Source organism: Pseudomonas sp. PAGU 2196, from assembly GCF_022179005.1.
Taxonomy (GTDB): domain Bacteria; phylum Pseudomonadota; class Gammaproteobacteria; order Pseudomonadales; family Pseudomonadaceae; genus Aquipseudomonas; species Aquipseudomonas kermanshahensis.
Window position 1 is genome coordinate 292460 of sequence record NZ_BNTL01000009.1, and the last position, 51168, is coordinate 343627.

Genomic DNA, 51168 nt, shown 5'->3' on the forward strand with positions numbered 1-51168 from the left:
CTGGCCCCCACCCGCCAGGGTTTGCTGGTGCTGGAGCATTCACGGCGGCTGGTGCACGGGGCGCACAACCTGGTCAATGAAATCCACCAGTTCAACGGCGCCACCACCGGCGTGGTGCGCTTCGGCTCCGGCCCTGCGCCAGCGGGGGGCTTGGTGCCACGGGCAGTGGCGCGCTTCGTCGCCGAATACCCAGCGGCGCGCACGTGTTTTCAGGTGGATAACTGGCAGGCGTTGAACCGCAAGCTGATCGCCGAAGAGATCGAGTTTTTCGTCGCCGACACGCGCCAGTTCGAGTCAGACCCGGATTACCGCGTGCACAAGCTGGCCCCGCAGCGCTGGCACTTCTGCTGCCGCGCAGGGCACCCGCTGACCACGCGGCAGGCGGTGCAGGCGCGGGACCTGTTCGAGTACCCACTGGCCACCACCTTTCGCCCACCGAACATCCGCAAGGTCCTCAGCGACCTCAGCGGGCGGCAGGATTTTCTGCCCACGGTGGAATGCGAACATGGCTATGCGTTGCTGAATGTGGTGATGCATTCGGACACCATCGGCATTGCCTGCAATGCCAACCTGCGGCCGTATCAACGTGACGGGGGGCTGGTGGCGCTGAAGCTTTCGGACTTGGCGCCGGAGCACGAAGAAGCGTTTTATACCCGCTATGGGGTGGTGAGCCGGGTGGGGTATGGGTTGTCACCGTTGGCGCAGGGGTTGGTCAGGCAGCTGATTGCCTGTGATACCGACCTATGAACAACCCTATCGCCCGCTGTGTAGGAGCAGCCTTGTGCTGCGAAGAGGCCGGCGCATGCCAAACGTAATGAGCCTGGCAGCTCCGGCCTCTTCGCAGTACAAGGCTGCTCCCACAGACTGGGCAGTACTTAGCCTTTACGGGTTGTGCGGCTCAGTTGCCCATCCACCCCCACCGGCACCTCACCCGCCAACGTCACCCGCCGAACCACACGCGGCTGGATGCCATAGTCATCCACCGCATAATGCTGCGTCGCGCGGTTATCCCAGATCGCCACATCCCCCGCTTGCCAGCGCCAGCGCACGGTATTTTCCAAGCGCGTGACATGCCCCTGCAGCACGGCGAACAGGTGCTGCGAATCGGCCAGCGAATAACCCTTGATGCGCTTCACGAAGTGCCCCAACTGCAGCGCCCGCTCACCGCTGACCGGGTGCACGCGCACGACCGGATGCTCGGTCTCGTACACCGTCGAGGTGAACACCTGGCGATAACGCTCCAGCTTGGCCGGGTCGACGTCAGGCTTGAGGGACGCATAGTCGTATTCGTTGCTGTGCACCGCCCACAACTTGTCGGCCAGCTCGCGCAGTGGCTCGGGCAGCTCCTGGTACGCCGCTGCGGTATTGGCCCACACGGTATCCCCACCAGACGCTGGCGCCACCACGCTGCGCAGGATGGAGGCCTTGGGGTAGGCATCGACGAAGGTCACGTCGGTGTGCCAGGAGTTGGCCCGCTGGCCTTCGGCACCATCGAGCTGGAGCAGGTAGCTGGTGCCATCGACCACCGGCACGGTGGGGTGGGCGACCGGTTCGCCCAGCAACTTGGCGAAGCCTTCCTGGCTCTGGTCATCCAGGTGGGTCTGGCCACGGAAGAAGATCACTTTGTGCTCGACCAAGGCCGCCTGTATGGCATTGATCGTGGCGGCATCCAGGTCGGCAGAAAGCTTCAATCCGCGAATCTCGGCGCCGATACGGCCGGCAACCGGATGGATGTCGAGTTCAAGGGCGAGTGGCGCGGTGGCCAGGGCGGCATTGCTCATGGTCGTGGTCCTTGCGGTTATTGTCGGTTCAAAGGGTTAGCGGGCGGCCTGGACGGCCTGCTGCTGTTGCAGTGCGGTGTCGAGAAAGCGTGGTTCAACCCAGTCGGCAACCTGGAAGCCACGGCGGATCAGGCGCTCTTTGGCGGCCAGGTCGACGCCCTGCTGCAGTTGGGCCAGAAAATCAGCGTCCAGGCGTGGGTCGAAGTAATGCGCGAGGTTTTCCTTGGCCAAGTCATCGCTGAGGATGCTGCGCGGCCAGCTGGCGTTGTTTGCCACCAGGTCGACATAGGCGTCGCGGTTGTGTTCGTCACGCAGCCACGCGGTAGCCTGCTCCTGGGCATTGACCAGGCGCTGCACCAGGTCTGGGTGCTGGCGGATGAATTCGCCGGTGCCCAGCAAGACCGCCTGGGTGCTGCCGGCGCCTTGCAAGTCGCGGGAATTGACGGGCAGCTCGACCAGCCCGCGTTCACGCAGCGCCAGCAGGTTCGACAGGCCCCAGGTGGCATCGATCTGCTTGGCGGCGATTGCGGCGTTGGCAGCGTTGAAGTCGAGGTTGATCACCTTCAGGTCACGCTCGGACAGCCCCTGGCTGGCCAGCGCGCTGGCGAACGACAGCTGGTTGGCAGTGCCGCGGAACACCGCCACACGCTTGCCCTTGAGGTCGTGCAGGGTCTTGATGCCGGACCCCGGCACCACCCCCAGGTAGCTTTTCACCCCGCGCACGCCGGCCGACAGCACGCGGGTATCCAAGCCATTGGCCTTGCCGACGATCGCAGCCAGGTCCCCCAGGTAGGCAAAGTCGGCTTGGCCATTGGCCAGGGCCTCGTTCACCACCGGCCCTGCGCCCTTGAAGAAGTGCCAATCGATGCGGATGCCGTCCTTGGCGAATTCCTTCTCCAGCAATTGCTGGTCGCGCAGCACATCGACCACGCCCCCGGCGCTGTGTTTGCTGCCGGCGCTCAGGTCGGGCACGGCGATGCGGATGCTCGCTGGCTTGGCTGACTCGGCAGCGTGGGCGTTGAGGGTGAACACCAGCCCAAGGGCGGTGATCAGATGGCGTAGTGGGGTTTTCATGGCAAGGCTCCTTGGCAGGCTGCCACCGACGAAGGCCGGCGCTTTGGCCAGAAGCTAGGCAGGTCTGGTTAGAACCGCCAAAGATCAAAACTTCATTTTTTAGTAACCAGAAGGCATAAATCAGGCGCGCTGCGGGCCTGCGGGGGGCTTGCGGAGAACGCATGGAAAATATGAGGAAAACGCAACGGTAAGGGGTTTGCGCATGCAAGGGTTGCATGCTCTTATCTCTTGAAATGCGCACTTATGATTTTTTAATTCCATTAGTGCATAAGATAACAACGCTTCGTTCGAGAGATGCCGATGAATGGAATTCTGAACAGGAGTTGGGGGTGGCTTCGGGGGCCGCTTCGCGGCCCTTTCGCGACGCAAGGCAGCTCCTACACGAGGGCTGCGTACCTTTCTTGGGTATTGCCGGTGTTGATCGCGGTGTTGTGGGTGGTCGCCAGCCAGCAACACTGGATGAGCGAGCAGATTTTGCCGGCGCCTTCGCGGGTGTGGGAGAGCGCGCTGGAGTTTGGCTCCGGGGAGCTTTGGGGGCACCTGTGGATAAGTGTGCAGCGGCTGTTCTGGGGCTTGGCGGTCGGGATTGTCAGCGGGTTGCTGCTGGGTACCTGGCTGGGGTCGTCGCGGCGGGCACAGACGCTGGTGCTGCCCACCTTCGTCGCGCTGGCGCAAATTCCCACCCTGGCCTGGATTCCGCTGTTCATGCTGTTTTTCGGCATCGGCGAGTTGCTGAAGCTGGTGGTGCTGATCAAAGCCGTGGTGGTGCCGGTCACCCTGCACACACTGGTCGGCGTGCGCGATGCCCAACCCAAACTGCGTGAAGCTGCAGCGGCGTTGCGCTTGCCCCGTCACCTGTTGTTCCTGCGGCTGCTGTTGCCCGCCGCCCTGCCCGCCTTCCTCACGGGCGTACGCCTGGCCCTGGCCACCGGCTGGACGTCGTTGCTGGCCGTGGAGCTGCTGGCCTCCAGCGAGGGCATCGGCTACTTGATGGTGTGGGGCCGGCAGTTGTTCATGCTCGACCTGGTGCTGCTCTGCATCCTGGTGATCGGCCTGGTTGGGGCGCTCATGGAGCAAGGCTTCTCGCGCCTGGAGAAACGCCTGCTGTTCTGGCCGCAACCCGCAACCGGCGAGCAGCAGCGCGGCCCGATCCCAAAAGGTTGGCAAAGCCTGCTGCTGCCGATTGCACTGCTGGCACTGTGGCAGGTCACCAGCAACGTTGGCTGGGTCGACCAGAACATCCTCACGTCACCGCTGGGCGTGCTGCACACCCTGTTCAGCGGGCTGGCGGACGGCACGCTGCCACAGGCGCTGCTGCTGAGCCTGCAACGCACCTTGACCGGCCTGGTGCTGGGCGGTGGCGCGGGTTTGCTGGTTGGCCTGCTGCTGGGGCTTTCGCACCGCGCCGAGCGCGTGTTCGGCCCGAGCCTGACGGCCGTGCGCCAAGTGGCGCTGTTTGCCTGGGTGCCACTGCTCACGGCCTGGTTCGGCCTGGGCGAAGGCGCCAAGACTGTGTTCGTGGCCCTGGCGGCGTTCTTCCCGTTGCTGATCGCCACCCAGCGCGGTATCGCCGGGCTGTCGCCTCAGCTGGGCGAGGCCGCCCGCACCTTGCGCCTGAGCCTGTGGCAACGCTTGCGCCGGTTGGTGCTGCCCGGCGCTGCCCCGGCGATTTTCGCCGGCCTGCGCCTGTCGCTGATCTATGCCTGGCTGGGCACCATCGGCGCGGAATACTTCATGCCTTCTGACGGCGGCATCGCCAGCCTGATGATCGGCGCCCAACAGCTGTTCCGCATGGACCAGGTGATGGCCGCCATGGTCCTGATCGGCCTGGTCGGCGCCCTGCTTGGCACCCTCGGACAACGCCTCGAATCGCGCGCCACGCGCTGGAGAACCGCATGAACGCCTTCAACACCTCGCACCTGCCTGCGGCCAATCAACCCGACGTCACCCCGCCATTGGTCAGCTTCGAGGGGGTCGGTAAGGTTTTCCGCGTCGATGGCCAACCGTTGGAGGCCATTCACGATTTCAACCTGTCGATCAACGAAGGCGAATTCATCGCCATCGTCGGTGCGTCCGGCTGTGGCAAATCCACCTTGCTGCGCCTGCTGGTAGGGCTCGACACCGACTACAGCGGCAGCATCCGTGTCGACGGGCGCCCGGTCAGTGGCATCGGTGGCGAACGCGGCATCGTGTTTCAGGAACACCGCCTGTTCCCCTGGCTGACGGTGGAGCAGAACATCGCCCTGGGGCTGGTCAACGAACAGCTCACCCAAGGTGAGCGCGCCCGGCGCGTGCATGAGTTTGTGCTGCTGGTCGGCCTTAGCGGGTTCGAGTCGGCTTACCCGCACCAGCTTTCCGGCGGCATGGCCCAGCGCGTGGCAATCGCCCGCGGGCTGGTGGCGAGCCCTAGGATACTGCTACTTGACGAGCCCTTCGGCGCGCTCGATGCGCTGACCCGCCAGCAACTGCAGGATGAGCTGCTGGCCATTCGGGAACGAGCCGGCATCACCACCCTGCTGGTGACCCACGACGCCGAAGAGGCCACCTACCTGGCCGACCGGGTGGTCGTGCTGGAACCGCGCCCGGGGCGGATCAAGTCGGTGGTCGAAATCGACCTGCCACACCCGCGCCTGCGCACAGGCGTGGCGCTGCATGGGCTGCGCGAGAAGGTGCTGCACCAGATCACCGGTGCCGGCGGTTACCTGCCACCCGTGGTTCGCCGGGTAGAAGGGCTGCGGCCCGAGCTGATCGCACTCTGATGGCCGGTAGGGGCAGCCTTGTGCTGCGAAGAGGCCGGTGACAGGAATGCAGACGTGTGCCGTTGTCACCGGCTTCTTCGCAGCACAAGGCTGCTCCTACAAGCGTTATGCCCAAAGCACGGGTAAAAACAGCTACAGATCAAGGCGATGGACGCAACCGAAACAGATGGGTATCATGCGTGCGCGTTGCACTCGTAGCTCAGCTGGATAGAGTACTGCCCTCCGAAGGCAGGGGTCGTGGGTTCGAATCCCGCCGAGTGCGCCATCTTCGAAAGCCCTGGGATTTTTCCCGGGGCTTTTTCGTTTGTGCGACATGTCGCGTTTCTGGTACTCCCGTACTGCAGAGCATTGGTGTTAGCGTGGGCACCTTCCCGTTTTTCGAACGGGTACCCCCAACAATGACTCGCGAAGGAATGCGCGCGCCCATGTACCTGAAAAAACTCACTGCAACTTCATTGCTGCTGGCCAGCATCGGCCTGTTCAGCGTACCGGCCCAGGCCAACCTCTCCCAGCAACAATCCGCGGCCATCATCAAGGCCTACGACGGCACAGAACTGGCGGACTTCAAACAGTTCATCGGCAAGCTCAACGGCAGCGACCTGGCCAAGGCCGACAACCTCGGCGAGACGCTGAGCGCGTACCTGGCCAACAAGCCGCTGGCCGACGAGCAGCAGAACGAAATCAACCGCCTGCTGGGCCTGTATACCCGTATCAAGTACGGCAAGGCCGCCACCGAGACCCTGCGCGAACTGGTGGCCATCCCCACCTTCAGCGTCGATGGTGTGCCGCAGCACGAGAACCCCGAGTTCCTGAAGATCGCGGACAAGATCAAAGCCCTGGCCGAAGGCTTTGGCCTGACGTTCCGCAATATCGACAACCGGGTCTACGAGATCACCCTGGGCGAAGGCAAAGAGGTGGTCGGCATCCATGCCCACGCCGACGTGGTGCCAGTCAACCCGGACAACTGGAAGCTGGACGATGGCACTCGCCTCGACCCCTTCAAGGTCACGCTGGTGGGTGACCGCATGTATGGCCGCGGCACCGAAGACGACAAGAACGGCATCGTCGTAGCGCTGTATGCGCTGAAAGTGGCCAAGGACGAGAAGCTGCCGCTGGCCCGGCAACTCAAACTGCTGGTGGACACCACCGAAGAAACCAGCGGTGACGCGATCCCTTACTACTTCGAGCGCAACCCGACGCCCGACTACAACCTGGCGCTGGACGGCGGCTATCCGGTGGTCATCGCCGAGAAAGGCTACGGCACGGTCATGGCCAGCTTCGCCAAGCGCGCCGGCACCGGCAAGGGCGCCGAAATCACCCACCTCACCGGCGGCCTGGCCACCAACCAGATCCCGACGACGTCGGTCGCCACCCTGGCCAGCGACAAGCCTGCCGAACTGGCAGCCAGCCTGAACAAGGCCGGTGCCGCGTATGTGAAGGGCAACGGCGGTGATTTCAGCATCGATGCCAAGGTGGTCGGCAAGAACGTGCAGCTCACCGTGAAAGGCGTCTCGGCCCACTCCTCGGAGCCAGAGTCCGGGGTTAACCCGGTAGCGCGCATGCTGGTGTTCATCGATGGCCTGGGCAAGCAGGTGCCACTCAAGCACAACCAGTTCACCGACGCCGCCCGTTATGCCAGCGACAACTGGGGCCTGGACTACCTGGGCAAAAAGCTCGGCGTGGGCTTTGAAGACGCGTTCATGGGGCCGCTGACCGCCTCGCCGACCTTTGTCGGCGTGGACGACAAGGGGCTGAAACTGGCGGTCAACCTGCGTATCCCGAAGGGCAAGGAAATTGCCGTGATCAAGGATGACCTGGCGACCAAGCTGGATAAATGGAAAAGCACCAGCCACGTCCCGGTTGCCCTCGACTACAGCCTCGACGCGCCGATGTACCGCAACCCGGAGGGCGAGTGGGTCAAGGCCCTGCTTGCCGTGGCCAGCGAGAACCTGGGCATGAAGCACGAGTTTGGCACCTCGGCGGGGGCTACTTCGGTGCATGACTTGCCCAACGGCGTGCAGTTCGGCCTGGCCATGCCTGACGTGAAATACACTGGGCACAACGACAACGAGTTCAAGACCGTGGAGCAGTTCATGCTGGATCTGCAGGTAGTGAGCGAGATGGTCGCGCGCATCGGGCAGATGCCGAAGCTGTAGCGCAATCACCTGTAGGCGCAGCCTTGTGCTGCGAAGAGGCCGGTGACAACACAGTAGATCTGCGCTGTTGTCACCAGCCTCTTCGCAGCGCAAGGCTGCTCCTACAAGGGTGCGTATTACCCGGAAGGCCGGGTTACCGAAGGTCGGTACTCAGGCTAGGCGTGCCAAAGCCTTCCAACGTTGCGTTGGACGCATTCAAGTACTGCGCCCAGAAGTCGTTCAGCGCATCCATGGTCTTGCCAGAGCGGTAGGCATGCTTCACCGCGTCGGTGACCAGCCCAGCGCCAGACACATACACCCGGGCGCCTTGCAGGTCGGCGTACAGCCCCTTGCTCTGCGCAAGCTTCAGCTCGTTGCCAACGTTCAGTTGCTTGATCTGGTTGGCCGCGTAGAAGCTGGTGTAGTCGGAATGCTCAAGCATGTCCGAAATCAGGTACACCACCCGCTCCTGGATACCCTGCTCTTTGCCCATGTCTTCACCGACACGGCGCAGGGTGTTCATGATTTCGCTCTTGGGGATGTCCTGACGCGCCTCGCGCAGGCCCTTCACGAACAGCCCGCCGAAACCGGTCTGAAACGCCTTTTTCTGGGTCGCCAGGCACTGGTCCAGGCCACGCAGCTTGCGCATGTTCACATCGTCGCGAACCTCGCCCTGCAACGGCGTGTCCAGCTCGCCGGCATACACCAGGCGCTGATACTCACCCGGCAGGAACGCCGAGAAGGTATAGAGCCTGACGCGATCGCCCGGCTGCACGAACCGGTCGATCTGGCCCCAGGCGCTGCGCTGCAGGTCTTCTGGCATCGGGATGGTCTGATCGATGATCACCACCAGCTCGCGGCCAGAACCTGCAGGCTTGATGTCTGCCAGGCCATTACGCGTGTAGCAGCTCTGCAGGTCGTTGCGTTCGGCGGCCAGCGCTGCACACGGCAGCGCCAGCGCCAGGATCAGGGCCTTGGCAAGCCTCATGACAGCATGCCCTCCTTCTTCGCCGGGAACAGGCCAAGCGCCTTGAGTGCTTGCTGTTGCTCGCGGATGTCGCGCAGTTGCGCCTCGCTGACATTCAGCGCACGGCTGGCGGCGGCCAGGCTTTCTTCCGGCAGGCCAGTCACATCGTGGAACTCGGAGGCCTTGATAGCGACGGTGCCGACCGGTTCGGCCACTGCAGCAGCAGGGGCTACAGGGGCTACGGCAGGCGCAGGCTCGACCGGCGTCGCGGCGACAGCGACGGCTACAGCTGCGGGCGCTGGCGCAACGGTTTCAACCGGCCGCGCTGGCTTCTCCGGCTGTTCCGATACCTTGTCAGCCTTGTGTTCGACGAAGCTCAAGAAATTGCGGCGGGCGGTGTTTTCCCCATCCAGTGCCGTCAGCACATTGGCATCGGTGTGATCACGGCTGGACAACAAGGTCTGCAAGCGGCGCAGCTTGTCATCGGCATGGCTGGCGATGGCCGAACGCTTCTGGTCCATCGCATCGAGCATTTCTTCGGAGGTGGCGTATTTGTGGGTACGCTGCCAGGCGGTGTGCGAGTGCGTACCGGCGAAGAAGTAGCGGCTGGCCAACCACAGGCTGATGCCCTGGATCGCCACGTAGATCAGCGACAGCATCACGTAGGTCGTCAGGCTGGCCTTGCGGATCGCCTGCATCTTGTCGTCGATGGTGGCGTTATCCGCTTCATCGTTGATGGCCTGGGATTCTGCTGGCAGGTCGAACGGCGAGCCCGCGGTGCTGCTTTGCGTGGACGCTTCGGCACGCATGCCGTTGACCATCTCGGTCTCGATGCTGTCCAGGGTGGCCGAACGGATGAGGAAGGCACCAATGGCCATGGCCACCACGAACGCACCGCAGGTGATCAACCAGAAGAACTTGCGCGTGACGTTGGCGTTCACGTCCTTCACACGGGCCAGCAACTGCTCGTAGTCAGGCTTGTCCGAGTCGCTGAAGGAGTCTTCCAGGTTGATGGCTTTGTTGGCTTTCAGCGAGCGCGAGCGCTTGGAAGGCTCTTCACCCTGCCACCAATGGCGGGCGCGGGCGACCAGGCTGTTGTGGTGCACCGCGTGCCCGGCAGCCTCGGCCAGAAACGCCGACGCAACGGCCAGCAGAATCGCCACGAATGCCGTCAGCCAATGACGGTCATTGGTCGACGCGTCCATGTTGACCCAGCCGGCGACCACATAGGCAAACCCCATGGCCTCGATCACCACCAGCAACAGGACCACCGCCAACACCCACCACGGCCGCGCAGAACGCCCGGCCTCACCGGCCTTGGACAGGTAGTCCAGGTAGGCACTGTAGGCGTTCGCGTCCTTGGCATAGAGCTTGAACTTCTTGTTGTACACGTTCGACAGGGTGACTTCGTGGTTGATCCAGCCTTCAGCGTCGACCGAAGCCGGCTTGCGCGACAGGCGCGCGACCGTACCGATCAACGGGAAGCTGTGCCAGACACGGGTCAGGAAGTAGGAAACCTCTTCCCAATAGTTACGCACGATCACCGCAGTGATCAGCAACGAAAGCAGGCCGGCAGAGAGCAACTGATTGGCGAGAATCAGTGATTTAAGTGCAGCGAGCGAAAAGTCTTCCATTCAGGACGTCCTTGACTGGGGTTATTTGGTAGCCGGGATCGGCTTGTAGGAAGCGACGAACGCGTCACTGCCGGCGGCATAGAACAAGGCACCTTGGCTGACCTCGGCGTTGCCTTTGCTGAATACGATGTCCATGCACGAAATCGATGCCTGGGCATCACTGGCGAAGACCCGGTAGAGCACTTCGCTTTCGCCTTCATAGGTGTTGGCCACGGCCTTCATGGTGCGTGGTTTGTGCTGCGTGGGCTGTTTGTAGTCTTCGACCAACTGCAGAATCGGCTGGCGGTCGACCATGGCGTTCTCACGCAAGATCGATACCGGCGACACGGTCACCAGGTGCCCGTTGACCAGGTTGGCCCAGACCCGGTTGTTGTAACCCGGCAGGTAGTCCTTGGTGGCACGGCGCTGCAAAGGTTGGTCGTTGACCATGCTCAGCACTTCACCGGCATTGCGTGGGCGGTCGGCCTCGCAGCTGGACATCGGCATCTGCGCGGCGTATGCGCTGCTGATCAGCGTGAAGCCACTCTGTTTCGGCTTGATATTCTGCGCCATGGTCCAGCTGTAGTTGGCCACGGGGGTACCGGCGAAGTCGACCTGCGGACGCACAGCAGCAACAGCCTTCGGGGTGCTAGTGCTGGTGCTGCTGGTACTGGTGGTTGCACTGGCGGTACTGCTGGCCGTGGCCGGCGTGCGCTGTGCCGTGGTCGGCTTGCTTGCGGCAGGCTTGCTGCTCGCTTGTGCGGTAGTGGTCGCCTGCCGAGGCTTGGCAGCGGTCGAGGTGCCGTAGTGCAGGTAGCGGGTGTTACCCGCTTCTGCCTGGGCGCGCATCACCAGGGCCTGTTCGTTGGCCAGCTCGACGATTTCCACACGGCGGTTCTGACCACGCAGCAACGGGTCGCTGTTATCGGCAATCGGGCGCGATGCCCCGGCGCCTTGGTAATAGATGGCACTGGCCGGGATGCCGGCCTGCAGCATGACCTTGCCCACGGTCTTGGCGCGGCGCTCGGACAGCTTCTGGTTGAAATCGGCATTGCCCACGGCATCGCTGTGGCCAACGATCAACAAGCGACGTGCCTGCGCCTCCTTGGCGGCGGCCTGCTTGTCGGTGGCGGCCGGCTTGGCATACATCTGCGCCAGCTTGGCCACGGCGCGCTGGCCGTTGGGGGTCAGTTGGTCGGAGCCAGTGGCGAACATACCGGTGTCTTCGATCTGGGTCACCAGGCCCGCCTGTTCAGGGACGGCGGTCACCACCGCAGCCGAGGCAACGGTCAACTTCTCGGTGGTGATCTTCAGGTTCTCTTCCTTGGCGATGCGGTCAAGCTCCTGCAAGCGCGACTGCCAGACATAACCGGCGATGCACCCCAACGTGCCGCCGACTGCAACGCCCGGCAAGATGCCGTCCTTGCCTTTAAGGGCATAACCGGCAGCGCCCCCGGCGACAACCCCGACACCACAGAGCACGGGCATGCCGTAGTCCCTGCCAATGTCTTTAACGCTCTTGGAAATATTGTCGATCTGTTGGCTGCTGCAACCGGCAGCGGTGATGAAGGCGCAACTGAGCGCTGTGAGGCGAAACATGCTTTGCATTGCGGCTCCTTGCCGAAACAGGTCTGGATGATGGCAACTTGACATGCATTGTCACAGATTATCGGGGATTTTGCCCCACCCAGGTAAGCATCTCCAGCGCCGGATAAACGGCTTGCCGGAGTGCTTGGTACACAATCGATTCAACCATGACGTTTTTCAATCGCCTCCATGCCGTTTCCTGCATTGCCGTGCAGAGCGCCGTATCGGATGCTTTATTTACGTTGAGACAGCGCTTATTCCATCCGCAGAGGCCCGTATGAAGACCGTCAAAGAAATCCTCAAGACCAAGTCGCAACACCAGACCGTTTACACCATAGGCCCTGATGACTCGGTGCTGGAGGCCCTGAAGCTGCTGGCGGAAAAGAATATCGGTGCGCTGCCGGTGGTGGAGAACAATCAGGTGGTGGGCATTGTCAGTGAACGCGACTACGCCCGTAAGTTGGTACTGAAGGGCCGCTCGTCAGCGGCTACGCCAGTGCGTGAGATCATGAGCGCCCCGGTGATTACGGTGGACCCGACACAGAGCTTGGCATATTGCATGAACGAGATGACCGATCGGCATTTACGTCACCTGCCGGTGGTCAGCAATGGCGAACTGCTGGGCCTGTTGTCGATTGGCGACCTGGTGAAGGAAACCATCGCCGAACAGGCCAACCTGATCCTGCAACTGGAGCAGTACATCCGCGGCGAGTAAACCGCCTCAGTGGTAGGCGCGCTCCAGTTCGTCCAGTTGGTGGTCGAAGCTGCGCAGGCGCGCCGACCAGGTGTATACCAGCACTTCAAGGTCGCGGTTGAGCACGGCAGTGGTGCCATTGCCCGTGCTCGTCGGCTCGCCCAGATCGAGCTGGTAGCGTTCGCGGGCCATGGCCGCCGCCACACTGGAGAGGTCCCGTGCATTGGCCAGCCAGTGGTGGTGGTGATCGTGGATTTCGCGGTCGAGCGCCCGGCACTGGCGCTTTAAGGCGTCCAGGCTTTGCTCCAGCGGGGTGCCCTTGAGCTCACCCATGACTTCTTCGAAGGTGCGCCCGGAGTGCCAGTAGCTGCCCCAGAAATAGCGGTCGAATACCGTTTCGACCCGGCGCAGGGCAACCTTGGTGTTCCAGATGGTCAGCAACGTTCGCCCCTGGATCACCTCACGCTTGTTCAGGCGCAACTGTTGCCAGGCGATCCAGGTCAGCGCCACCAGCGCAACCGCCACGGTGACCGCGGCGGCGGCGTAGAGAAACTGCACCGCCTGGTTCATCTGTTGCGTCTGCCTGATGCCATAGAAGTAACTGGCCGTCAGCGTGCCCAGGATCGTCACGGAGCACCAGAACCCTGGTGCGTAGGGATCTTTCATCGCGCTATCCCCTTATTGTTTTCCTGAGCATAGCAACGGCCAATCACTCGTCAGGTGCCGCTCGGCGCTTTATTTTCGGGGGCGGCGCAACGCCTCGTTGAGTTGGTCGAAAGGGACTGCCCAATCAGCATCTTCGTTGATGCTGTCCTTGAGGAAGTTGCGCTGGGCATCGGTCCAGAACGGGGCATCGACCAGCTTGATCTCGTTTTGCAGCGGCGAGTGGCTGGTGATGAATTGATCGATACTCAAAGCATCGTCAGGCAAGCCCAGCTGTTTGAACAGCTCGGCGAATGGATGGATCGGTGCTTCCATGATTCCTCCTAAAAGCCGGTCAGGCCGTCCACGACGCCCGCCCGGCGTTGGCTTGAGAACATCAGCACAGCTCACGCACTTCGGCGTGCGGTACCAGCTTCATGAACTGCTCCATGCTCATGTGGATCAGGTGATCGTGGTCACCCGCCTCCAGGTAGACATCACCTTGCCGGGTAAGGGTCGGGTCGAGCAGCATTTTTATATCGTAGGCATCGCCAAGTGCCGGCACTGCGCCGCGTTCGCAATCGCCGAACAGCGTCGGCAGGCCGCTTTCGCGGGTCAGTTGCCAGGCGCCCGACATGCGCACCTTGCTCATGTCCAGATGCCGGTTGGCCGGTAGCACGGCCAGGATGTAGTTGCCATGCCGGTCATCGAGCACCACCGACTTGGCGACCCGCTCGGCGGGTACACCGGCCGTGCGTGCCGACTCCAGGCTGGTGGCTGAATGTGGATGGGGAATGATGTCGTAGTCGCAGTTGGCCTTGTCCAGGCGAGCCTGCAGGGTCTTTGCCATACGCATGATGCACCTCCGGTATTGCGCCCCCAATCTTCAATTTTAGGCCTTGGCCCGGCAGGCATGACTAAACTTGTGTAATAGAGACGAACGAGGTGACGACAGGTGGCCGCTCGCTGGTGGCGCTGGCTGTTGCTGTTGATGCTGCTTGGGCTGGCACCGGGCAGCCAGGCAGCGCCCGGTGCCGTCTGGGTGTTGAGCATCGACGATGCCATCGGCCCGGCCAGTGCCGACTACCTGGTGCGCAGCCTGGACCAGGCCCATGCACAAGGCGCGCAACTGGTGGTCATCCGCATGGATACCCCTGGCGGCCTGGACAGCGCCATGCGCCAGATGATCAAAGCCATCCTCGCCAGCCCCGTGCCGGTTGCCAGCTTCGTCGCGCCCAGCGGTGCACGGGCCGCTAGCGCCGGCACTTACATCCTTTACGCCAGCCATGTCGCAGCCATGGCCCCCGGGACCAACCTGGGCGCGGCCACCCCGGTGCAGATTGGCGGCCCCCCGGGCATGCCCAAGGACGACAAGGCCAAGCCCAGTGGTGATGAACAAACCCTCGCCCGCAAGCAGGTCAATGACGCTGCTGCGTACATACGCGGCCTGGCGCAGCTGCGCGGGCGCAATGCCGATTGGGCGGAGCAGGCCGTGCGCGAAGCCGTCAGCTTGTCGGCCAGCGAGGCATTGCGGCTGAAAGTGGTCGACCTCGTGGCGACTGACCTGCCCGACCTGCTGCGCCAACTCGACGGCAAAACACTGGACGCTGCCGGTCAGCCGCAGCAGATGCACACCCTCAGTGCCAGCCTGGTCGAACACCTGCCGGACTGGCGCACGCGCCTGCTGGCCGTCATCACCAACCCCAGCGTGGCGCTGATCCTGATCATGGTCGGCGTGTACGGCCTGCTGTTCGAGTTCATGAGCCCCGGCTCCACCGTGGGCGGCGTGATCGGCGGTATCTGCCTGCTACTGGCGCTGTATGCCCTGCAGTTGCTGCCGGTGAGCTACGCCGGGGTGGCGCTGATCCTGCTCGGGCTGGCGTTCATGATTGCCGAGGCGTTCTTGCCCAGCTTTGGCGTGGTCGGCTTTGGCGGCATCGTGGCCTTCGTGCTCGGCGCAGTGATTTTGATGGACACCGACGTGCCTGGGTTCGGCATCCCCTTGCCCTTGATCGCCAGCCTGGCAGTGCTGTCGGCGCTGTTTATCGGTGGCGTGCTGGGCATGGCCCTGAAAGCGCGCAAGCGCGCCCTGGTCAGCGGCGATGCCGGCTTGGTCGGTAGCCTGGTCACGGTTACCCAGGTGCTGGCAGGCAACCCGTTCTGCGGTTCGGTGCAGGCGCAGGGCGAACAGTGGCAGGTTCAATGCGCGACGCCACTGCAGCCTGGCCAACACGTGCGAGTCACGGCGCGCCGTGGCGTGATGCTGGAGGTCAGCGCTGCTGCACCTGCGGCCCAAGGAGAATGACGATGTTCATGCAATTGGGTTTCGGCGCCCTGCTGATGCTGCTGGGCGTGTTGTTGCTGTCGGCGTTCCGGATCTTGCGCGAGTACGAGCGCGGCGTGGTGTTCCAGCTGGGGCGGTTCTGGCAGGTGAAAGGGCCGGGGTTGATCCTGCTGATCCCGGTCATCCAGCAGATGGTTCGGGTCGATCTGCGCACGGTCGTGCTGGATGTACCGCCGCAGGACGTGATCACCCGCGACAACGTCTCGGTCAAGGTCAATGCCGTGCTGTACTTTCGCGTGCTCGACCCACAAAAAGCGATCATTCAGGTCGAAGACTTTCTCGTCGCTACCAGCCAGCTGGCCCAGACCACCTTACGCGCCGTGCTTGGCAAGCATGAGCTGGACGAGCTGTTGGCCGAGCGCGAGCAACTGAATGCCGATATCCGCCAGGTGCTGGACGCGCAAACCGATGCCTGGGGCATCAAAGTGGCCAATGTCGAGATCAAGCACGTCGACCTCAACGAATCGATGGTGCGTGCCATCGCGCGCCAGGCCGAGGCCGAACGTGAGCGACGGGCCAAGGTGATCCATGCCGAAGGGGAGTTGCAGGCGTCCGAAAAACTGATGCAGGCGGCGCAGATGCTCAGCAAGGAGCCAGGGGCGATGCAGTTGCGCTACATGCAGACGCTGGGGGCGATTGCCGGGGACAAAAGCTCGACCATCGTCTTTCCACTGCCGCTGGATTTGCTCAAGGGCTTTGTGGAAAAGCCGAAATAACCGGGGGCGCTTGTGAGCCCCCGATGGCCTGTCAGATAGGCGCGCGACGCAGGGTCGCGAGGAAGGTTGCCGCGCCGATGAACAACCCGGCAAAGGTGCGGTTCAGCCGCTTCTGCTGTTTGGGTGTACGCAGCAGGCGCAGCACCCGCGAAGCCAGGCCGGTGTAGCCCGCCATCACCAGCATGTCGACGGTGATCATGGTGACGGTGATGGCCACGTACTGCGGCAGCAGGGCCTCATGTGGGTTGATGAACTGCGGCAGCACCGCCAGCATGAACACCAGTGCCTTAGGGTTGCTGACGTTGACCAGAAAACCACGGAACACCAGGCTCAGCGGTTTGCCGATCGGGCGCACGGCAGACTCTTCGCTCATGTCCATCGGCAGCGCGCGCCATTGCTTGTAGGCCAGGTAGACCAGGTAGGCAACGCCAAACCACTTGATCACCGTAAAGGCGGTGGCGGAAGCGGCGAGGATAGCGCCGACGCCGGCGGCGATGATGGCGATCTGTACGATCAGGCCAATCTGCAGGCCTAGCGCGTTCCAGTAACCGCGCCAGAAACCGTACTGCAGGCCGCTGGACATCGAGGCAATCGCCCCGGCCCCAGGTGAAAGGCTGATCACCCAACACGCGGCAAAGAAGCCCAACCACACTTCCATCGACATCACACACCTCGCTCGAACATATGTTGCAAAACGTTAAGCTAAGATGTTGGCGAAAAAATAACCAGCGGATTTTGCAGATTTGTTTAGGGTTTGGGGTTTTGGGTGGGTTGAGATCAAGCGCCGCGCAAGCGGCGCTCGATCTCACAAGCGCTAAAAGGCTCCCGCCCTACGCCCCAAAGACCTCAGCCTCAGGACAGCGCCTCAAGCTCGGCCTGCATGCTTTCCAACGTTTCCAGCGCTTCCATCCAGGCTTCTTCAAGCTCGCCTTCGCGCTGCTTGAACTTGCTCTGGCGGGCCAGCACATCGCGCAGTTCGTCCTTGCGCGCGGCCTCGTACAGGCCACTGTCGCCCAACGCTGTTTCGATCTCAGCCAGTTGCGCATGCACCTGGTTAAGCTCAGCTTCCAGCTTGTCGGCCGCCTTCTTGTGCGGTGCCAGTTGCTGACGCAAGGCCGCTGCAGCCTGGCGCTGAGCTTTCTTGTCGGTCTTGTCCGGGTTGGCCGGGGTGTTGCTGACCGGCGCGTTGCGCTGACGGTACTCGACCAGCCAGCGGCTGTAGTCTTCCAGGTCGCCATCGAACGTATCGACCTTGCCGTCAGCCACCAGCAGGAAATCGTCGGTGGTGCTTTTGAGCAGGTGACGGTCGTGGGAAACCACCACCACAGCACCGGCAAACTCCTGCAAGGCCATGGTCAGCGCCAGGCGCATTTCCAGGTCCAGGTGGTTGGTCGGTTCGTCGAGCAGCAACAGGTTCGGCCGTTCCCAGGCGATCAGCGCCAGGGCCAAACGGGCCTTTTCGCCACCGGAGAAATTCACCACCGGCTCGTCGACACGGTCACCGTGGAAATCGAAGCCGCCGAGGAAGTCGCGCAGCGTCTGCTCACGCTCGGTCGGGGCAATCCGCTGCAGGTGCAACAGCGGGCTGGCCTTGTCGTCGAGGGAGTCGAGCTGGTGCTGGGCGAAGTAGCCCACCGCCAGGTTCTCGCCACGTACCAGGCGCCCGGACAGCGGTTCCAGCTCGCCGGCAAGGTTCTTGATCAGGGTCGACTTGCCCGCGCCGTTAGGGCCGAGCAGGCCGATACGCGCACCCGGCACCAGCTGCAGCTTGACCTTCTCAAGGATGGCCTTGTCGCCATAACCCAGGCGGCCTTCGGACATGTCCAGCAGTGGGCTGGAGATTTTCTGCGACTCGCGGAAGACGAAGTCGAACGGCGAATCGACATGCGCCGCCGACAACTCTTCCATGCGCTCCAGGGCCTTGATCCGGCTCTGGGCCTGGCGGGCCTTGGTGGCCTGTGCCTTGAAGCGGGCGATGTACTTTTCCATGTGCGCACGCTGGGCCTGCTGCTTCTCGTAGGCTTGCTGCTGTTGCGCCAGGCGCTCGGCCCGGGTGCGCTCGAAGGCGGTGTAGCCGCCCTTGTACAGGTTCAGCTTGCGCTGCTCGACGTGCACCACGTGGTCGACCACGGCATCGAGGAAATCGCGGTCGTGGGAAATCAGCAACAGGGTGCCGGGGTAGCCCTTGAGCCAGTCTTCCAGCCAGAGGATGGCATCCAGGTCCAGGTGGTTGGTGGGCTCGTCGAGCAGCAGCAGGTCGGACGGGCACATCAGTGCCTGTGCCAGGTTCAGGCGCATCCGCCAGCCACCGGAGAAGTCACCGACGCGGCGGTCCATCTGTTCGTTGGTGAAGCCAAGGCCGGCCAGCAATTTGCGTGCTCGGGCATCGGCGGTATAGCCATCGGCACTTTCCAGCTCGCTGTGCAGGCGCGCCAGGGCCGTGCCGTCGTGCGCCGTTTCGGCGATGGCAAGCTCGGCCTGCACCTTGCGCAGGCGCACGTCGCCATCGAGCACATAGTCCACCGCGAGGCGATCGAGGGTGTCGACCTCCTGGCGCATGTGGGCGATGCGCCAGTCGCCGGGCAGCTGGCAATCGCCGGAATCGGGCGAAAGCTCACCGCGCAGCAAGGCGAACAGGCTGGATTTTCCGGCGCCGTTGGCACCGATCAAACCGGCCTTGTGGCCGGCGTGCAAGGTCATCTCGGCGCCTTCTAGCAAGCGCTGCGGACCACGCTGTAAAGTGAGGTTGGATAGTCTGATCATGATGGTCGCGGAGTCTACCAGCTTCCTCGGCCCGTAGCGTGAGTGGAATCATGTACACCGACCTGTGGAATCACGCCCTGGCCTTGTATGCCAGGGCCGGCGTGGAAGAGGCCTGCCTTGACGTGCAAGCGTTGGGCGGTGACGTTTGCCTGTTGCTCTGCGGCACGTGGCTGCAAGCACGCGGCGTGGCCGCGACAGGTCAGCGCGCACAAGCCCTGCGCGACATTGCCGAACCTTGGCAGTGTGAGGTGGTGGCGCCATTGCGTAACCTGCGCCAGCAATGGCGCACGGCAGCGCACAACGATGCGCAGTTGGCAGCGTTGCGTGAGCAAGCAAAGGGGTTGGAATTGCAGGCCGAGAAGGCCTTGCTGGAACGCCTGCAGGCGTGCTCGCAACAGTGGCCCGCGGACTCGCACGAGCCCACGGACGACTGGCTGGCCCGGCTAGCGCCGGACCAGGCCCAAGATCACCGCGCGCTGCATCAATTGCGCGTCGCGGCGGCAGCGCTTCAGGATGCCGAAGACGGCGCCTGAGCCGGGGTGCTGGCGGGTGCCGACGGTGCTGCGGCCGGGCTGGCCGAGTTGGTCGCGGCGGCAGGCGCGCTGGTGGCAGCCGTGGCGGGCTTGGTTTCGGCTGGCTTGCTCGCGGCGGGTTTGGTAGCAGCCGGTTTTGCAGCAGCTTTCACAGCCGGTTTTGCAGCCGGTTTGGCGGCAGCACGCGCGGGTGCTTTAGCGGCAGCCGCGGGCTTGGTAGCAGGCTTGGCCGCAGGTTTTGCAGCTGCAGGTTTGGCCGGGGCTTTGGCCGCTGCAGGTTTGGCTGCCGGTTTAGCAGCGGCGGCCTTGGCTGGCGCCTTGGCAGCAGCTGGCTTGGCTGCGGGTTTTGCAGCTGCAGCCTTGGCCGGTGCTTTGGCAGCGACGGCTTTAGCGGCTGGCTTGGCCGCAGGTTTGGCGGCGGCGGTTTTGGCGGGTGCCTTGGCGGCAGCGGCTTTTGCTGGCGCTTTGGCCGGCGCTTTGGTGGCAGCGGCTTTGGCGGCTGGCTTGGCGGCAGCGGCTCTGGCCGGCGCCTTGGCTGCAGGTGCTTTGGCGGCAGGTTTGGCGGCCGTGGCGCGTGCTGCTGGCTTGCTGGCAGCCTTGGCCGGTGCTTTAGCAGCAGCTGGTTTTGCAGCCTTGGCAGCGACGGCGCGCTGGTCCAGTGCCTTGCTCGCGGCTTCACGCACCTTGCCCACACCTTGGGCCAGCTTCAGGCTGTCCTGGGCATCACGCTTGAGCTGTTGGATGTAGGTACGGGTCTGGGTCTGGCGGTCCTTGAGCGAGTCGAGCAAACCTTCAAGTTCACCGATCGCTTTTTGTGCCTTGGTCTGCGCCTTGGCTTTACCTGCCTTGGCCGCGTCCTGTAGTTTCAGGCGACCGTTGTGCAGTTTCTCTTGTGCCTTGCCACGTTGCTTTTCCAACTTGGCCAGCAGTTTTTCCGCATCAGCCAGCGCTTGCGAGCAGGCATCTTCCAAATGTTCGAGCAGGCTGCCCGAAAGTTGCTGGAGCAGGTGCAACGGCGTACTTACTGGCTTCTTTTTGGCCGACATGGTTTACCTCCTGGCTGACGAGATTGCGGCTCATACTATGCTTCTGCTGCTACCGCCGCTAGGGCATGTTGACAGTAATATTTACGCCGCGTTGCATGCCTGGGCAAAGTTGTTATCTTGCAGCTCCGTGAAAGTGTAGTTGCTGAATTAAGCGTTGCTCATATTTGGCAGATACAGGCCAACCCCGATGTTGGCTGCCACGGCCCGCTCATTGCGCAGGAACTGTCCATGCCGCGTTTTCTTGTTTTAGGTTTGTGCCTGGTGGCGCCCTTTGCCCTGGCCAATGCAGACGACCACGACCTGGCCTACAGCCTAGGTGCCAGCCTGGGCGAGCGGCTGCGCGAAGAGATGCCGGGGCTGCAACTGGACGCCCTGGTCGAAGGCCTGCGCCAGTCCTATCAAGGGCAACCACTGAAGCTCGACAAGGCACGCATGCAGGCTGTGTTGCAGCAGCATGAAGCGCAAGCCGACAACGCCGCCGAGCAGGCTCAGGCAGAAAAACTCAAGGCGGTGGAAACCCGCTTCATGGCCAACGAGCGGGCACGTGCTGGTGTGCATGAACTGCCCGAAGGCGTGCTTTACAGCGAACTGCAAAGCGGCGTCGGCGCGCAGCCGAAAGCGGGTGGCAAGGTGCAGGTACGCTACGTGGGCAGGTTGCCGGATGGCTCGGTGTTCGACCAAAACCAACAGCCGCAGTGGTTCAGCCTGGATTCGGTGATCGAAGGGTGGCGGGTGGCGTTGCCTCGGATGCATGCAGGCGCGAAATGGCGCCTGGTGATTCCGTCGGCGCAAGCCTACGGTGCCGAGGGCGCGGGTGACCTGATCGCGCCCTATACCCCCTTGGTATTCGAGATCGAACTGCTGGCGGTTGGCGACTGACGCCACGCCTCAGGCTTCGACCGTGCCCTCTTCCTTGTGCGCGTTGTGCAACACCTCGATCAGGCAATCCTCCAGCTCGAAGCGCTCGTGCAGCAGGCCGCCCAGCTTGGCCAGTTTTTCGGCGAAGCGCTCGGGGTCTGTGCACTCGCCCTTCTCGCAATGGTCATTGAATGCCAGCGCGATCTGGGTGCTGTCATCGATGCGCGGGTTGATCTGCGTGGCCAGTTCAAGGCCGCGAGTGTCGCCGAAGGCCTTGGCTTCACTAACCAGCTGTTCGCTGACTTCGAAATGCCAAGCCGAGACATAGTCGACCAGCACCGCGCAAAAATCGCGGTTCTTGTCCTTGTCGGCGAAGGCTGGCTTGGCGTCGCGCAGTGCGCGGAAAGCCTGCACCAGTTCATGGCGCTCCTCCAGCCAACGGTCGATCAGCTTGTGAACCCCACCCCAGCGTTCCTGGGCGTTCTGACAACTATCGAGCATGGCGATCTCTTCCCTTCTGGGTAGATGCCGCTGCACCTCGCACCACGACCGCGCAGCACAAAGGTGACATCAGCAGGACGGCATCGAGCAGTTGTATTTTCGGTATGCGTGCTGGGAGATTATTCCCGCGCGTGCTGACCATCAAGGTACGCAGCAGACAAAGTTCATACAAGTGTTTAATACCCCGTTACAACACCATTGGTCGCGATAGCGTTCCAGGCTTGCGCCAGGTCAATCGCCTGCCAGGGTGCGGAAACGATACGCCAGCAGGCGGCTCAAGGGCAGCGCGCCCAGCAACAGGAATGCCAGCAGGCTCCATTCAGGCAGTGTCAGGTCAACAAAACTCCAGGTCAGCGCGTTGCAATCCGGGCCACCTAGCAGCAATTGCCGCGCAGCTTCACGCCAGGATTGCTCGAACACATCCCAAATCGGAGCCGGGCACACGTGAACTGCCCCACCCGCCCCTTGCAGCCAGACATGCCGTGCCGCCAGCATCGCCCCCGCCGCCGAGCAGGCCAACAGTGCTTGCGAGTAACGGCGGATACCCGACCTGCCCGGTGCCTGCAGCACTGCGCCCAGGCAAAGCAGCCCATACAGGCCCAGTAACAAACGTTGACTGAAGCACAACGGGCACGGCACCAGCCCCAGCGCACTTTCCAAGTGAAATGAACCGGCCAGCACAGCCAACGCGGCAAGGCAGGCAGGAAAGAAAAAAGTGCGTAAACGGGCCGGCAGCATGGGCGATGGAGGTCCCGGGGAATGAAGTGGCTTGAAACGGTAGAGGAAATAACCGCTGTGTTTCAAGGCGCTACAGGGACGACAAGTCGCTGAATAGCAAAGGAAGTTTCCTGCCTGACAGTAGGAAACGTCTTAAGAAATGGACTGCAGAACTAACTTATATCGCCGGACAAGTTACCCGCCCCCTTAGCCCGCACGCTGGCGCGAACTAAGGGGTAACCCAGGTAAAACGATTAGGCGTAACTCAGGCGCGCACTGCTTCTGGCAACGGCAGCGCCAGCAAGCGCTCATCCAGCAAGCCGAGGCCTTCCTGGAACAGCTGGTTGCTGCGCTCGGTCTCGCCAAGGCCGGCGAGCAAGCGGGCCAATTCGGCACAGGTTTCCGGGTTGCGCTCCATCTGCAAGCTGCTTTCCAGATAGTCCCTCGCCTTGCCCCACAGGCGGTTTTGCAAGCTCAGGCGGCCGAGGGTCAGCAGCAGGCTTGGGTCCTGTGGATGCGCCTTCAGCCAGCCTTCGGCTGTTTGCAACTGGCGCGCCGGGTCATCACCGCGTACTAGGCCATACAAGCGAGCCAGGTGGCTTTCGTACTCACGCTTGAGGGCCGTGCGCAGCACTTGCTCGGCTTCGCCCTGGGCGCCGACCTGGCGCAGCTGCTCGGCGTAGGCCAGCACCAGCTGCGGCTCCTGGCGCTGGGCGGCAGTCAGTTGCTGCCAGGCACGTTCCAGGGCCTGACGCGCACTTTGCGCATCCTCGCCGCGGGTTGTCGCCAGGCTCAGGTTCTGGCCCCAAGCACGCTTTTCAAGCTCGGCAAGCTCAGCCGCTGGCAGCACCTTGCCCTTGCGCAGGTCAGGCAGCAGGCGAATCAGCGCCGACCAATCGCCACGTTCCAGGTACAAGCGCTGCAGCAGTCGCAGCACCTGGGTGTTATGCGGGTGCCGCGCCTGCATCGCCAACAGGGTTTCCAGCGCACCATCCGTGTCGCCACGGTCCATCTGCAACTGGGCATGGGTCAGGGCAATGGCCAGTTCCGCCTGCGGCTGACGCTCCAAGGCGCGCTCCAGCAGGTTGTCGCTGTCTTCCTTGCGGCCTTGCTCGTTGGCGGCGCGGGCGGCGCCGAGGTAGTACAGCAAGGGCTGGCGCTCGGCTTCGGCGGCGCGGTGCAGATGGCGCTGGGCACTGGCCCAGCGGCCCTCGGCGAGGTCCAACTGGCCTTGCTCGATGGAAAGACGGATGCGGCGGCTGCGGTTACGACGCGACCACGGGTTGACCACGCCGCTGGAGGTCAACACCAGGCCAACCAGGTAGCGCAGCAACCCGAGCAGGGCGATCACGGCAACAAGCCCGGCCAGCGCCGCCCAAAGCCCCGACTGGTAGCGGAAGCTGCCATAGGAGATCAAGACGTAGCCACTGTGCTTGGCCACCGCAATGCCCAGCGCGGCGGCGATCACGATCGCCAGTACGGCCAGCAGGTAGACCCGCTTCATGGTTTGCCCCCTTCACCCTCGGCCGGCAGATGGCGGCGCTGAATGTAGGCTTGCACCGAGGCCAGGCTCTCGCTCAGGTCAGGGGTGACCACAGACACCGGTTGCTCGGCCAAGGCGTTGAGGCTGTCGAGCATGGCCTTGCTTTGTGGGTTGTCGGCATTGAAGTTGGCCAGCAGTACGCTGCGCGCATCATCCAGTGCCTGGGTGTAGACCTTGGCCTCGCCATTGAGCGCAGCCCACTGGGCTTGCTCGATGGTCAGGCTCAAGGCCAGGCGCAGCTGGTTCAGCGACTGCCCGGCCAGCAGCGGCCGCACGTTGTCATCGGCGTTGAAGTCGATCTGGAAATACTTCGAGATTTCCGCCCACCACTGCGACCAGCGACTGGCGCCATCGCCGTCGGAGGTCAGCGCACCGAGCGCATCGGCATTGCTCTCGAACTCAGGCGACTGGGCGCTGAGTTGTTGCACCAGCTCGCGCTGTGCAGCCAGCTTGAGGAACAGGCCCGTGCGGTCTGGCTGCTGCGTACTGTTGAGGGTTGCCAGGCTGCGCGCCAACTGCTCGCGGGCGGCGAAGGCACCGGGGTCGCTCTGCTCGCGAAGGATTTCGTCGGCGCCTTCGACCAGGGCCTTGGCGCTGGTGATGTCCTGCAGCGCCGAGAGGCGCAGGGTAGCCAGGCGCAGCAAGTGTTCGGCCTCTGCCAGGCGCCATTCCTTGCGGCTCTCGCCCAGCACGGTTTCCAGACGCTGGCTGAGGCGTTGCTGATCGCCTTGCAGCTGCGAAACCAGGCGGCGGCGGTCTTCCAGCTCGCTGGCGGCCGGCAGGCTGGCCAGCTGCGCGCTGATCTGCTGTTCACGTTGCTGCAGCGCTTCGGCGCGCTGGTTCAGGGCTTCAAGGTGCTGCCCTTGGTTGAATTCGCTGCCTTGCAGTTGCCGCACCTGCCAGACACCCCAGCCACCTATTGCGACCCCGGCAGCACCCAGCAGCAGCGCCAGCGCTGCCAAACCGGTGCCGGAGCGCTTGGCGGGTGTGGCGGTGACAGGATCCGCCGGCGTCTGGGCCGACGGCTGATCGTTATTGGACAAGACAGTTTCGCTCACGTATCCATCCTTTGCATGGGGGCGCTAGGCGTTCAGCTTAGCGCCTTAAGAGGCAGGTGCAGCGCTGCGCTGCACAGCTGCCAGCAAGGCCGTGGCACTGGCGCCACGGCAATCCACAACCTGTTGGGCCCCGGCGGCCCTGGCCTGCTCGGCAACCCGCGGGCTCGGCACGAACAGCGGCAGACACGCCACCTGCGGCCAATCGGCGCCGGCCATCTGCTGCAAATGTTCAAAACCCTGCCCACTGCTGACCACCAGGCCATTGAGGCGTTCCGCTTCGATGCGACGCATCAGCGTGCCCGCCGGGTACTCTGGCAGGCAGCGACGATACAGTTCCAGATAATCGACACTAGCACCTTGCTCTGCAAGACGCTCTGCCAGCAGTTCGCGACCTCCCACGCCACGGACGATAAGGACGCGTGGTGTAGGAAGCGCGATAGCGTCGCGCAGGACCGGCAGTGCGAGCAAGGCCTCGCTGTCGTCACCTTGCGTAGGGAAAGTCACCTGAAGACCGGCGGACTGCAGCACTGCAGCCGTTGCTTCACCGACGGTAAACCAGCCGGTTGCCGGAGGCTGCAGGCCGGCGTGCGCGAGTTGCTCAAGCAGCAACCTGGCGGCCGGTTTGCTGACCACGATCATGGCCTGGTAGTGCCCCAACCCGGCAAGCCGCTGACGCGCCACGTCGCCCAATCGCACAGGCTCGATCGCCAACAAAGGCAGGCAGTTGCTGGCCACGCCGGCGGCTGCCAGGCTCTGCGCCAGTGCCGCGCAGTCCTCTTCAGGCCGGGTCAGCAACAGGCGCCAAGGGCTCACGGGTGCCCGGCCTCGCCATAGACTTCCTTGAGGATGGCCTCGGCGCCTTGGCCGAGCAGGTCTTCGGCAACCTGCACGCCCAACACTTCAGCCGACGCGCGTGGTGCCCGGGCATCGGCCACCAGCAAGGTGCCACCGCTCGGCTGGCCGACCAGGCCGCGCAGCCACAATTGGTCGCCTTCAAGCACTGCGTAGCAGGCAATCGGCACCTGGCAGCCGCCATTAAGGCGCTTGTTCAGGGCCCGTTCGGCCACCACCCGGTCGGCGGTGTCGAGATGGTGCAGCGGCGCCAGCAGTGCATGGATTTCGCTGTCGGCACTGCGGCACTCGATACCCACCGCGCCTTGGCCGCCCGCGGGCAGGCTGTCATCGACGCTGATGCTGGCGGTGATGCGGTCTTCGAAACCGAGGCGGATCAAGCCGGCGGCGGCGAGGATGATCGCGTCATATTCGCCAGCGTCGAGCTTGGCCAGGCGGGTATTGACGTTGCCACGCAAGAAGCGGATTTCGAGGTCTGGCCGACGCGCCAGCAACTGGGCCTGGCGGCGCAGGCTGGAGGTGCCGACGATGCTGCCGGCGGGCAAGGCTTCGAGGCTTTCAAAACGGTTGGAAACGAAGGCGTCTCGCGGGTCTTCCCGCTCGCAGATGCAGTACAGGCCCAGGCCTTCAGGGAAGTCCATGGGCACGTCTTTCATCGAGTGCACGGCGATGTCGGCTTCGTTGTCCAGCAGGGCGGTTTCCAGTTCCTTGACGAACAGGCCCTTGCCGCCGATTTTCGCCAGCGGCGCATCCAGCAGCTTGTCACCGCGGCTGACCATGGGCACCAGGGTCACGATCAGCCCAGGGTGCGCCTGCTCGAGGCGGGCTTTGACGTATTCGGCCTGCCACAGGGCCAAGGCACTTTTACGGGTGGCAATGCGGATTTCGCGAGTGGACATGGAACGCCCCGATGCAGAGAAATGCTGCCGATGATAACAGCTCCGGCGGCATCACCAGCAGATGCGGGTCAATGGCTATGTACGTCCCATGCGCGGCCGTGGGCAGCGGCCGCGCAAAGACGTGGTCAGAGCGTCTGCATCATCTTGCGCACGCCAGCCACATGGCGCCGGCTGACGGTCAGGGCATCGCCGTCCAGGCCTTTGAGAAACAGCTGAAAATGCCCAAGCGGGGTGCGCTGCAGGCGTTCGATACGCTCGCGGGCCACCAGCGCGTTGCGGTGGATACGCACGAAGCGTTCGCCAAATTCGTCTTCCAGGGCCTTGAGGGGCTCATCGAGCAACACCTCACCGCCCTCGTGGCGCAAGGTCACGTATTTGTGGTCAGCGATGAAATAGATAACCTGGGGCAAGGGAATCAGCTCGATGCCCTTTCGCGTTCGCGCACTGATATGGCTGCGCGGGCCGCCGCCTTCATTGGCCGGCCGGGTGAGCGCCGCCAACTGGGCGCGGTTGGGCTTCTCGGCCTTGCGCAGCGCATCGCGCAACGCCTGAGGCTGGAAGGGTTTGGTCACATGGCTGAGGGTGCTGTCCTTGAAAGCCTCTGTGCCGTATTCATCGTCGCCGGTGCAAAACACCACCGAGGGCGGCGCTTCGCGCTCGCACAGGCGAGCAGCGACCTGAAGGCCATCCAGGCCAGGCATGCCGATGTCCAGCAGGACCACATCGGGCTTTAGGCTTTCGATCAGCGCCAGGGCCTCCTCGCCGTTGGTGGCGCTTGGCTCCAGCACGGTATAACCCTCTAGTTCGCCGAGTAGCCTACTGAGGCGTTCACGGCCTTGGGGTTCGTCATCAACGATCAGGACATTCATAATTGCGCTGGATTCCTGAATGAGTCTCGCACAGGTGTAGCGTAGACAAGTGTGGTTCGAGCGACACTGCGTGTCACGCTCTAGACCGGTGCAATGGCCAAAGATTCACTCGGCCGGCAGATTCACTGCCAGTCCTCTGTCCAACTGTAGACGGTCCGTGGAACACTGCCGTTCAATCCTGCAAATCCTTGCTTGCTCGTTTGCCTGCCCATTTGCCGTCATTTCTCTCGACCGGCGTCCTGCGGCAGCCAGCCCAACCCTGCTATTATCGGCGCCACTTTTTCGTTCACGCCTGCAATGAGTGAATCCATGAGCACCGACAAGACCAATCAGTCCTGGGGCGGCCGCTTCAGTGAGCCCGTCGACGCCTTCGTCGCCCGTTTCACCGCTTCGGTCGATTTCGACAAGCGCCTGTACCGCCACGACATCATGGGTTCGATCGCCCACGCCACCATGTTGGCGCAGGTCGGCGTGCTCAGCGATGCCGAGCGCGACACCATCATCGATGGCCTGAAGACCATCCAGGGCGAGATCGAGGCCGGCAACTTCGACTGGCGCGTCGACCTTGAAGACGTGCACATGAACATCGAGGCACGCCTGACCGATCGCATCGGCATCACCGGTAAAAAGCTGCACACCGGCCGCAGCCGCAACGACCAGGTCGCCACCGACATCCGCCTGTGGCTGCGCGACGAGATCGACCTGATCCTGGCCGAAATCACCCGCCTGCAACAGGGCCTGCTGGAGCAGGCAGAGCGTGAAGCCGAGACCATCATGCCCGGCTTCACCCACCTGCAAACCGCCCAGCCGGTCACCTTCGGCCACCACTTGCTGGCCTGGTTCGAAATGCTCAGCCGCGACTACGAGCGCCTGGTCGACTGCCGCAAGCGCACCAACCGCATGCCCCTGGGCAGCGCCGCGCTGGCCGGCACCACCTACCCGATCGACCGCGAGCTCACCTGCAAGCTGCTGGGCTTCGAGGACGTATCGGGCAACTCGCTGGACGGCGTTTCGGACCGTGACTTCGCCATCGAATTCTGCGCTGCCGCGAGCCTGGCGATGATGCACCTGTCGCGCTTCTCCGAAGAGCTGGTGCTGTGGACCAGCGCCCAGTTCCAGTTCATCGACCTGCCTGATCGCTTCTGCACCGGCAGCTCGATCATGCCGCAGAAAAAGAACCCAGACGTGCCGGAGCTGGTACGTGGCAAGAGCGGCCGCGTGTTCGGCGCCTTGATGGGCCTGCTGACCCTGATGAAAGGCCAACCGCTGGCCTACAACAAGGACAACCAGGAAGACAAGGAACCGCTGTTCGACGCCGCCGATACCCTGCGCGACTCGCTGCGTGCCTTTGCCGACATGATCCCGGCCATCAAGCCCAAGCACGCGATCATGCGTGAAGCGGCCCTGCGCGGGTTCTCCACCGCCACTGACCTGGCTGACTACCTGGTACGCCGTGGCCTGCCGTTCCGTGACTGCCACGAAATCGTCGGCCACGCGGTGAAGTATGGCGTGGACACTGGCAAGGACCTGGCCGAGATGAGCCTGGACGAACTGCGCCAGTTCAGCGACCAGATCGAGCAGGACGTGTTCGCCGTGCTGACCCTGGAAGGGTCGGTCAATGCCCGTGACCACATTGGTGGTACCGCACCGGCGCAGGTGCGTGCGGCCGTAGTGCGTGGCCAAGCCTTGCTGGCTTCGCGCTAACTGCTTGCTGTAGGAGCAGCCTTGTGCTGCGAAGGGGCCGGTGCAAACACCATGGATCTAAGGTGTTTGCACCGGCCCCTTCGCAGCACAAGGCTGCTCCTACAGGTTCAGCGCTAGCTACAGTTAGCGCTTGCCGCTACGAATCATCTCCATGAAGGCCGGCATCGCAGCCTCCTTGTCTGCCACGATCCGCGCCATGTGCGGGTTCTCGCCCATCAGCTGCAGCAATGCCTTGGCCTCGGGGAAGTCCGCGAGGAAGTCGAGGTTCAGCACCTTCTTGCCCACCGCGTAGGCCAGGTCGACCGAGAAGCAGAACATCAGGTCGGCAATGGTCAGCTGCTCACCCGCCACATAGGGTGCGAAGCGCCCATTGCGCTTGAGCGTGGCGAAGCCTGCCAGTAGGTCGGCACGGGCGCGTTCCTTGATCAACGGCTCCACCGCCATGCCAAAGAAGGACTCGGCATAGCAGGTACGCGCCGGCAGCTCGATGTACAGCTCGATTTCCTTCAGCAGCTCACGTACCTTGGCCTGCTCGAACGGGTCGGTTGGCAGTAGTGCCTTGCCGCCTTGGGTCTGCTCGATGTAGTCGAGGATCACACTGGTTTCGCTGATAAAGCCGTGCTCGGTTTCCAGTACCGGTACCTTGCCCCGCGGGCTGACTTCCAGTGCCTTGGGCGCCTGGCCGCCGTAGAAGGTGACCTCCTCGAAAGGCAGGCCTTTTTCCAGCAGCGCCAGCTTGACCATGTTGTAGTAGTTGCTGACCGAGAATCCGTGAAGCTTGAGCATGGGGTAACAGCCTCCAGGCCGTATGGGGATGGCCCGGCTTTTATAGCCCCTGCGCGAGCGCCTGACCAGCGTCATGCACCCGGTCGATGACCGGACATTGCCAGCACAGGCGTGGCAAACTGTATGCCCCATCACAGGAGTACCGCCATGAGCGAGCCCACCGACATCGACAATGACGACGAAGCCTTCGCCGAGGCAACGCTGACCCAGGCCATCGAGAACCAGATCGAAAGCGGCGAGCCGCCGGCCGCCAAAGCCACCTTCAACAAGCTCACCCTGGTCGGCTACGCGCGCGAGGACATCCTCAACCTGATGGCCCATGTGTTGGCCTTCGAGATCGACAACATGCTGGTGGAAGACCGCGCCTTCAATAGCGAGTGGTATGAAAGCGCCCTGCGCGCCCTGCCCGAGCTGCCACCTGAGATGGATCAAGGCGACGACGAATAACCCGACTACACTCGAAGGTCAGGCACCGATGACGGTGCCGCCATCCTCGTCTGGAAGTCAGGAGTCGCCATGTCCTTTACCCCCGATCTGATCGCCGAACTGGAAGTCCTCGCGCTGTTCAAGCACGACAGCAGCCAGGAAGGCATCAAGATAAACAGCCACGCCTCCCCTGCCCTGATCGCGGCCGCTCAGCGCCTGTTCGAGAAAGGGCTGACCGATCAACCCGATGGTGGCTACCTGACCAGCCTGGGTCATGACGCCGTCGACAGTGTTCAACTGCTGCAGAACATTCTCAAGGCGCCACAACCGGCCTGATCGAACAGGTATACCAGGAGGGCGGCCTTAGCTGGCCGCCGCCCTGCGCTTCTCGGCCAACCGCGAGCGCCCGTACAGGAACACGATGGCCAGCAATGCCACCGCCTGGGCGGCCAGCGAGTAGGCATCGGCATGAATGCCCAGCCAGTCGAACTCGAAGAACGCCACCGGCCGCGTGCCCAGCACCCCGGCCTCTTGCAGTGCCTTGACGCCGTGCCCGGCGAACACCACCGACAGCGCGCACAACAGCGCCGCGTTGATGCTGAAGAACAGCGACAGCGGCAGCTTGGCCGAACCGCGCAAAATCACCCACGCCAACCCCACCAGCAGCACCAGCGCCGTCGCGCCCCCTGCCAGCACCGCCTGATGCCCGGCAGGCCCCGCCTGCAGCCACAGGGTTTCGTAGAACAGGATCACCTCGAACAGCTCGCGGTACACCGAGAAGAACGCCAGCATGGCAAAGCCGAAGCGCCCGCCGCCACTGACCAGGCTGCTCTTGATGTAGTCCTGCCAGGCCGCAGCGTGGCGGCGGTCGTGCATCCATACCCCCAACCACAGCACCATGACCGCAGCAAACAGCGCCGTGCAGCCTTCCAGCAGCTCGCGCTGGGCACCGCCCACGTCGATCACATAAGCCGCCAGGGCCCAGGTGGCAAAGCCGGCAACCAGCGCCAGGCCCCAGCCGATATTGACGCTGCGTACAGCCGACTGCTGGCCGGTGTTGCGCAGGAAGGCGAGGACCGCTGCCAGCACCAGAATCGCTTCAAGGCCTTCGCGCAGCAGAATCAACAGCCCGGAAATGAAGCTCAGCGACCAGCTCAGGCCATCGCTGCCCAGCAGTTTTGCGGCCTGGCCGAGCTTGGCCTTGGCTTCGGTCAGGCGCTGCTCAGCCTGGGCCACTGGCAAACCGTCCTGCAGTGACTGGCGGTAAGCCATAAGGGATTTTTCAGTGTCTTTGCGCGCTTGGGTATCGATGTTGTCCAGCGAGCTTTCCACCAGCTCGAACCCTTCCAGGTACGCGGCCACCGACAGGTCATACGCCTGGTCGTGATCGCCTTCGCGGTAGGCGGCCAGGCTTTTATCCAGGGTGCTGGCGGTGTATTCGAGCAACTGCGCCGGGCCGCGTTTGACCTGCGGCGGCTGGGCACGCTGGGCACGGAACGCGTCCAGCGCACTGGCGCCTTCGTTGGCCGCGACTTCGGCCGGGGTCTGGCGGGCAAGGTCGGCCAGGTTCCAGACCTTGTCACCTTTGGCGGCTTCAGGCTGGGCCGTGAAGCTTGCCACATAGGCAGCGACGTCCCAGCGCTGACGCTCATCGAGCTGATCGGCGAACGATGGCATCTCGGTGCCTTCGATGCCCAGGCCAAGGGTGTTGTACAGGTCGAACAGGCTCAACTGGTCAAGCCGCTCGACGCTGCGCAGGTTAGCGGGCGGCGGTTCCAGGCCGACACCGGCCGGGCCATCGCCGGCGCCGGTATCGCCATGGCAGATCGAGCAGTTCTGCGCATACAGCGAAGCCCCGCGGGCCGGGTCCGGGGTGATCACCGGGGCCTGGCTAACCTCGTAGGCGACCGCCAGGCGCGCGCCCAACTGGCGGGCCTGACGGGCAACGGCAGCGCCTTCATGACGCTGCTCAATGGCCTGGCGCAACCCCTCTACGCCCTGCTCCAGTGCCGTTTGCTCCGCATGCGCCGGCAAACCTTTGACCAGTTCGGCCAGTAACGCAGTGAATTCCTGTTGCTCGCGGTATTCACCCTCGTCGATCACCTTGCCGTCACGCACGGTCGGCGGGTAGTCGGCACCGATGTAGTCGAGCAGGTGCAAGGCTTTGGCGGCCTCGGCGGGGTCTTCGGCCAGCACCACGGTGCTGCACAGCGCCAGCACTGGGCCAAGCAGTAAAGCAGGCAGCCAGGCAAGCAGACGGGAACGGGTTTTCATGGCCAGTCTCGGAGGAAATGCGAAAGAGAACATTGTTCACTTCCACTCTATTTCTCTCAAGGGTAGCGGGCGGATTTCATGAAAAATCTTGTGACAAATCGAGTGGGGCGCAGCAACGGCACTTACAATTTTTGCCTATGATTTTGAAAAAAAAATGATCAAGGTCTCTTCAATTGAAAATTTTCCAAGCATGCTGAAAATAAAATGGCGAACTTGGACCCGGTGAAGGGATCTTGAAATGGAAACCGCTGGCTACGCGCATCTCATTCAACAATTGGATCTGGCTGCAGTGCCCATGCTGCGCCCCGCCACGGTGCTTCCTGTTACCCGATTGAAGCTCATCGGGACCACGCTGGCAGTTCCTGCAGCCATTACCCCTGCCAAAAATGAGCTTCTCGCTCACGTGCTATTTGCACTTAAACATGAAGGCATCAACTTGGCGGTTCTCGCCCAAGCATTGCCCCGGATCCCAGCTGCCGATTTCGAACACGCCCACCAGGCGTCTCCGAATGGCGTTTTCATTAGAAAAGCCTGCTATTTACGTGAAGCGTTCACAGGTGAGCAACTCAATCAAACTGTTAATGTCACCGGTCCGTATCGCCCGCTTTTCGATCCGCAACGCTATATCACCCGCGCCGGCGAGCGGAACACGAAATGGCGAATCGACTTCAATGGCCTTGGCGACCTGACCTATTGTGCGACAGTTGAGCGTACTGCCGAAATCCAGTCGCTACTCGATCATGACATCCTCACTAAAGCACAAGCATTCATCGCGGCACTGCCTCCTATCATGATGGACCGGGCACTGAATTGGGCCTACATGCATGAAACCAAGGATTCATTCGCCATCGAGCGAGAGTCCCCTTCTGAAGACAAGTCCCGTCGCTTTATCCAGCTACTCCGTCAGGCCCACCAGCGCCAGCCTCTTACCGAGGACTATCTGGTAGCCCTGCAGAATGCGACGGTGTCCAACCCTTTTGATCTGGCAGCCGCCTTCAGACACGAGCAAAACTATCTCTCGGACGGTACACCAGGTGCTGCTGGGGTTACCTTCCTGCCGCCCCCTGCAGACCTGTGCCGCGAACTTATGGAAAGCTTGATGAGCTTTGCCAATGACGCCCCGACTCAGGTTGACCCTTTGGTGGCAGCAGGCATCACCTCGTTTGGGTTTGTGCTGCTCCATCCGTTCATGGATGGTAATGGTCGTTTGTCACGCTTTTTGATCCACCAAGCGCTGTGTCGCGCGGGGGCATTAGACAATGGTCTGCTGCTGCCCATGTCAGTAGCAATGAAAAGCCAAGAACTTCGCTATCTGGAAGCCCTGCAATCGTTCTCACGACCGGTGCGGGATTTATGGGAGGTGAGGTGGATCGATTTCGGCCAATATAGCTTCGAGTTCAAAGGCCACGAAGCCGTCTATCGTTATTGGGATGCGACGCCGTGCGTGGCCTTCACGCTCGACATGGCCAGAATGGCCCTTGAAGTGGAACTGCAAAAGGAAGTCGATTTCCTGGCCAGTTACGACGCTGTCTATCGGGCAGTGGACAATCAGTATGATGTCCGTGGCAGCGACTTGGCCAACCTGGTGATGATGTGCCTAACCAATGATGGCATCGTATCCAGGAACCGGCGCAAGCAATACCAATACACCGTTCCGGTCGAGGTATTCGACTTCATCGAACAGCAGTCGCAACACATCCTTGCGACACAACGGGCCGAAGCCAAGCAGGAGTGAGCGCACTCACTCGCTGCCTTGGCGCTAGTGCACTCAATGCACCCTGTTCATCCCCCGCTCCATATCGTCGATCAATGCCTTGGCCATCTCGCTGAGAATCCGCGCTGCACTGCCGGCCACGCGGTCATTCTCCATTTCCGCTTCGGTGGTCAGGTGGCGGATGCAGCCGAGCAGTACGGACAACTGAGAGAAGGCGTGGTTGAAGGGGACGTCAGGTTGCAGGCGGAACAGGTCGAAGGTTTCCTCGCCTGCGGTGGAAGACGCTGTGGGGTCGTCGCGCATTGTGTGATTCCTCGGCTCAGGCGCTGGCGCGGGTGTGGTCGCACAGGGCGTTGATCATCCGGCACAACAGGCGGATGTTCATGCCCATCGCGTCACGCATCAGGCCAGGGCTGCTGTCTAGCAGGGCGGAGGTGGTCTGCTCCACGGTCAAGGTCAGGGCGCGGATCAGCAGGTCGCACGTTTCGGCGCAGGGAGGGTCTTGGAGCGAGATGAGGGGTGGATCGAGCAGAAGGAGGGTTGCGGGCGGTGGGTCGGGGACGATTTTTTTCATGGTGGGGCTCCGTATGCGGAAAGAAAAAACTACCGTCCTCCTCGTCTCACGGAATTGGGTGGCAGTCGTGCACGGAGTGAGACCCGGGACATACGGTAACCCCGGCCAGGCCTAAGCCTGCCCGCGCACGACCGCCATGAAGCGGTGCTACCGAATGCAAACCGGGTGTCTCACGCCCGATCGCCTTGCGAGGCGACCCGAGGACATTATTCCTGGGGCATCTCCCCGCCTAGACAGCACCTTCCGACAGGCGCGTAGGATAGTTCGCCTGATAGCGAGAGCTGAAGCATTTGGTTTCAGATTCGGAAATGTCTTACGTATTCGGGGTGTTCGACGTTAGAGGTTCGGCGCCCTCAAGACCGAGCGCCGCAACCCTGTCGCCAAACACCTTCTCGCCACCACACAATGATCAAGGCTTGCCAGCAGCCCCCTTCCATCCCCCACCCAACGCCAAAAACACCCCAATCTGCCCCACCGCCACCTGGCTATTCGCCGCCGCCAACTGCGCGCGCATATCGGTATACGTCCGCGTCGCCTGCAAATCCGCCAGGAACGACTCACGGCCAGCCTGGTAATACCGGTGCGTCTGGTCCGCCGCTTCCTTGGCCGACTTCTCTGCCTCGGCCAATGCATCACGCCGGTCGAGCAAGGCGCTGTACTGCGCCAGCCGGGTCTGGGTCTCGCGGATGGCGTTCAACACCACGCCGTCGAAATGCGCCAGCGCCGCTTGGGTCGAGGCTTCGGCCATGCGGATGCGGGCACGGGTGCCGTTGGTAGGGATGGTCCAGCTGATCTGTGGGCCAAAGCCCCAGCGGTTGGTGGAGGGCTCGCCAAGGTTCTCGAGGATACCGATGGTGCCCACCTGGGCGCCGATGCTGATGTCCGGGTACAGCGCGCCCGTGGCCACGCCGATGTAAGCGGTGGCGGCTGCCAGCTGGCGCTCGGCTTGGCGCACGTCGGGGCGGCGTTTGAGCAGCGCGGCACCGTCGCCTACCGGGATCAGTTGAGCCAGGTGCGGCAGTTCGGCGCAATCGGCGGTGCCGGCGGGCAACTGCTCGACCGGTTTGGCCAGCAGTGCAGCGAGGGTATACAAGCCGGTTTCGCGCTCGGCCTTGAAGCGTGGCAGTTCGGCGCGCAGGGATTTGAATTGGGTCTGCGAGCGGGTTACCTGGGTTTCGTCGCCACGGCCGGCATCGCGCAGGCGCTGGTTCAGCTTTACGCCTTGCTCCTGCAGGTCCAGCGACTCGCGGGCAATGTGGTATTCCTCGTTGGCCGAGCACACCTGGGTGTAGGCCTTGACCACATCCGCCACCAGAGTGATGCGTGCGGTGTCTGCTGCGGCCTGCACCGCGTCGGCGTTGGCCTTGGCCGCCTCGGTGCCGCGCTTGAACGTGCCCCACAGGTCGAACTGGTAGGAGGCGCTGATGATGGCTTCACCGATATTGGCCACGGGTACCTTCTCGGGCAGCAAAAAGGCCTCGCCAGACTCCTGCAAGCGCTGGGCGCCAGCCTTGATGCCACCACTGAAACCGCCCTGCGATTCGGCCACTTCGACTTGGGCGCGGGCCTTGGCGATGTTGGCCGCAGCCACCCGCAGCTCGGTATTGGCGCTCAATGCCTGGCGCACCAGTTGGTTGAGGCGCTGATCCTGGTACAGCTGCCACCAGTCTTCGGGCACCGGCGCCGACACCACACTGTCGGCGTCCTGGCGCAGCGGGCCGTTGAGGTCGCTGCGCTGCACGGCCGCGTCTTTCGGCACTTCGTAATCCGGGCCAACCAGGGCACAGGCACCGAGGGACAGGGCCATGCCCACCAGCATCAGGCGTTTCATGGGCGCTTGTCCTCGATGATCGACACCGTGGCCGTGCGCCCGGCGATCATGCGGAAGTCTTCCGGCACTTCGTCGAAGGCGATACGCACCGGAATCCGCTGGGCCAGGCGCACCCAGCTGAACGCCGGGTTGACGTTGGGCAGCAGGTTGGCGCCGCTGCTGCGGTCGCGGTCTTCGATGCCGGCGGCAAAGCTTTGTACGTGGCCGCGCAGGCGGGTGTTGTCGCCCATCACGCGGATGTCCACGGCATCGCCGATGTGGATGCCACCGAGCTTGGTTTCTTCGAAGTAGCCATCGACGTGGTACGAGGCGCTGTCGACCACCGACAGCACCGGGCGGCCGGCGGTGACGAATTCGTGGTTACGCGGGGCGCGGTCGTTAAGGTAGCCGTCCACCGGGCTGCGCACTACCGAGCGATCAAGGTTGAGCTGGGCAGTATCGACAGCCACCTGTGCCTCGTTGACCGCCGAGCGGGCGCGGGCTTCGCGGGACTGGCTCTCTTCCAGTTGCTCGGCCGCGACCAGGTTGCCCAGCTTGCGGTTACGGCGCGTCTCGCGGGCAGCCTGGGCCAGGGTTTCCTCGCGCTCGGCGAGGGTCGCCTTGGCCTGGCGCAGGGCCAGGCTGAAGCGGTCTTGGTCGATGGTGAACAGCACGTCGCCGCGCTTGACCACCTGGTTGTCACGCACCTCGACCTTCTGGATCAGCCCGGACACATCCGGGGCGATCTGGATCACATCGGCGCGGATGTGGCCGTCACGGGTCCAGGGGGCGAACAGGTAGTAGCCCACCATCTGCCACACGAGCACGGCGGCGAAACTCACGACCAGCAAGGTCAGGACCACACGGCCCAGGGTCAGCAAAGGTTTTTTCATGGCAGCATCAGGTTTCGGCAAAAGTGGTCGACCGCGCCCAGCATCACGGCGTAGAGGGCAACGTTGAACAAAGCCCGGTGCCAGACCAGGCGGTAAAAATGCAGGCGCACGAGCAAGGCGTGCACGCCCAGAAACAGCAGGTAGGTGAACACCATCATCACCAGCAGCGTGGGCAGGAACACCCCGCTGATATCCAGATCACCGATCACAGTGGGGCTCCATCGATGCCGGGGGGCAGTTGCGGTTGTTCGGTCGGCTCGAGCATCACCTCGACCCCAGGCAGCAAGGCCAAGCGCAGGCCACTCAGGGCATGCAGCAGGTGCACGCGGGCATCGCCGCGGTCGTTGTGGTCGTCCAGCGCCAGCCCTTGCCGCGCGCGCTCCATGTTGCGCAGCAACGTGGCCGGTGCGTGCAGGCGTTGGTTGGCGCGCAGGCAAGCGGCGTAGTGGGCGCCGACTTCCTCGATGACCGTGGCTAGGCGCTCACGGGCCTGCGGGTTGGCGCGGGGCATGTAGGCCAGCAGGTCGAGCAGGTTCAGGCCCACGCGCAGGTCACGCAGTGCCACGCCGCTGTCCTGGCCGGTCTGCGACAAGCGCGGCAGGTGCTGCATCAGGCGGTCGAGCATCTGTACGCCGACCTGGCGGTGTTCGGCCAGGGTGGCGGGCTGGGTCATCTCGACGATGTCGCGCCAGGCGAAGCGGGTCATGCGCTTGGCTGCCAACTCGACGCCGAACGGGCGCAGCAGCAAGGTCCAGATGAACGCGAACAGCAGCCCCACCGGGCCGGCCAGGTTGGCGTTGATGAAGGTCAGGAAGTCTGCGTCGTACGCGCCCTGGATGCTGATGAAGGTGGCGGTGTTGACGATGGTCAGTAAGGTGCCGAGGTAGAAGCGCGGCTGCACGGTCAGCGTGCCGACGCAGATGAACGGCACGGCGAATGCCAGCACCAGCATCGGGAAGTCGTGCAGGTTGGGCAGCACCAAGAACAGGTAGACGCTGGAGAAGATCACCGACATCAGCGTCCAGAAGAAGAACCGGTAGATCTGCGGCGCCGGGTCGTCCATCGCGGCAAAGAAGCTGCAAGCTACGGCCGCAAGGATGACCGCACTGCCGCCGTCGTTCCAGCCGAGCAAAATCCATAAGCCGCTGGCGACGATGATCGCGGTGACGGTGGAGAACACCGAATACAGCATCAGGCCCCGGTCGAAGAAGGGCGTGAGGCGGCTCAGGCGCCAGTGGCGGTAAGCGGCGCGCCAGGGCGTGGCGTCGTCCTTGCGCAGGGCGTGCTGGAGGGTGCAGCAGTCTTGCCAAAGGTCGACCCACTCGGTCAGGCGATACAAGGCGTTGGACAGCAGCAGGCCGGCGCGCTGGTCCAGTGCGGCGGCGCTGGGTTGCAGGCGGGTGATCTGCTCGTGCAAGGCGGCCCAGGGCGCCAGTGAGGCATCGTCGGCAGTGCCTTTGAGCCACTCGCGGGCCTCGGCCAGCAACGGTTGCAACTGGGCGAACTGCACAGGCGCGCGGCCTTCGAGGGCGACCAGGGCGTCGTCCAGGGCGTCGATCACCGGCAGCAGGTGGATCATCCGCCCACGCAGCTCGCTGGCGTTCTTCAGGGTGTGGGGGCCGGCACCCTCGTGGCCGAGCTGGCCGATCATCATTTCCAGGGTGTTGAACGTGGCCACCATCGAGGCACGCATGCCGCCCACCTTGTCGGCGGCAACGTCACGGGCCAGGTAGGTATCACTGTAGCGGATCGCCTCGGCAAACCAGTTGCCGGTCGAGCCAACCACCACCGGGGCCAGGCGGCGCGGCCAGAAGATTGCACCGACCACGGCCGCGCAGACGATGCCTAGGCAAATTTCCTGAGCCCGCGACGAGGCCACATCGAACACCGCTGTGGGGTTGTCGACCACGGCCAGGGCAATCATCGGTAGCGTGTAGCCCGCCAGCATCAGCACGTAGTTGTTGGCGGTGCGCAGGTTCAGCGAGAGGAACAGCAAGGTGCCGGTCCACAAGGCGATGGCGACGCTCAGCAACAGCGGCGACTGCACCAAGGGTGGCACCAGGAGTATCGCCCCGCCGGCCCCGAGCAAGGTGCCCAAGGCGCGGTACAGGGCCTTGGAACTGGTCGGGCCGACGAACGGGCTGGAGACGATGTAGACGGTCGCCATGGCCCAGTACGGGCGCGGCAGCTGCATGAGCAGGGCGATGTACAGGGCGATCATCGACGCGGCGAAGGTGCGTACGCCGTAGAACCAATCGCGGGCTGGGGGGACCGAGCTGAAGAATCCGTTCATGCTGCCCCGCCGGGTGTGCCGAGGCCGGCGGCTTCGAACGCGCGCAGCACGCGCAAGGCGGCCTCGAGGTCAGCTTGGTCGATGCCCTGCAGCACCTCACGGCGCAAGCGCACCAGCTCGGCTTCGATGGATTCGGCCAAGGCGCGGCCTTCGGCGGTCAGGCTCAAGGCCTTGGCGCGGCGGTCGAGAGGGTCCTCGCTGCGGCACACCAGCCCGGCTTTGCACAGCTGGTCGAGCAGGCGTACCAGCGACGGGCTTTCGAGGCCAGCGGCCTGAGCCACCGCCACCTGATGTACGCCGTCGCCCAGGCGCACGATCATCAACAGCGGCGCGGCGCAGGCTTCAGAAATGCCGTAGCCCGTCAGGGCCGCGTGGCAGATGCGCCGCCAATGGCGAGCGGCAACCACCATGCCGCTGCTGACTTGCAGGCGCAGGAGATCAAGGGTCATGAAGGGAACCAAGGATATTCATAGTTTGCTAACTATCAATATACGCCCCGCCCTCCCCCTGTCGTCAACAGTGGGCGACGGGTAGCGTGGGTGAAATTCTGTTCATGCGTGGTCTTTAGCCCGCGAGAGCAACTGTGTTGCACATTCCCTGTGGGAGCGGGTTTACCCGCGAACACCGGCGAAGCCGGTGCCATGTACCGCGTTGCCTGCTTCGCGGGTAAACCCGCTCCCACAGGGCCCGCGACCTCCCACTGCACAGGTTCAGGGCTGGACCTGGTCTTCCAGCTTCATCGTCAGCGCCAGCGTGCTGCCCATCTGCACGGCCCGGTCGCGCCAGTCGAGGTAACGCGCGCGGTCGCGGCTGCTGAAGTGCACCGCCAGCTCCTCGGCCGCCTGCATCACCCCGGCCGCAGCCGCCAACTCAAGCCAATACAGCGCGCCTTTGATATCGGCCTCCACATACAGGCCATGCATCAGCCGGTACCCCACCTCGAACCGGCACCGCGCTTCGCCCCGCTGGGCACCGCGCAAAAACCATTGGTAGGCCTGCACCAGGTCGACCTGCCAGTCCAGGTCGCCATCGCACACTTCTTCTTCATACAAGTCACCGAGCGCGGCGGCAGCATGCAACATGCCGCGGTCAAACGCCTGCCGATAACACTCGGCCGCCTGCACGTAGGAGGTTTCGATGCCTTTGCCGAAGTAATGCTGCTGGCCCAGGTTGAACCAGGCCGCGGCGTTACCCTGCAAGGCCGCCATGCGCAACAGGTGGCCGGCCAGCACGGTGTCGGCACGCCAGTACTTGCCATTGAGCCAGATCCAGCCGAGGTCATTCAGTGCGGCCACGCTGCCTTGCAGCGCTTGGCGGCGCAGGTCGGCATACACACCCTGCAAATCGCTGGCCTCGTCCAGGCGGCTGACCAGCAACGACCGCTGGCTGGGCAGCCCGACCCCGGCAAACAGCCGATGACGCCTCCCGGCAGGGGCTGGCGGGGCGATGACCCGCTCTGGCAGAAGACGGGCAAGCAGCGAATGGATATTGCTGGCAGCAGACATGTTCATCCTCATTGAACGACACACAACCTCGACCTCGGCTGTGATGAGGCGTGATTCTGCGTGACGTCACGACAAAACCTGTCGCGAACGATTCGGCACGAGGCAACCAAATGCGACTTCCTTGATCTGAGCAGGCTGTGGCCAATTGCCATGCCCCGCTCGTGCCGCCATCCTATTGCGGCAAGCCTAGACAAGGACGTTATCTTTTGCCGTTCGCCACCACTCGCGCCACCCTCAGTCGTCAGTGGGCGCTGCTGCGCCAACTGCCCAGCCGCTCCCCAGGCATCACCAGCGCCGAGTTGGTGTGGCGCCTGCGTGATGTGGGGTTCAATGTCAGCAAACGCACGGTTGAGCGCGACCTCAACGAGTTGTCGCTGATTTTTCCGCTGGAGCGCAATGACAAGAGCATACCGTTCGGCTGGCACTGGTCGTCGAGTGCCGTGGGCGAGCTGCGCGGCAATTTCGACTTGCTGACATACTTGCGCGGTGATGCGCTGCAGCCGGCCCAAGGCGAGGGGGTAGAGCTGGTGGCGCGGGTCAGTGATGCCTTGGCGCGGCAGTTGCGCGAGGCGCCGTTGAGCACCGACATGCAACTGACGGCGCTGGAACATGGGCATCGGTTGCGGGCCACGGTAAGCGATGGCTGGCCGCTGCGTTGGTGGCTGCTGAGCCAGGGGGATGGGGTGGTGGTGGAGCAACCAGAGGGGTTGCGCGAGGAGATTGGCAAGATGCTGAGCAATGCGGCGGCTCAGTACCAGAATCCATAGCCTGTATCGGCCTCTTCGCGGGCAAGCCCGCGAAGAGGCCGGAGCAGGCTTACTGGCTAGCGCTGCATCCCCCACCGCCGCACGGTCAGCCGCTCCAGGGTGTTGAACACCAACCCCTCGACGAGCAAACCAATCAAGATCACCACCGCCAACCCGGCAAACACCTTATCGGTGTACAGCTCGTTGCGGTTCTGGAAGATGTACCAACCCAGCCCGCCCTTGCCGCTGCTGGCGCCAAACACCAGTTCGGCGGCAATCAAGGTGCGCCAGGCAAACGCCCAGCCGATCTTCAAGCCCGACAGAATCGACGGCAAGGCCGCGGGCACCAGGATGTGCAGCACCAAACGCAGGCCCTTGAGGCCATAGTTGCGACCGGCCATGCGCAACGTCTCGGACACCCCGAGAAAGCCCGCATACGTATTCAGCGCCAGCGCCCACAGCACCGAGTGCACCAGCACGAAGATCAGGCTGTTGTCGCCCAGGCCGAACCACAACAGCGCCAGTGGCAGCAAGGCGATTGCCGGCAAGGGGTTGAACATGGAGGTCAAGGTGCCCAGCAGGTCACGGCCGAGCTGGGTCGACACCGCCAGGCTGGTCAAGCCGAACGCCAGCACAATACCCAGCACATAGCCCTTGAGCAGGATCACCAGCGACACGCCGACCTTGGCGGGCAACTCGCCACTGAGCAGGCCGTCCCACAGCGCAGCAGAGGTTTGCAGAAAGCTTGGCAGCAGCAGGTCGTTGCCTTGATAGCGGGCCACGGCCTCCCACAGCGCGGCGATCACCACCAGGATGACAGCCTTGCGCAGCCAGCCTTGCTGCCACAAGCGCTGGGCTAAGGGCAGTTGGCGTTCCAGAGGCACACTGAGCAGCGGCTCCAACTGCACCTCGTATTCCTGACGTACAGGTGTAGTGGTCATGGCTGAAGCTCCTGTCAGTAGGCGATACGGATATCGTTGAAGCCAAGGTCGTCGGCCTGCTCGGGCATGTCCGCCTCATCGAACAACAGGCGATGGATACGCCGGGCACTGGCCTGGAAATCGGCAGCGCCCAGGCTGCCAAGGTCGTACTGATGGCTGTGTACCTCAGCCCGTACCCGGCCTGGGTGTGGCGACAGCAGCAAGATGCGGTTGCCGACCACCAGCGCTTCTTCGATGGAGTGGGTCACGAACAGCAGGGTAAAGCGCACCTCTTCCCACAGCAGCAGCAGCTCTTCCTGCATCTTGCGCCGGGTCAGCGCGTCCAGCGCGGCGAACGGCTCGTCCATCAGCAGGATCTTCGGCTGGGTGGCCAAGGCCCGGGCAATCGCCACGCGCGCCTTCATGCCGCCAGAAAGGGTGTGTGGGTAGGCATCGGCAAAGGCGGCCAGGCCGACTTTGTCCAGGTAGTGCAGCGCCCGGTCCTCGGCCTCGGCACGCTTGAGCTGGCCCGATACCAGCAAAGGGAACATGACGTTCTGCTTTACCGTCTTCCAGGGTGGCAACTGGTCGAACTCTTGAAACACCACGATGCGGTCAGGGCCGGGGCCTTTGACGGGCTGGCCCTGCAGCAGAATCTGCCCTTCCTGGGGCTCGATGAACCCGGCCACGGCCTTGAGCAAGGTGGACTTGCCGCAGCCCGAAGGCCCCAGCAAGACGAAACGGTCGGCGCGGTCGACTTCGAAACTGACCTGGTGGGTGGCCCGCACCACGCGTTGCGCGGTGCGGTATTCGAGGCTGAGGTTATCCACCGAGAGCAGCGGTGGCGTGGCGACACGGCTCAGGTTGCTGGCCGCGTGGCCTGGCAATGGGGCGGTCATGATCGATCAGCTCCCTTGCAACGGGCGTTCATCCTGGAAGAAGTAATCCTTCCACGACTCCGGCTTGTGCTTGATGGCGCCAACCCGATACAGGAAATCCGCCAGTTTGTAGGTGTTCTTCGGCGTTACCGTGAACTCGTACTGCGGGTTGTCGATCAGCTTGATCAGCACATCGCGGTCGATCTTGGCCTTGGTCACGCGGATGTACGTGTCAGCAGCGGCCGCCTTGTCCTTCTGGGCGAAGTCTGCGGCCTCGGCCAGGGCGTCGACGAAGGCTTTGTAGGTCTTGGGGTTGTCCGTGCGGAATTTTTCAGTGGCGAACAACAGGGTCGGCGAGTTGGGGCCAAGCAGGTCGTAGCTGTTGAGCACAACGTGTACATCCTTGTTAGCCAACGCCTGGTCCTGGAACGGCGGGTTGGAGAAGTGCCCGTTCAGTTCGGTGCCACCGGCGATCAGCGCGGCCGTGGCATCGGGGTGCGGTACGGCCAGGGTGTACTTGTCGAGGCGGTTGTATTCCTTGTCGCCCCACTGCTGGGCGGCGGCGTACTGCAGGAAGCGCGACTGCACGGAGACGCCCACGGCTGGCACGGCGATGCGGTCTTTCTCGGAGATGTCAGCGATGGTCTTCACATTCGGGTTGCTGCTGACCAGGTAGTACGGGAAGTTGCCAAGCGAGGCGACCGCCTTCACGTTCTGCCGGCCTTTGGTGCGGTCCCAGACGGTCAGCAGCGGGCCAACGCCAGCACCGGCGATATCCACCGAGCCGGACAACAGCGCGTCGTTGATGGCCGCGCCGCCCGAGAGCTGGGCCCAGTCGACTTCAATGTCGACGCCCTGTTCTTTACCGTGTTTTTCGATCAGGTGCTGGTCACGCACCACGTTCAACAACAAGTAGACAATGCCGAATTGTTCCGCGATGCGGATTTTGCCTTCGGCCTGGGCCACGGCGGGGGCCGCCAGGCTGCCGACGACCAGGCTCGCGCCCAGGCCAATGCTTGCCGCCAGGCGGCTGATGGATTTACGCATGGTGTGTTTCCTCAGTCGTCAGAACGGGGCATCGCCCTGGATAGTGGTGCGATAGAGCTTGCGCCGCAGGTGCGCGGGGCAGCCGGTGGCGAGGTGAATCAGCGAACGGTTGTCCCAGAACACCAAGTCGTGGGGCTGCCACTGATGGCGGTAGATGTTCTGCTCGAGCACGCTCAGGGCATACAGCTGCTGCAGCACGTCGCGGCTTTCGTCGTCCGGCAGGCCGACGATACGGGTGGTGAAGCCTTCGCTGACGAACAGCGCCTTGCGGCCGTTTTCCGGGTGGGTGCGTACCACCGGGTGGATCACTTCCTGCACCTGGGCCAATTGCTCAGCGCTGAGGGCCGGGCGCCAGTTGCCTTCGAACTTGGTCTCGGCATACCGGGCCGTGTAGGAATGGGCCGCGTTGCGGCCGGCGATTACCTTGCGCAGGGCTTCGGGCACGGCGTCCCAGGCTTTGTGCATATCGGCGAACAGCGTATCGCCGCCCTCGCTGGGCAGCTCCTGGGCATGCAGCATCGAACCCAGGCTGGGGAGCTCTTTATACGACAGGTCCGAATGCCAGAACTTGCCAGCATCGCCCAGGCCGACGTTGCGACCGTCTTCGACGATGTTGGAAACGATCAGGATTTCGGGGTGCCCGGTCAGCAGGAACTGCTTGAGCACATGAATCTGCAGCTCGCCGAAACGGCGGCTGAAGCTGATCTGTTGCTCCGGGGTGATGCGCTGGTCGCGGAACACCAGTACAGGGTGATCGAGGTGGGCGCGATGAATTTGGGTGAAATCCTCGGCGTTGACCGGTCGGGTCAGGTCCAGGCCGATGATCTCGGCACCGACGGCACCGGAGAACGGGCGGATTTCAAAGCTTTGCGGCTGGGCGCTGTCGATGGACGACAAGGCGTTCGAGGCGGCGGACATGGTTCACTCCCACGCAGTGCGCGACGTCAAAGGCGCGCAACGATCAGAAACGCACGGGGATTTCCCGTGTGGGTTCAAGTCGTGCGGCGCATCGATTGGTCGACGGGTACGCAGTGGGAGCAACTATAAAGTCATAAGAAAGATATTTTAAATATCTTTAATGAATAACCATATCACTGTAGATCGGGGCTTATCCGCGGTCAGATCAACCCGCCCTGCTCTTCTTCATCGATCAGGTTGTTCAGGCTGCCCAGCGCCTTGCGCGCCTTGGAACGGTTAAGCAGCTTGGCCTGCGCCCCGGCCGGCAGGTCGGTGATGCTGAACACACCCTTGGCGGTCAGCACATCGATCAAGTCTTCAAGCACGCGGATCATGTCCAGATCACTTTGCTTGAGCTCTTTGAGGCTGTTTTCCACTTCGTCGTCGGCAAACCATTCCTGAACGTCGGCATGGTCAGCAGGGAGTATTTCGGTGAATTCGTCAAAAGAGGCTGCTTCTACCCGCAGCAACTGGCCGCTAGCGTTGCGTTGCACGTAGAACATGGCGGTGTCCCTCGTCACGTTGGTTCCTTGTTGGTAGACAGCAGCATAGGCAAAGATTCCCGGGCACGCAGGCCCGGGCGCACGAGTATGCGCTGTCAGGGGAAGGCAGGAAAGAGCCGGCACCCACCCGGGCGGTCGTTTCGACCGCCCGGGTGGGCTGGGCATCAGCTGTCTTTGTTATCGATACGGATGGTCGGGTCGCCACCGCTGATCAACGAGTTGATCGAGGTATTGGACCAGTTGACCCCTTCCAGCTTGATCGTCACATCGGCGTTGGCCAGGCCACCGGTGGCGTTGAGCTTGCCCTCGCTGCTGACCTGCAGCGTCGAGGTGCCGTCCACCGTGGTGATCTTCAGGTAGTTGTCGATGGTGCTGCCCTTCTCGAACTGAAGCAGATCCTTCAGATCGATACGGTCACCCTCGGCCACCTTGAAGTCCTTGATCACGTCGTTGCCGACATCGCCCGACTTCCACACGAAGGTGTCCGCACCGCTACCGCCGATCAGGATGTCATCGCCTTGGCCACCGATCAGGATGTCCTTGCCGGTACCGCCCAACAGGATGTCATTACCTTTGCCACCATCGAGCGTGTCATCGCCACCTTGGCCGAAGAGGATGTCGTTGCCATTGCCGCCCGACAGGAAATCCTTGCCGTCGTTGGCACCGGAGATATCGAACTCGGTGTAGTGCTCGGTGATGTACTGGTGGACATTGTTGGTGGTGATGGCACTGGCCTCGACACCGCTCTTCTGCGCAACGTACGCCTGCAGGGCTTGGTAGCCCTCGCTGACGACACCGTTGAGGGTGATCAAGTCACCGAAGATGATGTCGTTGCCGTTGCCGCCATCGACCTTGTCGGCGCCTGGCAGGGTCGCCTCGGAATGCCCGAGGATCGCGCTGGCCAGGTTGGATGGGTCGATATTGGCCTGCGGCTTGCCGGCGCTATCGTATGGCTTCAGGTCAGTCAGGCTGACATCGCTGTTCAAACCAATTGCCTGAACCTTGCTTACACCGTTAGTCCCACCCAAGAGGGCGAAGCTGGCAGACGTGTTGCTCGCCGAATCCGCGTAGTTCCAGGAATCGGCATAACCGGTACCGCCCAGGCCGGAGAACTCGTAGGTGCCATCCCCTTGAGCATGAATCGTCCCGATCGTGCGGGTGGAATCAAGCACCAGGTTGCCCCAACGGTTTTCTGTGTAGGTCAGCACTTTGAGGCTGCCTTCGCTATTGATTTCAACTTTGTGCGTTGCGTCGGCCCAGACACTGAAGGTCTCACCCACCTTGTAGTTGTTGACGTTGACTACGTCATCCAGGTACTTGCCGCCGCTCCACAGGCGGTAGTTGGTCGTTTCATTGGTCTGGTAATAAGTCGGCTTACCGTCGGTGATGAAGTAGGTCAGGTTCTCTGCACCGCTGTTACCGGTAGCCATGGTGCTCTTGAAGAAGTTGGCCGTGGTTTTGAACACATCCTCATAGTTGGTACCACCGCCGTAGCTTGAACCACCCACCATCGAGTCCAGCACCGCCTGAAGCTTGGTCAGTGCGTCGGTATCGGCAAGATTGACCGCCACGTTCTTGTTTACCTGGGTATCGAAGTCGGCGATGAAGATATTCACCGTCCCCGAAGTATCAGCGCCCAGGCTGGCTTTCAGCGTCTGGAACACCGATGCCAACTGCGCCTTGGCCGCAGCGACGGACTGGGTGCTCATACTGCCCGAGCTGTCGACCATGAAGGCAATGTTGTAGTTCTTGCCCGCAACCACGTTCAGGCCAGCCACGTCGGCGACGATGATGTCGTTGCCTTCGCTGCCATTGATGGTGTCATCGCCCGAGGTGCCCACCGTCGCCTTGTAGGTGGCGCCGTAGACAGTGACCGGAATCTTGCCGGTGATGCTGTCCGAACCGCCGAGGCTCTCGGTGGCCGTGGAGGTGACGGTGATGTCGAACGTGCCTTTGTAGTAGGTCGGCGGGGTCAGGGTCAGGCCGCTGAGTTTCCAGCCTGTCACGTCCACCGGCGTACCGCCTACAGTCACGGTGTGGCCCGCGCCATCGCTCAGCACAGTCCCTTTCGGAATGCCGCTGAGGGTCACGCTCAAGGTTTCGGAACCATCGGTGTCGGTCAGGCCGGTGCTGATACCGACCAGCTTGACCGAGCCACCTTCCGGCCCTTCGTTGAGTTTGTAGCCGTCGTAGTAGCTCTGGCCATTGACGGTGTGAAGGTCGGACACGCCCAGGCCAGCGTTGGCCATCTCGGTCACGTTCTGGTACATCGGGATGTTGCTGCTGCTCAGGTCGGTGATGGCACCGGAGCCCGCCTGAATGTTCAGGTCATAGCTACCTGGGCCTGACTGGTTGGCGTGGTAAACCTCGATCGGGTAGTAGCCGCTGGACGTTGGGGTGAAGGTGCCAGAAATCTGGCCACCTGCGCCCCAGGTCGCAGTTACCACGGTCTTGCCACCAATGGTGACCACCAGGCTGTCATCGGCGGTGCCGCTGAAGGTATAGGTCTTGCCGGCTTCCAGGAAGATCAGGCCCGACGTTTTCGAACCGGTGCCAGCGGTGACGCTGCCATCGGACTGCACGTTGGTGGTGGTCGTGCTGGAGGTGGCATTGCCGGAGTTGGCGAAGACCGTTTTCAGCGCATCGCCGGTAATGCCATTGCCGCCGGTACCCAAGTCTTTGAGGGTGGTCCAGACCTCTTTGGTCAGGCCTTTGGACTCGACATCGGCACTGCCAATAGTCAGCGTCGGTTTGTCGGCCACCGGTCTGATGTCGACCTTCATGGTCACTTCGCTGCCCAGGTTGGTGCCGTCGTTCGGCTTGTACTTGAACTGCGCGTAGTCAGCCTGTTTGTTGCCGACGCCCGAGCCGCCATAACCGTCAGTGCCCGACTCGTTCGCCTTCGGTACGAATTTCAGGTAATTGCTGGTGATATCAGCCTGGCTGACGACCTGGCCCGCTTTTACATCGACCCACGCGGTGCCGTTGTAGAACTTCAGGCTTCCGTCGACCGGCAGCGAGGTGATGGTCACGAACAGGCCGGTGTTGCCATCGGCATCGGTGACCTTGAAGTCGCCCCAGGTGAACAGGTAGTCGGTGTCTTCCACGCCATTGACCGCGCCGCCAGTCGAAACCGGCAGGTGGTCGTTGTCGAGGATGTTGGTAGTGACACTCGCCTTGGTGCTATCGACCTGCAGGTTTTCGAAGTTGCCACCGGTGGCAGCTCCGATGGTCACGATGATGTTTTCGGTACTTTCAACCAGTTGGTCGTCGATGGTCTTGATATCGAACGTGACGCTGCTGCTGTTAGCCGGGATCTTCACGGTAGTGACCGCAGTGTAGTCCTGGCCGTTAGCGGTGCCGCCGTAGGTCAGGGTAACGGTGACTTCCGCCTTCGCCGGGCTGCTCAGGGTCAGGGTGTACTTGCCGGTTTCACCTTCGGTCAAGGAGGTGGTGCCGGTGATACCGATGGTGGTCACATCGCCCTGGTTGCCAGTGCCTGGGGTGCCGACACCTGGCTCGTCGTTGACCACGGTGGTGGCCGTGGTTTTGTCCAGCGTCAGTTGCTCGAACTTGCTGGCACCCACGCCGCCTACCGACTGCAGCGCCAGGCCGACAGAGGTCTGGCCGATGTAGACGTTATCCGGTGCATCCACGTTGATGAAGCCTGTCGCACTGTTGGCCGGCACGTTGATGACGGTTTTGCCGTCGCTCAAGGTGAAGGTCAGGGCGCCGTGGTTGTTGACTGGCAGGCCATCTTTGCTGGTCAGGGTCACGGTGTAGGTGATCACACCGCCTTCGGTTACCGAAGGCGTGGCGGTCAGCTTGGCGATGACTTCGTTCGAGGTGTCCTTGATGTCCACCGAGGCCGAAGGCTTGCTGACCACCAGGTTTTCGAACTGGCGACCGTCCGGCACGCTGGTGCCGGTGATGCTGACGGTCAGCGAGCCGGCATCGACGTACACGTCTTCGCCTTGCGCGTCGTGGGTGAAGATGGCCGAGGTTTCGCCCTTCTTGATCACGACCGACTTGCCTTCGGTCAGCTGCACGGTGAGGTCCTGGTCCAGGGCCTCTTTGATGCTGATGGTGAAGGTCGGTTTTTCGTTCTCGAAGACCGAAGTCTGGTTGGCAACGATGCTCAGTTCGACTTTGTCGCCCTGGTTGTTGCTGCCTGGAGTGCCTACGCC

At 62.9% G+C, this 51168-nt stretch carries 48 protein-coding genes and 1 tRNA gene (1 of these 49 running past the window's edge); 15 read left to right on the forward strand and 34 right to left on the reverse strand.

Features of this window, described 5'->3' with window-relative positions; translation table 11 throughout:
- Window positions 1-747, forward strand: the 3' portion of a protein-coding gene (locus MFF34_RS09445; RefSeq protein ID WP_027595151.1) for a LysR family transcriptional regulator. 168 nt of this gene lie to the left of the window's left edge; the window shows 747 of its 915 coding nt (coding positions 169-915); the start codon falls outside the window, past its left edge; its stop codon occupies window positions 745-747.
- Between the two features lie 128 nt (window positions 748-875).
- Here MFF34_RS09445 and MFF34_RS09450 read toward each other — a convergent pair whose 3' ends face one another.
- The gene (locus tag MFF34_RS09450) at window positions 876-1781 is read right to left on the reverse strand and encodes a TauD/TfdA family dioxygenase (protein WP_238212745.1); all 906 of its coding nucleotides are present in this window, start codon (window positions 1779-1781) and stop codon (window positions 876-878) included.
- Window positions 1782-1817: 36 nt separating this feature from the next.
- Window positions 1818-2855, reverse strand: coding sequence for an ABC transporter substrate-binding protein (locus MFF34_RS09455; protein WP_027595149.1), 1038 nt, complete (start codon window positions 2853-2855; stop codon window positions 1818-1820).
- 300 nt (window positions 2856-3155) lie between these two features.
- Between MFF34_RS09455 and MFF34_RS09460 the strand changes: the two genes are divergently transcribed.
- The 4 genes from MFF34_RS09460 to MFF34_RS09475 all read left to right on the forward strand — a co-directional run bounded on the left by MFF34_RS09460 (window position 3156) and on the right by MFF34_RS09475 (window position 7770).
- The gene (locus MFF34_RS09460; RefSeq protein ID WP_283236617.1) at window positions 3156-4754 is read left to right on the forward strand and encodes an ABC transporter permease; all 1599 of its coding nucleotides are present in this window, start codon (window positions 3156-3158) and stop codon (window positions 4752-4754) included.
- Entirely contained in the window at window positions 4751-5614 is an 864-nt protein-coding gene (locus MFF34_RS09465; protein ID WP_238212747.1) for an ABC transporter ATP-binding protein, read from the forward strand. The genes MFF34_RS09460 and MFF34_RS09465 overlap by 4 nt, the downstream gene beginning before the upstream one ends.
- Window positions 5615-5802: 188 nt before the next feature.
- Window positions 5803-5879 (forward strand) — tRNA-Arg (locus MFF34_RS09470).
- 160 nt (window positions 5880-6039) lie between these two features.
- Window positions 6040-7770, forward strand: coding sequence for a dipeptidase (locus MFF34_RS09475; protein ID WP_238212749.1), 1731 nt, complete (start codon window positions 6040-6042; stop codon window positions 7768-7770).
- A gap of 133 nt (window positions 7771-7903) precedes the next feature.
- On the opposite strand, the gene MFF34_RS09480 is transcribed toward MFF34_RS09475, so the two are convergent.
- The 3 genes from MFF34_RS09480 to MFF34_RS09490 are packed head-to-tail and all read right to left on the reverse strand — an operon-like array spanning window position 7904 to window position 11937.
- Window positions 7904-8737, reverse strand: coding sequence for a hypothetical protein (locus MFF34_RS09480; protein ID WP_027595145.1), 834 nt, complete (start codon window positions 8735-8737; stop codon window positions 7904-7906).
- Complete coding sequence (locus MFF34_RS09485) at window positions 8734-10350, reverse strand: hypothetical protein (RefSeq protein ID WP_238212751.1); 1617 nt, start codon at window positions 10348-10350, stop codon at window positions 8734-8736. Before MFF34_RS09485 ends, MFF34_RS09480 begins: the two co-directional genes overlap by 4 nt.
- 21 nt (window positions 10351-10371) lie before the next feature.
- The gene (locus MFF34_RS09490) at window positions 10372-11937 is read right to left on the reverse strand and encodes an OmpA family protein (RefSeq protein WP_238212753.1); all 1566 of its coding nucleotides are present in this window, start codon (window positions 11935-11937) and stop codon (window positions 10372-10374) included.
- A gap of 256 nt (window positions 11938-12193) precedes the next feature.
- Between MFF34_RS09490 and MFF34_RS09495 the strand changes: the two genes are divergently transcribed.
- Entirely contained in the window at window positions 12194-12631 is a 438-nt protein-coding gene (locus tag MFF34_RS09495) for a CBS domain-containing protein (RefSeq protein ID WP_238212755.1), read from the forward strand.
- A gap of 6 nt (window positions 12632-12637) precedes the next feature.
- Here MFF34_RS09495 and MFF34_RS09500 read toward each other — a convergent pair whose 3' ends face one another.
- The 3 genes from MFF34_RS09500 to MFF34_RS09510 all read right to left on the reverse strand — a co-directional run bounded on the left by MFF34_RS09500 (window position 12638) and on the right by MFF34_RS09510 (window position 14108).
- Window positions 12638-13276 carry a hypothetical protein gene (locus MFF34_RS09500; RefSeq protein ID WP_027595141.1) on the reverse strand — a complete coding sequence of 213 codons (639 nt, stop codon included), beginning with the start codon at window positions 13274-13276 and terminating at the stop codon, window positions 12638-12640.
- A 69-nt stretch (window positions 13277-13345) separates the two neighbouring features.
- Complete coding sequence (locus MFF34_RS09505; protein WP_085273890.1) at window positions 13346-13588, reverse strand: DUF2789 domain-containing protein; 243 nt, start codon at window positions 13586-13588, stop codon at window positions 13346-13348.
- A gap of 61 nt (window positions 13589-13649) precedes the next feature.
- The gene (locus tag MFF34_RS09510; RefSeq protein WP_027595139.1) at window positions 13650-14108 is read right to left on the reverse strand and encodes an aminoacyl-tRNA deacylase; all 459 of its coding nucleotides are present in this window, start codon (window positions 14106-14108) and stop codon (window positions 13650-13652) included.
- Window positions 14109-14207: 99 nt separating this feature from the next.
- On the opposite strand from MFF34_RS09510, the gene MFF34_RS09515 reads away from it, so the two are divergent.
- The gene (locus MFF34_RS09515; protein ID WP_238212757.1) at window positions 14208-15557 is read left to right on the forward strand and encodes a nodulation protein NfeD; all 1350 of its coding nucleotides are present in this window, start codon (window positions 14208-14210) and stop codon (window positions 15555-15557) included.
- Between the two features lie 2 nt (window positions 15558-15559).
- Window positions 15560-16312 carry a slipin family protein gene (locus MFF34_RS09520; protein ID WP_027595137.1) on the forward strand — a complete coding sequence of 251 codons (753 nt, stop codon included), beginning with the start codon at window positions 15560-15562 and terminating at the stop codon, window positions 16310-16312.
- Between the two features lie 31 nt (window positions 16313-16343).
- Here MFF34_RS09520 and MFF34_RS09525 read toward each other — a convergent pair whose 3' ends face one another.
- Both MFF34_RS09525 and MFF34_RS09530 read right to left on the reverse strand, forming a co-directional pair.
- Window positions 16344-16976 carry a LysE family transporter gene (locus MFF34_RS09525; RefSeq protein ID WP_027595136.1) on the reverse strand — a complete coding sequence of 211 codons (633 nt, stop codon included), beginning with the start codon at window positions 16974-16976 and terminating at the stop codon, window positions 16344-16346.
- A 188-nt stretch (window positions 16977-17164) separates the two neighbouring features.
- Complete coding sequence (locus MFF34_RS09530; RefSeq protein WP_099452601.1) at window positions 17165-19075, reverse strand: ATP-binding cassette domain-containing protein; 1911 nt, start codon at window positions 19073-19075, stop codon at window positions 17165-17167.
- A gap of 50 nt (window positions 19076-19125) precedes the next feature.
- Here MFF34_RS09530 and MFF34_RS09535 point away from each other — a divergent pair, with 50 nt between their 5' ends.
- Window positions 19126-19608 (forward strand): TIGR02444 family protein, encoded by a 483-nt coding sequence (locus MFF34_RS09535; RefSeq protein ID WP_238212759.1) that lies wholly within the window; start codon window positions 19126-19128, stop codon window positions 19606-19608.
- Here the strand turns inward: MFF34_RS09535 and MFF34_RS09540 are convergent.
- Complete coding sequence (locus MFF34_RS09540; protein ID WP_238212761.1) at window positions 19584-20654, reverse strand: AlgP family protein; 1071 nt, start codon at window positions 20652-20654, stop codon at window positions 19584-19586. The two genes, MFF34_RS09535 and MFF34_RS09540, sit on opposite strands and share 25 nt — an antisense overlap.
- 228 nt (window positions 20655-20882) lie before the next feature.
- Between MFF34_RS09540 and MFF34_RS09545 the strand changes: the two genes are divergently transcribed.
- Window positions 20883-21533: an FKBP-type peptidyl-prolyl cis-trans isomerase gene (locus tag MFF34_RS09545; protein WP_238212763.1), complete on the forward strand. Its 651-nt coding sequence runs from the start codon at window positions 20883-20885 to the stop codon at window positions 21531-21533.
- Window positions 21534-21542: 9 nt separating this feature from the next.
- Here the strand turns inward: MFF34_RS09545 and MFF34_RS09550 are convergent, their stop codons facing one another.
- The 7 genes from MFF34_RS09550 to MFF34_RS09580 form a co-directional block, all read right to left on the reverse strand.
- On the reverse strand, window positions 21543-22013 hold the full coding sequence (locus MFF34_RS09550) for an Rsd/AlgQ family anti-sigma factor (protein WP_027595131.1): 471 nt from the start codon (window positions 22011-22013) through the stop codon (window positions 21543-21545).
- A gap of 231 nt (window positions 22014-22244) precedes the next feature.
- Window positions 22245-22751, reverse strand: coding sequence for a disulfide bond formation protein B (locus MFF34_RS09555; protein WP_238212771.1), 507 nt, complete (start codon window positions 22749-22751; stop codon window positions 22245-22247).
- Window positions 22752-22995: 244 nt separating this feature from the next.
- A complete protein-coding gene (locus MFF34_RS09560) occupies window positions 22996-24234 on the reverse strand; it encodes a heme biosynthesis protein HemY (protein WP_238212772.1) in 1239 nt (412 codons plus the stop codon).
- Window positions 24231-25331: a uroporphyrinogen-III C-methyltransferase gene (locus tag MFF34_RS09565; RefSeq protein WP_097151363.1), complete on the reverse strand. Its 1101-nt coding sequence runs from the start codon at window positions 25329-25331 to the stop codon at window positions 24231-24233. Before MFF34_RS09565 ends, MFF34_RS09560 begins: the two co-directional genes overlap by 4 nt.
- Before the next feature lie 45 nt (window positions 25332-25376).
- Window positions 25377-26144, reverse strand: a complete 768-nt coding sequence (locus MFF34_RS09570) for a uroporphyrinogen-III synthase (protein ID WP_238212780.1) — start codon at window positions 26142-26144, stop codon at window positions 25377-25379.
- Entirely contained in the window at window positions 26141-27082 is a 942-nt protein-coding gene (hemC, locus tag MFF34_RS09575) for a hydroxymethylbilane synthase (protein ID WP_099428040.1), read from the reverse strand. The genes MFF34_RS09570 and hemC overlap by 4 nt, the downstream gene beginning before the upstream one ends.
- 125 nt (window positions 27083-27207) lie before the next feature.
- Window positions 27208-27951 (reverse strand): LytTR family DNA-binding domain-containing protein, encoded by a 744-nt coding sequence (locus tag MFF34_RS09580; RefSeq protein ID WP_027595125.1) that lies wholly within the window; start codon window positions 27949-27951, stop codon window positions 27208-27210.
- A gap of 309 nt (window positions 27952-28260) precedes the next feature.
- Here MFF34_RS09580 and argH point away from each other — a divergent pair, with 309 nt between their 5' ends.
- Window positions 28261-29655, forward strand: coding sequence for an argininosuccinate lyase (gene argH, locus MFF34_RS09585; RefSeq protein ID WP_027595124.1), 1395 nt, complete (start codon window positions 28261-28263; stop codon window positions 29653-29655).
- Between the two features lie 123 nt (window positions 29656-29778).
- On the opposite strand, the gene MFF34_RS09590 is transcribed toward argH, so the two are convergent.
- On the reverse strand, window positions 29779-30441 hold the full coding sequence (locus MFF34_RS09590) for a glutathione S-transferase (RefSeq protein ID WP_085273898.1): 663 nt from the start codon (window positions 30439-30441) through the stop codon (window positions 29779-29781).
- Between the two features lie 147 nt (window positions 30442-30588).
- Here MFF34_RS09590 and MFF34_RS09595 point away from each other — a divergent pair, with 147 nt between their 5' ends.
- Window positions 30589-30888: a hypothetical protein gene (locus tag MFF34_RS09595; protein WP_238212782.1), complete on the forward strand. Its 300-nt coding sequence runs from the start codon at window positions 30589-30591 to the stop codon at window positions 30886-30888.
- 69 nt (window positions 30889-30957) lie between these two features.
- Complete coding sequence (locus MFF34_RS09600) at window positions 30958-31203, forward strand: TIGR02647 family protein (RefSeq protein ID WP_027595121.1); 246 nt, start codon at window positions 30958-30960, stop codon at window positions 31201-31203.
- Window positions 31204-31230: 27 nt separating this feature from the next.
- On the opposite strand, the gene MFF34_RS09605 is transcribed toward MFF34_RS09600, so the two are convergent.
- Window positions 31231-33174, reverse strand: a complete 1944-nt coding sequence (locus tag MFF34_RS09605; protein WP_238212807.1) for a cytochrome c/FTR1 family iron permease — start codon at window positions 33172-33174, stop codon at window positions 31231-31233.
- A gap of 205 nt (window positions 33175-33379) precedes the next feature.
- Here MFF34_RS09605 and MFF34_RS09610 point away from each other — a divergent pair, with 205 nt between their 5' ends.
- Entirely contained in the window at window positions 33380-34876 is a 1497-nt protein-coding gene (locus tag MFF34_RS09610) for a Fic family protein (protein ID WP_238212817.1), read from the forward strand.
- Window positions 34877-34909: 33 nt separating this feature from the next.
- On the opposite strand, the gene MFF34_RS09615 is transcribed toward MFF34_RS09610, so the two are convergent.
- The 8 genes from MFF34_RS09615 to MFF34_RS09650 form a co-directional block, all read right to left on the reverse strand.
- A complete protein-coding gene (locus MFF34_RS09615) occupies window positions 34910-35158 on the reverse strand; it encodes a DUF3077 domain-containing protein (protein WP_027595118.1) in 249 nt (82 codons plus the stop codon).
- Window positions 35159-35174: 16 nt separating this feature from the next.
- Complete coding sequence (locus MFF34_RS09620; protein ID WP_238212819.1) at window positions 35175-35429, reverse strand: hypothetical protein; 255 nt, start codon at window positions 35427-35429, stop codon at window positions 35175-35177.
- A gap of 409 nt (window positions 35430-35838) precedes the next feature.
- Complete coding sequence (locus MFF34_RS09625; RefSeq protein ID WP_186681800.1) at window positions 35839-37260, reverse strand: efflux transporter outer membrane subunit; 1422 nt, start codon at window positions 37258-37260, stop codon at window positions 35839-35841.
- A complete protein-coding gene (locus tag MFF34_RS09630; protein ID WP_099428035.1) occupies window positions 37257-38132 on the reverse strand; it encodes an HlyD family secretion protein in 876 nt (291 codons plus the stop codon). Before MFF34_RS09630 ends, MFF34_RS09625 begins: the two co-directional genes overlap by 4 nt.
- Window positions 38129-38341, reverse strand: coding sequence for a DUF1656 domain-containing protein (locus tag MFF34_RS09635; protein WP_027595114.1), 213 nt, complete (start codon window positions 38339-38341; stop codon window positions 38129-38131). The genes MFF34_RS09630 and MFF34_RS09635 overlap by 4 nt, the downstream gene beginning before the upstream one ends.
- A complete protein-coding gene (locus tag MFF34_RS09640) occupies window positions 38338-40425 on the reverse strand; it encodes an FUSC family protein (RefSeq protein WP_238212821.1) in 2088 nt (695 codons plus the stop codon). The genes MFF34_RS09635 and MFF34_RS09640 overlap by 4 nt, the downstream gene beginning before the upstream one ends.
- Window positions 40422-40874: a MarR family winged helix-turn-helix transcriptional regulator gene (locus MFF34_RS09645; RefSeq protein ID WP_085273902.1), complete on the reverse strand. Its 453-nt coding sequence runs from the start codon at window positions 40872-40874 to the stop codon at window positions 40422-40424. The genes MFF34_RS09640 and MFF34_RS09645 overlap by 4 nt, the downstream gene beginning before the upstream one ends.
- A 261-nt stretch (window positions 40875-41135) precedes the next feature.
- Window positions 41136-41930 carry a tetratricopeptide repeat protein gene (locus MFF34_RS09650; RefSeq protein ID WP_238212823.1) on the reverse strand — a complete coding sequence of 265 codons (795 nt, stop codon included), beginning with the start codon at window positions 41928-41930 and terminating at the stop codon, window positions 41136-41138.
- A 206-nt stretch (window positions 41931-42136) separates the two neighbouring features.
- On the opposite strand from MFF34_RS09650, the gene MFF34_RS09655 reads away from it, so the two are divergent.
- Window positions 42137-42697, forward strand: coding sequence for a WYL domain-containing protein (locus MFF34_RS09655; protein WP_238212825.1), 561 nt, complete (start codon window positions 42137-42139; stop codon window positions 42695-42697).
- Between the two features lie 56 nt (window positions 42698-42753).
- Here the strand turns inward: MFF34_RS09655 and MFF34_RS09660 are convergent, their stop codons facing one another.
- From MFF34_RS09660 to MFF34_RS09685, 6 genes are all read right to left on the reverse strand, one after another.
- Window positions 42754-43617 (reverse strand): ABC transporter permease, encoded by an 864-nt coding sequence (locus tag MFF34_RS09660; RefSeq protein ID WP_027595109.1) that lies wholly within the window; start codon window positions 43615-43617, stop codon window positions 42754-42756.
- A 14-nt stretch (window positions 43618-43631) separates the two neighbouring features.
- Complete coding sequence (locus MFF34_RS09665) at window positions 43632-44495, reverse strand: ABC transporter ATP-binding protein (protein WP_238212827.1); 864 nt, start codon at window positions 44493-44495, stop codon at window positions 43632-43634.
- A gap of 6 nt (window positions 44496-44501) precedes the next feature.
- Window positions 44502-45521 (reverse strand): ABC transporter substrate-binding protein, encoded by a 1020-nt coding sequence (locus MFF34_RS09670; RefSeq protein ID WP_085273906.1) that lies wholly within the window; start codon window positions 45519-45521, stop codon window positions 44502-44504.
- Window positions 45522-45539: 18 nt separating this feature from the next.
- Entirely contained in the window at window positions 45540-46439 is a 900-nt protein-coding gene (locus MFF34_RS09675; RefSeq protein WP_238212828.1) for a TauD/TfdA family dioxygenase, read from the reverse strand.
- A gap of 200 nt (window positions 46440-46639) precedes the next feature.
- Window positions 46640-46981 carry a hypothetical protein gene (locus MFF34_RS09680; protein ID WP_027595105.1) on the reverse strand — a complete coding sequence of 114 codons (342 nt, stop codon included), beginning with the start codon at window positions 46979-46981 and terminating at the stop codon, window positions 46640-46642.
- 164 nt (window positions 46982-47145) lie between these two features.
- Window positions 47146-51168 (reverse strand): immunoglobulin-like domain-containing protein (locus MFF34_RS09685; RefSeq protein WP_238212830.1); only part of this gene is annotated, 4023 nt, incomplete at its 5' end.

Coding starts and splice junctions, on each gene's coding strand:
- MFF34_RS09480 (WP_027595145.1), bottom strand. CDS start 8,737: ATGAGGCTTGCCAAGGCCCTGATCCTGGCGCTGGCGCTGCCGTGTGCA.
- MFF34_RS09450 (WP_238212745.1), bottom strand. CDS start 1,781: ATGAGCAATGCCGCCCTGGCCACCGCGCCACTCGCCCTTGAACTCGAC.
- MFF34_RS09530 (WP_099452601.1), bottom strand. CDS start 19,075: ATGATCAGACTATCCAACCTCACTTTACAGCGTGGTCCGCAGCGCTTG.
- MFF34_RS09580 (WP_027595125.1), bottom strand. CDS start 27,951: ATGAATGTCCTGATCGTTGATGACGAACCCCAAGGCCGTGAACGCCTC.
- MFF34_RS09595 (WP_238212782.1), top strand. CDS start 30,589: ATGAGCGAGCCCACCGACATCGACAATGACGACGAAGCCTTCGCCGAG.
- MFF34_RS09610 (WP_238212817.1), top strand. CDS start 33,380: ATGGAAACCGCTGGCTACGCGCATCTCATTCAACAATTGGATCTGGCT.
- MFF34_RS09520 (WP_027595137.1), top strand. CDS start 15,560: ATGTTCATGCAATTGGGTTTCGGCGCCCTGCTGATGCTGCTGGGCGTG.
- argH (WP_027595124.1), top strand. CDS start 28,261: ATGAGCACCGACAAGACCAATCAGTCCTGGGGCGGCCGCTTCAGTGAG.
- MFF34_RS09665 (WP_238212827.1), bottom strand. CDS start 44,495: ATGACCGCCCCATTGCCAGGCCACGCGGCCAGCAACCTGAGCCGTGTC.
- MFF34_RS09650 (WP_238212823.1), bottom strand. CDS start 41,930: ATGTCTGCTGCCAGCAATATCCATTCGCTGCTTGCCCGTCTTCTGCCA.
- MFF34_RS09485 (WP_238212751.1), bottom strand. CDS start 10,350: ATGGAAGACTTTTCGCTCGCTGCACTTAAATCACTGATTCTCGCCAAT.
- MFF34_RS09600 (WP_027595121.1), top strand. CDS start 30,958: ATGTCCTTTACCCCCGATCTGATCGCCGAACTGGAAGTCCTCGCGCTG.
- MFF34_RS09525 (WP_027595136.1), bottom strand. CDS start 16,976: ATGTCGATGGAAGTGTGGTTGGGCTTCTTTGCCGCGTGTTGGGTGATC.
- MFF34_RS09535 (WP_238212759.1), top strand. CDS start 19,126: ATGTACACCGACCTGTGGAATCACGCCCTGGCCTTGTATGCCAGGGCC.
- MFF34_RS09620 (WP_238212819.1), bottom strand. CDS start 35,429: ATGAAAAAAATCGTCCCCGACCCACCGCCCGCAACCCTCCTTCTGCTC.
- MFF34_RS09490 (WP_238212753.1), bottom strand. CDS start 11,937: ATGCAAAGCATGTTTCGCCTCACAGCGCTCAGTTGCGCCTTCATCACC.
- MFF34_RS09630 (WP_099428035.1), bottom strand. CDS start 38,132: ATGAAAAAACCTTTGCTGACCCTGGGCCGTGTGGTCCTGACCTTGCTG.
- MFF34_RS09475 (WP_238212749.1), top strand. CDS start 6,040: ATGTACCTGAAAAAACTCACTGCAACTTCATTGCTGCTGGCCAGCATC.
- MFF34_RS09555 (WP_238212771.1), bottom strand. CDS start 22,751: ATGCTGCCGGCCCGTTTACGCACTTTTTTCTTTCCTGCCTGCCTTGCC.
- MFF34_RS09495 (WP_238212755.1), top strand. CDS start 12,194: ATGAAGACCGTCAAAGAAATCCTCAAGACCAAGTCGCAACACCAGACC.
- MFF34_RS09625 (WP_186681800.1), bottom strand. CDS start 37,260: ATGAAACGCCTGATGCTGGTGGGCATGGCCCTGTCCCTCGGTGCCTGT.
- MFF34_RS09455 (WP_027595149.1), bottom strand. CDS start 2,855: ATGAAAACCCCACTACGCCATCTGATCACCGCCCTTGGGCTGGTGTTC.
- MFF34_RS09680 (WP_027595105.1), bottom strand. CDS start 46,981: ATGTTCTACGTGCAACGCAACGCTAGCGGCCAGTTGCTGCGGGTAGAA.
- MFF34_RS09460 (WP_283236617.1), top strand. CDS start 3,156: ATGAATGGAATTCTGAACAGGAGTTGGGGGTGGCTTCGGGGGCCGCTT.
- MFF34_RS09675 (WP_238212828.1), bottom strand. CDS start 46,439: ATGTCCGCCGCCTCGAACGCCTTGTCGTCCATCGACAGCGCCCAGCCG.
- MFF34_RS09560 (WP_238212772.1), bottom strand. CDS start 24,234: ATGAAGCGGGTCTACCTGCTGGCCGTACTGGCGATCGTGATCGCCGCC.
- MFF34_RS09615 (WP_027595118.1), bottom strand. CDS start 35,158: ATGCGCGACGACCCCACAGCGTCTTCCACCGCAGGCGAGGAAACCTTC.
- MFF34_RS09510 (WP_027595139.1), bottom strand. CDS start 14,108: ATGCGTATGGCAAAGACCCTGCAGGCTCGCCTGGACAAGGCCAACTGC.
- MFF34_RS09670 (WP_085273906.1), bottom strand. CDS start 45,521: ATGCGTAAATCCATCAGCCGCCTGGCGGCAAGCATTGGCCTGGGCGCG.
- MFF34_RS09590 (WP_085273898.1), bottom strand. CDS start 30,441: ATGCTCAAGCTTCACGGATTCTCGGTCAGCAACTACTACAACATGGTC.
- MFF34_RS09500 (WP_027595141.1), bottom strand. CDS start 13,276: ATGAAAGATCCCTACGCACCAGGGTTCTGGTGCTCCGTGACGATCCTG.
- MFF34_RS09645 (WP_085273902.1), bottom strand. CDS start 40,874: ATGACCCTTGATCTCCTGCGCCTGCAAGTCAGCAGCGGCATGGTGGTT.
- MFF34_RS09640 (WP_238212821.1), bottom strand. CDS start 40,425: ATGAACGGATTCTTCAGCTCGGTCCCCCCAGCCCGCGATTGGTTCTAC.
- MFF34_RS09605 (WP_238212807.1), bottom strand. CDS start 33,174: ATGTTCTCTTTCGCATTTCCTCCGAGACTGGCCATGAAAACCCGTTCC.
- MFF34_RS09540 (WP_238212761.1), bottom strand. CDS start 20,654: ATGTCGGCCAAAAAGAAGCCAGTAAGTACGCCGTTGCACCTGCTCCAG.
- MFF34_RS09505 (WP_085273890.1), bottom strand. CDS start 13,588: ATGGAAGCACCGATCCATCCATTCGCCGAGCTGTTCAAACAGCTGGGC.
- hemC (WP_099428040.1), bottom strand. CDS start 27,082: ATGTCCACTCGCGAAATCCGCATTGCCACCCGTAAAAGTGCCTTGGCC.
- MFF34_RS09660 (WP_027595109.1), bottom strand. CDS start 43,617: ATGACCACTACACCTGTACGTCAGGAATACGAGGTGCAGTTGGAGCCG.
- MFF34_RS09550 (WP_027595131.1), bottom strand. CDS start 22,013: ATGCTCGATAGTTGTCAGAACGCCCAGGAACGCTGGGGTGGGGTTCAC.
- MFF34_RS09545 (WP_238212763.1), top strand. CDS start 20,883: ATGCCGCGTTTTCTTGTTTTAGGTTTGTGCCTGGTGGCGCCCTTTGCC.
- MFF34_RS09465 (WP_238212747.1), top strand. CDS start 4,751: ATGAACGCCTTCAACACCTCGCACCTGCCTGCGGCCAATCAACCCGAC.